53 protein-coding genes, 1 tRNA gene and 1 pseudogene (1 of these 55 only partly in view) are annotated in these 56,484 nt (G+C 72.5%); 36 read left to right on the forward strand and 19 right to left on the reverse strand.

The features are described 5' to 3' along the window. On the reverse strand, positions 1–472 hold a 472-nt coding region (locus ACIWVC_RS05550), incomplete at its 3' end, for a GntR family transcriptional regulator (RefSeq protein WP_396453876.1). A 177-nt stretch (positions 473–649) separates the two neighbouring features. Here ACIWVC_RS05550 and ACIWVC_RS05555 point away from each other — a divergent pair. The 4 genes from ACIWVC_RS05555 (at position 650) to ACIWVC_RS05570 (ending at position 3,568) form a co-directional block, all read left to right on the forward strand. Further along, positions 650–994, forward strand: coding sequence for an ATP-binding protein (locus ACIWVC_RS05555; protein WP_396453897.1), 345 nt, complete (start codon positions 650–652; stop codon positions 992–994). 148 nt (positions 995–1,142) lie between these two features. Continuing rightward, positions 1,143–2,342, forward strand: a complete 1,200-nt coding sequence (locus ACIWVC_RS05560) for a Tm-1-like ATP-binding domain-containing protein (protein WP_396449116.1) — start codon at positions 1,143–1,145, stop codon at positions 2,340–2,342. Further along, a complete protein-coding gene (locus ACIWVC_RS05565; RefSeq protein ID WP_396449117.1) occupies positions 2,339–3,160 on the forward strand; it encodes a phosphoenolpyruvate hydrolase family protein in 822 nt (273 codons plus the stop codon). The genes ACIWVC_RS05560 and ACIWVC_RS05565 overlap by 4 nt, the downstream gene beginning before the upstream one ends. Beyond that, a complete protein-coding gene (locus ACIWVC_RS05570; protein WP_396449118.1) occupies positions 3,161–3,568 on the forward strand; it encodes a cupin domain-containing protein in 408 nt (135 codons plus the stop codon). Here the strand turns inward: ACIWVC_RS05570 and ACIWVC_RS05575 are convergent. Then, positions 3,565–4,728: an ROK family protein gene (locus ACIWVC_RS05575; protein WP_396449119.1), complete on the reverse strand. Its 1,164-nt coding sequence runs from the start codon at positions 4,726–4,728 to the stop codon at positions 3,565–3,567. The two genes, ACIWVC_RS05570 and ACIWVC_RS05575, sit on opposite strands and share 4 nt — an antisense overlap. A 61-nt stretch (positions 4,729–4,789) precedes the next feature. Between ACIWVC_RS05575 and ACIWVC_RS05580 the strand changes: the two genes are divergently transcribed. After that, positions 4,790–5,980, forward strand: a complete 1,191-nt coding sequence (locus tag ACIWVC_RS05580; RefSeq protein WP_396449120.1) for an MFS transporter — start codon at positions 4,790–4,792, stop codon at positions 5,978–5,980. Here the strand turns inward: ACIWVC_RS05580 and ACIWVC_RS05585 are convergent. Continuing rightward, positions 5,970–6,353, reverse strand: coding sequence for a YchJ family protein (locus tag ACIWVC_RS05585; RefSeq protein WP_396449121.1), 384 nt, complete (start codon positions 6,351–6,353; stop codon positions 5,970–5,972). The genes ACIWVC_RS05580 and ACIWVC_RS05585 overlap by 11 nt on opposite strands. 50 nt (positions 6,354–6,403) lie before the next feature. Here ACIWVC_RS05585 and ACIWVC_RS05590 point away from each other — a divergent pair, with 50 nt between their 5' ends. The 5 genes from ACIWVC_RS05590 to pabB all read left to right on the forward strand — a co-directional run bounded on the left by ACIWVC_RS05590 (position 6,404) and on the right by pabB (position 11,499). Beyond that, entirely contained in the window at positions 6,404–7,204 is an 801-nt protein-coding gene (locus ACIWVC_RS05590; protein WP_396449122.1) for an SAM-dependent methyltransferase, read from the forward strand. Positions 7,205–7,297: 93 nt separating this feature from the next. After that, positions 7,298–7,696 carry a VOC family protein gene (locus ACIWVC_RS05595; protein WP_396449123.1) on the forward strand — a complete coding sequence of 133 codons (399 nt, stop codon included), beginning with the start codon at positions 7,298–7,300 and terminating at the stop codon, positions 7,694–7,696. 49 nt (positions 7,697–7,745) lie between these two features. After that, positions 7,746–8,084, forward strand: coding sequence for a YciI family protein (locus ACIWVC_RS05600; protein ID WP_396449124.1), 339 nt, complete (start codon positions 7,746–7,748; stop codon positions 8,082–8,084). Between the two features lie 13 nt (positions 8,085–8,097). After that, positions 8,098–9,291, forward strand: coding sequence for an RNA polymerase sigma factor (locus tag ACIWVC_RS05605; RefSeq protein WP_396449125.1), 1,194 nt, complete (start codon positions 8,098–8,100; stop codon positions 9,289–9,291). 108 nt (positions 9,292–9,399) lie between these two features. Continuing rightward, a complete protein-coding gene (gene pabB, locus ACIWVC_RS05610) occupies positions 9,400–11,499 on the forward strand; it encodes an aminodeoxychorismate synthase component I (RefSeq protein WP_396453877.1) in 2,100 nt (699 codons plus the stop codon). Positions 11,500–11,635: 136 nt separating this feature from the next. Here the strand turns inward: pabB and ACIWVC_RS05615 are convergent, their stop codons facing one another. After that, positions 11,636–14,329 (reverse strand): cellulose binding domain-containing protein, encoded by a 2,694-nt coding sequence (locus ACIWVC_RS05615; protein ID WP_396453878.1) that lies wholly within the window; start codon positions 14,327–14,329, stop codon positions 11,636–11,638. Between the two features lie 206 nt (positions 14,330–14,535). Continuing rightward, the gene (locus tag ACIWVC_RS05620) at positions 14,536–15,936 is read right to left on the reverse strand and encodes a glycoside hydrolase family 16 protein (protein WP_396449128.1); all 1,401 of its coding nucleotides are present in this window, start codon (positions 15,934–15,936) and stop codon (positions 14,536–14,538) included. A gap of 286 nt (positions 15,937–16,222) precedes the next feature. Between ACIWVC_RS05620 and ACIWVC_RS05625 the strand changes: the two genes are divergently transcribed. From ACIWVC_RS05625 to ACIWVC_RS05645, 5 genes are all read left to right on the forward strand, one after another. Continuing rightward, positions 16,223–17,521 carry an ABC transporter substrate-binding protein gene (locus ACIWVC_RS05625; protein WP_396449129.1) on the forward strand — a complete coding sequence of 433 codons (1,299 nt, stop codon included), beginning with the start codon at positions 16,223–16,225 and terminating at the stop codon, positions 17,519–17,521. After that, positions 17,518–18,492 carry a carbohydrate ABC transporter permease gene (locus ACIWVC_RS05630; protein WP_396453879.1) on the forward strand — a complete coding sequence of 325 codons (975 nt, stop codon included), beginning with the start codon at positions 17,518–17,520 and terminating at the stop codon, positions 18,490–18,492. Before ACIWVC_RS05625 ends, ACIWVC_RS05630 begins: the two co-directional genes overlap by 4 nt. Further along, positions 18,489–19,370, forward strand: coding sequence for a carbohydrate ABC transporter permease (locus ACIWVC_RS05635; protein WP_396449131.1), 882 nt, complete (start codon positions 18,489–18,491; stop codon positions 19,368–19,370). The genes ACIWVC_RS05630 and ACIWVC_RS05635 overlap by 4 nt, the downstream gene beginning before the upstream one ends. Before the next feature lie 65 nt (positions 19,371–19,435). After that, positions 19,436–20,836, forward strand: a complete 1,401-nt coding sequence (locus tag ACIWVC_RS05640) for a GH1 family beta-glucosidase (protein WP_396449132.1) — start codon at positions 19,436–19,438, stop codon at positions 20,834–20,836. Next, complete coding sequence (locus ACIWVC_RS05645) at positions 20,833–21,825, forward strand: LacI family DNA-binding transcriptional regulator (protein ID WP_396449133.1); 993 nt, start codon at positions 20,833–20,835, stop codon at positions 21,823–21,825. Before ACIWVC_RS05640 ends, ACIWVC_RS05645 begins: the two co-directional genes overlap by 4 nt. 131 nt (positions 21,826–21,956) lie before the next feature. On the opposite strand, the gene ACIWVC_RS05650 is transcribed toward ACIWVC_RS05645, so the two are convergent. After that, positions 21,957–22,346, reverse strand: coding sequence for a hypothetical protein (locus ACIWVC_RS05650; protein WP_396449134.1), 390 nt, complete (start codon positions 22,344–22,346; stop codon positions 21,957–21,959). Positions 22,347–22,404: 58 nt separating this feature from the next. Here ACIWVC_RS05650 and ACIWVC_RS05655 point away from each other — a divergent pair, with 58 nt between their 5' ends. The 14 genes from ACIWVC_RS05655 to ACIWVC_RS05720 all read left to right on the forward strand — a co-directional run bounded on the left by ACIWVC_RS05655 (position 22,405) and on the right by ACIWVC_RS05720 (position 39,699). Next, entirely contained in the window at positions 22,405–29,022 is a 6,618-nt protein-coding gene (locus ACIWVC_RS05655; RefSeq protein WP_396453880.1) for a caspase family protein, read from the forward strand. A gap of 247 nt (positions 29,023–29,269) precedes the next feature. Further along, the gene (locus ACIWVC_RS05660) at positions 29,270–30,055 is read left to right on the forward strand and encodes a 2-keto-4-pentenoate hydratase (RefSeq protein ID WP_396453882.1); all 786 of its coding nucleotides are present in this window, start codon (positions 29,270–29,272) and stop codon (positions 30,053–30,055) included. Positions 30,056–30,098: 43 nt separating this feature from the next. Continuing rightward, entirely contained in the window at positions 30,099–31,085 is a 987-nt protein-coding gene (locus ACIWVC_RS05665; protein ID WP_396449137.1) for an ABC transporter substrate-binding protein, read from the forward strand. A 1-nt stretch (position 31,086) separates the two neighbouring features. Further along, on the forward strand, positions 31,087–31,974 hold the full coding sequence (locus tag ACIWVC_RS05670; RefSeq protein ID WP_396453883.1) for an ABC transporter permease: 888 nt from the start codon (positions 31,087–31,089) through the stop codon (positions 31,972–31,974). Next, on the forward strand, positions 31,971–32,759 hold the full coding sequence (locus ACIWVC_RS05675; RefSeq protein ID WP_396449139.1) for an ABC transporter permease: 789 nt from the start codon (positions 31,971–31,973) through the stop codon (positions 32,757–32,759). Before ACIWVC_RS05670 ends, ACIWVC_RS05675 begins: the two co-directional genes overlap by 4 nt. Continuing rightward, the gene (locus ACIWVC_RS05680) at positions 32,756–33,613 is read left to right on the forward strand and encodes an ABC transporter ATP-binding protein (protein ID WP_396449140.1); all 858 of its coding nucleotides are present in this window, start codon (positions 32,756–32,758) and stop codon (positions 33,611–33,613) included. Before ACIWVC_RS05675 ends, ACIWVC_RS05680 begins: the two co-directional genes overlap by 4 nt. Next, positions 33,610–34,494, forward strand: a complete 885-nt coding sequence (locus tag ACIWVC_RS05685; RefSeq protein WP_396449141.1) for a creatininase family protein — start codon at positions 33,610–33,612, stop codon at positions 34,492–34,494. Before ACIWVC_RS05680 ends, ACIWVC_RS05685 begins: the two co-directional genes overlap by 4 nt. Further along, the gene (locus ACIWVC_RS05690) at positions 34,487–35,335 is read left to right on the forward strand and encodes a hypothetical protein (RefSeq protein WP_396449142.1); all 849 of its coding nucleotides are present in this window, start codon (positions 34,487–34,489) and stop codon (positions 35,333–35,335) included. The genes ACIWVC_RS05685 and ACIWVC_RS05690 overlap by 8 nt, the downstream gene beginning before the upstream one ends. 32 nt (positions 35,336–35,367) lie before the next feature. Then, on the forward strand, positions 35,368–35,697 hold the full coding sequence (locus ACIWVC_RS05695; protein WP_396449143.1) for an extradiol ring-cleavage dioxygenase: 330 nt from the start codon (positions 35,368–35,370) through the stop codon (positions 35,695–35,697). Then, entirely contained in the window at positions 35,690–36,775 is a 1,086-nt protein-coding gene (locus ACIWVC_RS05700) for an amidohydrolase family protein (RefSeq protein ID WP_396449144.1), read from the forward strand. Before ACIWVC_RS05695 ends, ACIWVC_RS05700 begins: the two co-directional genes overlap by 8 nt. Continuing rightward, positions 36,772–37,491, forward strand: a complete 720-nt coding sequence (locus tag ACIWVC_RS05705) for a FadR/GntR family transcriptional regulator (protein WP_396449145.1) — start codon at positions 36,772–36,774, stop codon at positions 37,489–37,491. The genes ACIWVC_RS05700 and ACIWVC_RS05705 overlap by 4 nt, the downstream gene beginning before the upstream one ends. Then, positions 37,488–38,084 carry a cysteine hydrolase family protein gene (locus ACIWVC_RS05710; protein WP_396449146.1) on the forward strand — a complete coding sequence of 199 codons (597 nt, stop codon included), beginning with the start codon at positions 37,488–37,490 and terminating at the stop codon, positions 38,082–38,084. Before ACIWVC_RS05705 ends, ACIWVC_RS05710 begins: the two co-directional genes overlap by 4 nt. Continuing rightward, on the forward strand, positions 38,075–38,269 hold the full coding sequence (locus ACIWVC_RS05715; protein ID WP_396449147.1) for a 4-oxalocrotonate tautomerase family protein: 195 nt from the start codon (positions 38,075–38,077) through the stop codon (positions 38,267–38,269). The genes ACIWVC_RS05710 and ACIWVC_RS05715 overlap by 10 nt, the downstream gene beginning before the upstream one ends. Positions 38,270–38,271: 2 nt before the next feature. After that, entirely contained in the window at positions 38,272–39,699 is a 1,428-nt protein-coding gene (locus tag ACIWVC_RS05720) for an aldehyde dehydrogenase (RefSeq protein WP_396449148.1), read from the forward strand. 109 nt (positions 39,700–39,808) lie between these two features. On the opposite strand, the gene ACIWVC_RS05725 is transcribed toward ACIWVC_RS05720, so the two are convergent. From ACIWVC_RS05725 to ACIWVC_RS05735, 3 genes are all read right to left on the reverse strand, one after another. Further along, positions 39,809–40,462, reverse strand: coding sequence for a TetR/AcrR family transcriptional regulator (locus ACIWVC_RS05725; protein ID WP_396449149.1), 654 nt, complete (start codon positions 40,460–40,462; stop codon positions 39,809–39,811). A gap of 93 nt (positions 40,463–40,555) precedes the next feature. After that, positions 40,556–40,975 (reverse strand): nuclear transport factor 2 family protein, encoded by a 420-nt coding sequence (locus ACIWVC_RS05730; protein WP_396453885.1) that lies wholly within the window; start codon positions 40,973–40,975, stop codon positions 40,556–40,558. Positions 40,976–40,998: 23 nt separating this feature from the next. Beyond that, positions 40,999–41,781 (reverse strand): NIPSNAP family protein, encoded by a 783-nt coding sequence (locus tag ACIWVC_RS05735; protein WP_396449151.1) that lies wholly within the window; start codon positions 41,779–41,781, stop codon positions 40,999–41,001. Between the two features lie 265 nt (positions 41,782–42,046). Between ACIWVC_RS05735 and ACIWVC_RS05740 the strand changes: the two are divergent. Then, positions 42,047–42,371, forward strand: a pseudogene (locus ACIWVC_RS05740) (transposase); the annotation flags it as partial. A 31-nt stretch (positions 42,372–42,402) separates the two neighbouring features. Here the strand turns inward: ACIWVC_RS05740 and ACIWVC_RS05745 are convergent. Continuing rightward, a tRNA-Arg gene (locus tag ACIWVC_RS05745) sits at positions 42,403–42,475 on the reverse strand. Positions 42,476–42,608: 133 nt separating this feature from the next. Here ACIWVC_RS05745 and ACIWVC_RS05750 point away from each other — a divergent pair. Then, complete coding sequence (locus ACIWVC_RS05750) at positions 42,609–43,052, forward strand: hypothetical protein (RefSeq protein WP_396451842.1); 444 nt, start codon at positions 42,609–42,611, stop codon at positions 43,050–43,052. A gap of 80 nt (positions 43,053–43,132) precedes the next feature. Beyond that, the gene (locus ACIWVC_RS05755) at positions 43,133–44,173 is read left to right on the forward strand and encodes a D-alanyl-D-alanine carboxypeptidase family protein (protein ID WP_396451843.1); all 1,041 of its coding nucleotides are present in this window, start codon (positions 43,133–43,135) and stop codon (positions 44,171–44,173) included. An 18-nt stretch (positions 44,174–44,191) separates the two neighbouring features. Here ACIWVC_RS05755 and mscL read toward each other — a convergent pair whose 3' ends face one another. From mscL to ACIWVC_RS05795, 8 genes are all read right to left on the reverse strand, one after another. Then, the gene (mscL, locus tag ACIWVC_RS05760) at positions 44,192–44,605 is read right to left on the reverse strand and encodes a large conductance mechanosensitive channel protein MscL (RefSeq protein ID WP_396451844.1); all 414 of its coding nucleotides are present in this window, start codon (positions 44,603–44,605) and stop codon (positions 44,192–44,194) included. A gap of 102 nt (positions 44,606–44,707) precedes the next feature. Continuing rightward, on the reverse strand, positions 44,708–45,418 hold the full coding sequence (locus ACIWVC_RS05765; protein ID WP_396451846.1) for an SAF domain-containing protein: 711 nt from the start codon (positions 45,416–45,418) through the stop codon (positions 44,708–44,710). After that, entirely contained in the window at positions 45,415–46,236 is an 822-nt protein-coding gene (locus ACIWVC_RS05770) for an S-methyl-5'-thioadenosine phosphorylase (protein WP_396451848.1), read from the reverse strand. Before ACIWVC_RS05770 ends, ACIWVC_RS05765 begins: the two co-directional genes overlap by 4 nt. Before the next feature lie 128 nt (positions 46,237–46,364). Beyond that, complete coding sequence (locus ACIWVC_RS05775; RefSeq protein WP_396453887.1) at positions 46,365–48,491, reverse strand: MMPL family transporter; 2,127 nt, start codon at positions 48,489–48,491, stop codon at positions 46,365–46,367. A 334-nt stretch (positions 48,492–48,825) separates the two neighbouring features. Beyond that, positions 48,826–49,164 (reverse strand): FmdB family zinc ribbon protein, encoded by a 339-nt coding sequence (locus ACIWVC_RS05780; RefSeq protein WP_396453888.1) that lies wholly within the window; start codon positions 49,162–49,164, stop codon positions 48,826–48,828. 138 nt (positions 49,165–49,302) lie between these two features. Continuing rightward, complete coding sequence (locus tag ACIWVC_RS05785) at positions 49,303–50,787, reverse strand: potassium/proton antiporter (RefSeq protein WP_396453889.1); 1,485 nt, start codon at positions 50,785–50,787, stop codon at positions 49,303–49,305. Between the two features lie 103 nt (positions 50,788–50,890). Further along, positions 50,891–51,880 (reverse strand): NAD(P)-dependent oxidoreductase, encoded by a 990-nt coding sequence (locus ACIWVC_RS05790; RefSeq protein WP_396453890.1) that lies wholly within the window; start codon positions 51,878–51,880, stop codon positions 50,891–50,893. A 252-nt stretch (positions 51,881–52,132) separates the two neighbouring features. Beyond that, the gene (locus ACIWVC_RS05795) at positions 52,133–52,714 is read right to left on the reverse strand and encodes a 5-formyltetrahydrofolate cyclo-ligase (RefSeq protein ID WP_396453891.1); all 582 of its coding nucleotides are present in this window, start codon (positions 52,712–52,714) and stop codon (positions 52,133–52,135) included. Between the two features lie 33 nt (positions 52,715–52,747). On the opposite strand from ACIWVC_RS05795, the gene galU reads away from it, so the two are divergent. From galU to ACIWVC_RS05815, 4 genes are read left to right on the forward strand one after another with little or no spacing between them, the layout of a single operon-like run. Next, positions 52,748–53,674, forward strand: coding sequence for a UTP--glucose-1-phosphate uridylyltransferase GalU (gene galU / locus ACIWVC_RS05800; protein ID WP_396453892.1), 927 nt, complete (start codon positions 52,748–52,750; stop codon positions 53,672–53,674). Positions 53,675–53,701: 27 nt separating this feature from the next. After that, the gene (glp, locus tag ACIWVC_RS05805; protein ID WP_396451859.1) at positions 53,702–54,910 is read left to right on the forward strand and encodes a gephyrin-like molybdotransferase Glp; all 1,209 of its coding nucleotides are present in this window, start codon (positions 53,702–53,704) and stop codon (positions 54,908–54,910) included. Further along, on the forward strand, positions 54,907–55,374 hold the full coding sequence (gene moaC / locus ACIWVC_RS05810) for a cyclic pyranopterin monophosphate synthase MoaC (protein WP_396451861.1): 468 nt from the start codon (positions 54,907–54,909) through the stop codon (positions 55,372–55,374). The genes glp and moaC overlap by 4 nt, the downstream gene beginning before the upstream one ends. 8 nt (positions 55,375–55,382) lie before the next feature. Continuing rightward, positions 55,383–55,850 (forward strand): molybdenum cofactor biosynthesis protein B, encoded by a 468-nt coding sequence (locus ACIWVC_RS05815; protein ID WP_396451867.1) that lies wholly within the window; start codon positions 55,383–55,385, stop codon positions 55,848–55,850. Positions 55,851–55,859: 9 nt separating this feature from the next. On the opposite strand, the gene ACIWVC_RS05820 is transcribed toward ACIWVC_RS05815, so the two are convergent. Further along, positions 55,860–56,484, reverse strand: the 3' portion of a protein-coding gene (locus ACIWVC_RS05820) for a VOC family protein (protein WP_396453893.1). 116 nt of this gene lie beyond the right edge of the window; 625 of the gene's 741 nt are visible here — the last part of the coding sequence; the start codon falls outside the window, past its right edge — the gene reads right to left on this strand; it ends in the stop codon at positions 55,860–55,862.

Genomic DNA, 56,484 nt, shown 5'->3' on the forward strand with positions numbered 1-56,484 from the left:
GCGTGATCTCCAGCGGCTCCCACGAGGTGGAGAGCATGACGGGCCGCTCGTCCGCGAGAAAGGTGTACCGCGTCTCCAGCACAGGGTCACCCTCGGAAATGCCGAGCCGGCCGGCCACGGCCGGCTCGGCCGTGCTCGTCTCCGACGTGGAGCGCCACGCACCCGCCTGCCCCTGCGCCTCCATGTCCGCCCGGAACGGAGAGCTTCCCCGTCCACGCGCCTCGCGGTACCAGCTCCTGGTAAGGCGCTTCACCTGCGGGCGCTGGCGCACATATGTGCCGCTGCCGGAGCGAGACTCCACGTAGCCCTCGGACACCAGAAGCCTGACGGCCTCGACGGCCACACGATCGGAGACGCCATGCTCCCGCGCGAGCTGATGACGGGAGGGGACCCGGTCGCCCGGTGCCAGGCGGCCGTCGACGATCTGTCGGCGCAGATTGTCGGCGATGCGTAGATATGCGGGCTGGGTCACTGTGACTCCGGTGGCGAAGTGGGTGCGATTTGTCGACGCAAGCTTGACAAGCTGCGTACACAACTCTCAAGCTGAGTACTCAGCTTGACCGTCACTCATCGTCATTCCCCGATCGCTTAGGGGTGCCTCCTGTCATGGAATGGTCCCAGACTTACCCTGGTCTTACGTCCATGGTTCCTGCGATCCGCGCATACGCGCGGACTCCTCGACGGCTCCCCGCGAACGTCCGACGCCGAACTGGTCGTGTCCGAACTTGCGGCGAACTCTCTGCGGCACACCATCAGCGGGGCTCCAGGCGGAGAGGTGTCCATCACTGTGGCGTTGCGTCCCGGATGGGCGCGTATCGCAGTGACGGACGCCGGGGCAGGAGCTTGGAAGCCTCCGGACGCGGCGCTGGACGCGGTGTCCGAGTACGGGCGGGGGTTGTTCATCGTCGAGCAGACCGCCGACAAGATCGGCCACGACATCACCGAGTCCGGTCAAACCATGTGGGCGGAGTTCGCCTGGGACGTGGAGTCATGAGGCTGGGGCCGCTGGAGGACACGCTTGCAGGCGACGTGCGACCGATCCAGGAGGATACGGCTCGAGCGCTCGCGCGGAAGTATGGCGTCCTGCCTGCGGCTGCGCCCGGGGCCGGTTGGCGGGCGGGTGGGGTGGGAAGTGATCGTTCATGGCGACTGTGGTTCTGGTGGGGACGCTCGATACCAAGGGGCCGGAGTACGAGTGGCTCCGGGAGCGGGTGCGGGAGCTCGGGTGCGAGGTCGTGCTCGTGGACGCGGGGGTCGGGGCGTCCGAGGTCGACGCCGATGTCCCGGCCGAGGAGGTCGCGCGCGCCGGCGGCGCGTCGCTGAGCGCGTTGCGGGACGCCGGGGACCGCGGGGCCGCCGTCACCGCCATGGGGGAGGGCGCGGCGGCCGTCCTCGCGGGGCTGGAGCGCATCGACGCCGTTCTCGCGGTGGGCGGGAGCGGGGGTTCCTCCATCGCGGCCCGGGCCGTCCGGGACCTCCCCATCGGGCTGCCCAAGGTGATCGTGTCGACGATGGCGGCCGGGGACGTCTCGCCCTATGTGGGCGCCAAGGACGTGACCCTGATGTACAGCGTCGTCGACATCGCGGGCGTCAACCGGGTGTCGCGGCTGATCCTCGGGAACGCGGCCGCCGCGGCCGCCGGGATGGCGAAGGCCCGCGAACGGGCGGCGCCCGCCGCGGACGAGCGGCCGCTGGTCGCGGCGTCCATGTTCGGCGTCACCACCCCGGCGGTGGACGCGGCGCGGGAGCGGCTGGACGAGCTGGGCTACGAGGTGCTCGTCTTCCACGCGACCGGGGCCGGCGGGCAGGCGCTCGAAGGGCTCGTGGAGAGCGGGCTGCTGGCCGGCGTGCTCGACCTGACCACGACCGAGCTGGCCGACGATCTGGTGGGCGGCGTCCTGTCGGCCGGGCCCGAGCGGCTCACCGCGGCGGGGCGGCTCGGGGTCCCGCAGGTCGTGGCGCCCGGCGCCCTGGACATGGTCAACTTCGGGCCGCGGGAGACGGTCCCGGAGCGGTTCGAGGGCCGCAACCTGTACGTCCACAACCCGACCGTGACGCTGATGCGGACGACGCGGGACGAGATGGCCGAGCTGGGCCGGCGGATCGCCGGCAAGCTGCGGGACGCGACCGGGCCGACCGTGCTGTTCCTGCCGCTCGGCGGCGTGTCGGCGCTGGACGCGCCGGGGATGCCCTTCCACGATCCGGAGGCGGACGAAGCGTGCTTCGCGGCCATGGAGGGCGCCGTGGAGACGGAGAGGCTCGACATGAACATCAACGACCCGGCGTTCGGCCGCGCGATGGCCGACCGGCTGCACGAGATGATCTCGGGGGGATCGCAGTGAACCGCGACACCGTTCTCTTCCGGCTGCGCAACGCCGTCCAGGAGGGCAAGCCGATCATCGGCGCCGGGGCGGGCACCGGGCTGTCCGCGAAATGCGCCGAGGCCGGCGGCGTCGACCTGATCATCATCTACAACTCCGGCCGCTACCGGATGGCGGGGCGCGGCTCCCTGGCCGGGCTGCTGCCCTACGGGGACGCCAACCAGATCGTGGTGGAGATGGCGTCCGAGGTGCTTCCGGTCGTCAAGGAGACGCCCGTCCTCGCGGGGGTCTGCGGCACCGACCCGTTCCGGGTGATGCCCGTGTTCCTCGACCAGCTGAAGGCCATGGGGTTCGCGGGCGTGCAGAACTTCCCGACCGTGGGTCTCTACGACGGGGTCTTCCGGCAGAACCTCGAAGAGACCGGCATGGGGTACGAGCTGGAGATCGAGATGATCCGCCAGGCCCACCAGCGCGGACTCGTCACCGCGCCCTACGTGTTCGACGCGGCCCAGGCGCGGGCGATGGCGGAGGCCGGCGCGGACGTCCTCGTCCCGCACGTCGGGCTGACGACGAAGGGCAGCATCGGCGCGGGCACGGCGCTGACGCTGGACGAGGCGGTCGAGCGCGTCCAGGCCATGCGGGACGCCGCGGCCGCCGTGCGGCCCGACGTCCTCGTGCTGTGCCACGGCGGCCCCATCGCCGAGCCGGACGACGCCGCCTACGTGCTGTCGCGCACGCGGGGCGTCGTCGGCTTCTTCGGGGCCTCGTCCGTCGAGCGGCTGCCGACCGAGAAGGCGATCACCGAGCAGGTGGCGGCCTTCAAGAACCTGGAGATCTGAATGCTGGTCAACCCCGGCGACGTGACGACGATGACCTTCGACTGGGGGTCCATCAAATGGTTCGTCACCCCCTCGAGCGTGGAGGGCGCGAGCAGCACGCTGGGCGAGGTGATCGTCAACCCGGGCAAGGGGCACGCGCGGCACAACCACCCGAACGCCGAGGAGGTCATCTACGTGATCTCCGGTGAGGCCACGCAGATGGTGGACGACGGCGAGCCGTTCCCCATCCGGGAGGGCGACGCGGTGCACATCCCGAAGGGCGTCTGGCACTCGACGCACAACACGACGTGGCGGCCGCTCCGGCTCATCGTGACCTACACGCCGGGCGGCGAGGAGAAGGCGCTGGAGGGAGCCCCCGACTTCCGGCTCCACGAGGCCGACGCGGTGCCGGAGTGGTCGCGGGCCTAGGCGCGCGACCAGGCGTCCAGGCCGTCTTCGGTGAGGAGGACGTCGAACGCCGCGTCGGCGCCGCCCGCCAGGGGCCCGCGCGGGCCGAGGGTCGAGGGGCGGACGGGCGGCGGGTCGGCCCGGCGGTAGCGCATCAGGGCCGCCGTGTAGGCGCCGGAGAGGGCCTCGGGCGCCGCGGCGGCCAGGTCGGTGGCCAGGCCCGACAGCGTGACGACGTCCGGGTCCAGGCCGTTGACCAGGGCGCCCATGCCCCGGCCGAGGGCGCGGGCCGCTCCCGCGACGGCATCCCGGGCCTCGGGTGAGGATGACGCGAGGATCTCCTCGGCCGCCGTGCGGGGGTCGCGGGGCGGCGGGCGGTGCAGGGCGCGGGACATGGCGCGGCCGTCCACCTCCAGGTCCCAGCAGCCGCGCGCGCCGCACGGGCATTCGAGGGCGGGGTCGCCGAAGGGCATGTGGCCGAACTCGCCGCCCGCACCCGTCGCGCCGTCCACCGGGCGCCCGTCCACGACGAGGACGCCGCCGACCCCGACCTCCACCGTCAGGTGCAGGACGACCCGTGAGCCCGCGCCGGCCCCGCGCCGCGCCTCCGCCAGGCCGGCGAGCGAGGCGTCGTTGCCGACCAGCAGCGGGATCCCGGCGGGTTTGAGCGCCTCCAGGGAGACGTCGCGCCACCCCATGCCGGACGCCTGGACGACCGTCGTCCCGCTGACCGTCCCCGCGACGCAGGCGGACACCGCGCGCAGCCGCCGCCCGTAGCGGGCGTGGAGCGCGGCGACGTGCCCGGCCAGCAGTCCGACGACCTCGGGCGAGCCGGTGTGGCGGCCGTCGGACTCGGCCAGCACGCCGCCGCCCAGCTCGACGGCCGCCACCCGCCACGCCTCGTGGCTGATGTCCACCACGCACACGAGCGGGCCGTCCGGATGCGCGGTGAGCACGGGGGACGGCCGGCCGCGGCCGCCGGTGCGGGGCGGCAGGTCCTCGCCGACGAGCCGGGACGCCTTGAGCCGGCTCGTGATCTCGGTGGCGGACCCGCTGCTCAGCCCCAGCGCGCGGGAGGCGTCCGCGCGCGTCGCGGCCGGGTGCGCGTGGACGTACCGGAGCACCGCCAGCGCGCCCTGGCTGCGCAGTGCCCGTGCGGAGTGCGCGGTCTTCGGCTGCATGGTGACATCCTGGCCCCAACCGTTTATGCTCGTTGCACGAGCATAATGGGGGAGGCGCGCGATGGACATCGACAGGGGCCCGGAGCCGGCCACCGGGCGCAGAACCGGGACCTTCGGGCTCTACGCGTCCTTCGGGTGCCTCGGCTACCTGCTGACCGCGCTCGGCGCGATCCTGCCCGAGCTGCGGGAGGAGCGCGGGCTGCCGCGCGCCGAGGTCGCGCTCTACCCGTCGGCGTTCGCGCTCGGGCTGGTCGTGATCGGCCTGGTCGGGCACCACCTGGCGGCCCGGCTCGGCCGGTACGCCCTGCCGGCGGCCCTGGCCGCCCTCGTCGGCGGCGCCGCGATCCTGGCCGCCGGCGGCGGACGGCTCGGGGCCGGGCTCGGCGCCCTCGTCCTCGGGCTCGGCGGCGCGGGGCTCGTCCAGCTCGTCCCGGCGGCGCTGCGGGCCGCCGCGCACCCCGGCGACGGAACGGTCCAGATCGGGCTGGCGAACGCGGTCGCCAGCGGGGCGTCCGTGCTCTCCCCGATCCTCATCGGGGCCGCCCTGGCCTACGGCCTCGGATGGCGGGCGCCCTTCGCGATCCCGCCCCTCGCGGTGGCCGCCGCCCTCCTCCTCGTCGTCTTCCGTCCGCCCGCGGCGGGACGGGACGCGCCCGGCGAAGCCGAGCCGCGGGGCGGCGGTGCCCGCCAAGGGGCTCCGCGGGCGTTCTGGGGCAGGTGGGCCGATCTCGTGCTCGCCGTCGGCGTGGAGTTCTGCATGGTCTTCTGGGCCGCCGACTTCCTCGGCGACGTGAAAGGGCTCGGCTCGGGGGCGGCGGCCACGCTGTCGGCGGCGTTCGTGCTGGGCATGGCGGTCGGGCGCACCGCGTCCGGGCCGGTCGTCCGCGCCATGGGACGCCCCGACCGGCTGCTCGCCGTGAGCGCGCTGACCGGCGTCGCCGGGTTCGCGGTCCTGTGGACGGCGCCCGCCCCGGTCGCCGTCGCCGGGCTGCTGGTCACCGGGCTCGGCGTGGCCCTGCTCTACCCCGTGCTCCTCGCGCGGGCGCTCGCCGCCTGGCCGGAGCGGCCCGTCCGGGCCGCCGCCCGCTGCGCGCTCGCGTCCGGCGTCGCGATCGGCGCCGCGCCGCTCGCGCTCGGGACGCTCGCCGACCTCACCACGCTGCGCGCCGCCGTCTTCGTCGCCCCGGCGCTGCTGGTGGTCCTGCTCGTCCGCTGCGGACGGCGGCTCGGCGCCGGCCCGGTCAGCGGATGATCCTGCCGCGCACGTAGACCCAGCCGCCGTCCCCCCGGACGAACCGGCTGACCTCGTGCAACTCCCCGGGCTCGGCGCCCGCGAGGTAGTGGGCGCGGAACTCGACGACGCCCTTCTCGTCGGCCGGCCCGCCGTCCTCCTCCCGGACGATCTCAAGCCGCGTCCAGTGCAGGCCGTCCTCGAAGCCCACCCGCTCCGGACGCGTCGCCGGGTGCCACGTCCTCAGCAGGTAAGCCTCGTCCTCGACGGCGAAAGCGCTGAACCGCGAGCGCATCAGCTCCCCGGCCGTCCCGGCCGCCGCCTCGCCCCGATGCAGCCGCCCGCAGCAATCCCGATACCGGGAGCCGAGCCCACACGGACATTTCTTCGCCACATGGGCATTCTGCCTTGCGGGACGGTGTGCGCGCGGCGACCATGGGCGCCATGTCCGCCAATGAGACGCCCGAAATCGACACTTCCCGCCCGCACTCGGCCCGCATGTGGAACTACTGGGTCGGCGGCAAGGACTACTACGAGATCGACAAGCAGGTCGGCGACCAGGTCGCCGCCGCGTACCCGGGCGTCAGCGACGTCGCCAGGCACTCCCGCGTCGCGCTGGGCCGCATGGTCCGGTATCTCACCGCCGAGGAGGGCATCCGGCAGTTCCTCGACGTCGGCACCGGGCTGCCGACCCACGACAACACCCACGAGGTCGCCCAGCGCATCGCGCCCGAGTCGCGCGTGGTGTACGTCGACAACGACCCGCTCGTCCTGGTGCACGCGCGGGCGCTCCTGGTCGGGCGCCCGGAGGGGAGGACCGACTACATCGAGTGCGACGTCCGCGACCCGGAGCGGATCCTGGCCGGGGCCGCCCGCACCCTCGACTTCACCCGGCCCATCGGCCTGATCATGTTCGGGATCATGGGCAACGTGGTCGACGACGACGAGGCGTACGCCATCGTCCGCCGGTTCGTGGACGCGCTCGCCCCGGGCAGCTTCCTGGCCCTCAACGACGGCACCGGCAGCGTCGACAAGCAGGCGCGCGAGGAGGCCATCAGGATCGCCGTGGAGCGCGGCTCGACCCCCTACATCGACCGTTCGCCCGAGCAGCTCGCCGAGTTCTTCACCGGTCTGGAACTCCTCGAACCGGGCATCGTGTCCACGTCCCGGTGGCGGCCCGAGGCCACCCCGTTCGGCGCGCCGCCGGAGGTGGACGCCGCCTGCGGTCTCGGCCGCAAACCGTGATCCTCCGCGGACGTGTCTGATCCGGCCCCGCGCCGATCGTCTAGGGGGTGACAACGGCCGAACGCCCCCGCACGGGGCCGGAGGGAGCACGTCATGGACCTGACGATGAACACGATCGACATCGTGGTGTCCGACATGGACGCCGCCGTCGCCTTCTACCGCCGCCTCGGCATCGAGTTCAAGGTGGACTCCGCCCACCCCGACCACGCGGACTGCGACCTGCCCGGCGGCCTGCACCTGATGCTCGACACCGAGGGCTTCCGCGGCCCCACGGTCGACGGCTGGACGAAGCCGTCCGGCGGCCCCCGCAACTTCCTCGCCTTCCAGGCCGCGACCCCGGCGGACGTGGACGCCAAGTACGCGGAACTGACCGAGGCGGGGTACACCGGAGCCAAGGAGCCGTGGGACGCGTTCTGGGGCATGCGGTACGCGACCGTCCTCGACCCGGACGGCAACGGCATCGACCTGTACGCGCCGCTGCCCGCGGGCTGAGCGGCGCCGAGCGAGCCGGCCGCCGAGCGAACGGAGGGAACGGGCGCCGATGAAATACGTGCTCATGTTCGTCGAGACCGAGGAGTACGCCAAGGAGCTGGCCGCCATGAGCGACGACGAGCGCCAGGCCGCCTACGAGCAGGTCGCGCAGTGGTTCGCCCGGCACGCCGCGCAGATCACCCACCACGGGCGGCTGCAGCCCGCGCACACGGCCACCACCATGCGGCTGGACGGGACGGAGCCGCTGCTCACCGACGGCCCGTTCGTCGAGGGCAAGGAGATCGTCAGCGGCTACGCCGAGCTGGAGGTCGCCGACCTGGACGAGGCCCTCGCCGTCGCCCGCGACTGGCCCGCCTGTCCGGTGATCGAGATCCGCCCGCTCACCTGACGGACGACCGCCGATGGACAGGGTGCACGACGAGCTGACCCGCGTGCTGCGCGAGCACGCGGGCCGGCTGACGGCCTGCCTGATCCGGACGCTCGGCGACTTCTCCGCCGCCGAGGACGTGATGCAGGACGCCGTCGAGACCGCGCTGAAACGCTGGCCCGCCGAGGGCATACCGGACCATCCGGACGCCTGGCTGCTCACGACCGCCCGCCGCCGCGGCATCGACCTGCTGCGCCGCCAGGCCAACTACCGCGAGAAGCTGGCCCGGCTGCAGTGGCCGGTGCCGAGCGAGCCCGACGACCGGCTCAAGCTCGTCTTCACCTGCTGCCACCCGGCGCTGCCCGTGCCGGCCCAGGTCGCGCTCACCCTGCGCACGGTGTGCGGGCTGACGACCGAGCAGATCGCCGCCGCCTTCCTCGTCCCGGAGACGACCGTCGCGCAGCGCATCACCCGCGCCAAACGCAAGATCACCGACGCGGGCATCCCGTACCGGATCCCGCCGGACGGCGAGCTCCACGAGCGCCTGAACCAGGTCCTCGCCGTGGTGTACCTGCTGTTCAACGAGGGCTACCTGACGAGCGGAGGGGAGCGCCCGCACGCCCGCGACCTGGCGGACGACGCGCAGTGGCTCGCGGAGAACCTCGCCTGGCTGATGCCGCGGCAGCCCGAGGTGCTGGGGCTGCTCGCGCTCATCCGGCTGCACCAGGCGCGCACCGCGGCCCGCTTCGACGCCGGCGGGCGCCTCGTCCTGCTCCGCGACCAGGACCGCGCCCGCTGGGACCACGCCGCCGTCAAGGAGGCGACCCGGCTGCTCGAACGCGCCGCCGCGATGCGCCGCCCCGGCCCCTACCAGATCCAGGCCGCGATCGTCGCGTGCCACGCGGAGGCCCCCACCTGGGACGACACCGACTGGACGCAGATCCTCGTCCTCTACGACATGCTGCTGAGCATGACGCGGACGCCGGTCGTCCGCCTGCACCGCGCCATCGCGCTCCGCTACGTCCGGGGGTCGCAGGCCGCCCTGGACGAACTGGACCCGCTCGCGCGCGCCCTGGACGGCCACCACCTCTACCACGCCACCCGCGCCGAACTCCTGCGCGACCTCGGCCGGCAGCGCGAGGCCCACACGGCCGACCGCCGTGCCCTCGCCCTCACCTCCAACCCGGCCCAGCAGGCCCTCATCACCGACCGCCTCGCCTGGACCTGAGCGGGCTCCGCGGACGGAGCGCCGGACGCCTCCGGGTACCGTTTCGCCGTATCCCGGCCACAGCCGGGCCGGTACCGGGACCGTCGCCTCGTCATCCAGTGAGCGCCTGTGCAGACCCTGATCATCGACAACTACGACTCGTTCACGCACAACCTCGTCCAGCACGTGGCGGAGGCGGGGTCCGAGCCCGTCGTCATGCGCAACGACGAGGCGGAGTGGAGCCCCGGCCTGCTGGAGCCGTTCGACAACGTCGTCATCTCGCCGGGCCCCGGCTCGCCGGAGCGCCGCGAGGACTTCGGGATCTGCGCGGACGTGATCAGGCACGCCCGGATCCCGCTGCTCGGGGTGTGCCTCGGCCACCAAGGGATCTGCCACGTGTTCGGGGGACGCGTCCGGCCCGCTCCGGAGGTCCGGCACGGGCTGTCGTCGTGGGTCGAGCACACGGGCGCCGACCTGTTCGACGGGGTGCCGTCGCCGTTCTCGGCGGTGCGGTACCACTCGCTGGCCGTGGACGGGCTGCCGCCGGTGCTGGAGCCGGTGGCGTGGACGTCCGACGGGGTGCTGATGGGCGTCCGGCACAGGCGGCGGCCGATCTGGGGCGTCCAGTTCCACCCCGAATCGGTGTGCACGGATCACGGGCGCCGCATCATCGCGAACTTCCTGGCGCAGAGCGCCCGCGCCGAGGCGGAGCCACGCCGCGCCCCGGCCGTGGCGCGCGGCGAAGCCGCGGCGGGGACGGGGCCGAAGTCCTTCAAGGTGATCGCGCGGCGCCTCGGCGCCCCGGCGGTGGCCGAGGACGTCTTCGGCGCGCTGTTCGCCTCGTCCGACCGGGCGTTCTGGCTGGACAGCAGCCGGACCGGCGAGCACGGCGGGCGGTTCTCGTTCATGGGCGACGCCGGCGGCCCGCTGGCGCGGTCCGTCTTCTTCGACGTGGAGACGGGCGAGCTGACCGTCGAGTCGGCGAACGGGCGGACGCGGATCGAGCGCGCGTCCTTCTTCGACTGGATCGACGCCGACGTGCGCGCGCACGCCGCGGAGGTCCCGGACCTGCCGTTCGGGTTCACCCTGGGCTGGGTGGGATATCTCGGCTACGAGCTGAAGGCCGAGACCGGCGGCGCCAGGGCGCACCGCTCCCCGCACCCCGACGCCGCCATGATCTTCGCCGACCGGGCCGTGGCGTTCGACCACGCGGACGGATCCGTCCACCTCATGGCGCTGTGCCGGGTCGGGGACGAGCGGGACGCGCTGGCCTGGCTCGACGACACGGAGGCGCGCCTGGCCGCCTTGCCCGTCCCCGCCGCGCCGGCCCCGCGCACCGGCGCGCCGGCGCCGGCGCTGCGGCACGGGCGCGCACGCTACCTCGACAAGATCGCGGAATGCCGGCGGGAGATCGTCGCCGGGGAGACCTACGAGGTGTGCCTCACCAACATGCTGACGGCGCGGGTGCGCGCCGACCCGTGGGACCTCTACCGGCGGCTGCGGCGGAGCGACCCGGTGCCGTTCGGCGCCCTGCTGCGGTTCGGCGACCTGTCGGTGCTGAGCTCCTCTCCCGAGCGCTTCCTGCGGGTGACGGCGGACGGGCAGGCCGAGTCGAAGCCGATCAAGGGGACCCGGCCGCGCTCGCCCGACCCGGCCGCGGACCGGCGGCTGCGCGAGGAACTCGCGCGCAGCGCCAAGGACCGCGCCGAGAACCTCATGATCGTCGACCTCGTCCGGCACGATCTCGGGGGAGTCGCCGAGACCGGGTCGGTCGCCGCCGGTCCTGTCTTCGACGTGGAGAGCTACACGACAGTCCACCAGCTGGTGAGCACCGTGCGGGCCAGGCTCCGCCCGGACGTCTCGGCGGTGGGGTGCGTGCGGGCGGCGTTCCCGGGCGGCTCGATGACGGGGGCTCCGAAGATCCGCACCATGCGGATCATCGACCGCCTGGAGGAGGGGCCGCGCGGCGTGTACTCGGGGGCCATCGGGTACTTCTCGCTGTCCGGCGCGGCCGACTTCAGCATCGTGATCCGCACGGCCGTCGCCTCGGCGTCCACCGGGCGCGTCGAGTTCGGCATCGGCGGCGCCATCACCGCGCTGTCCGACCCGGCCGCCGAGTTCGAGGAGACCGCGGTCAAGGCCGCGCCGCTGCTCCGGCTGCTCGGCGCCCCCTTCCCCGATCTCCCGGACGGTCCGGTCTCCGAAGCGGCCCTGGTGAGCGAGGTCTGAGACGGGGCGCCGGGCCGCGGTTCACACCGGACTGCGATCGCGAGGCTGGCCGCGGCGGCGTTGACAGGCGGCCGCGTCCGCTGTAAGCCGAGGAAGGGGCGGGGCGGGAGCGCGAGACCGCCCCGCCCCTTCCGTGTCACTCGCCGTCGCAGGCGGGAGTGACGGTCTCCGGCGAACCGGTGCCGATGAACCCGAACGTGGCGGTGGCCCCGGGCGCCAGCGCGCCGTTCCAGGACTCGTTCGCCGCGGTGACCGCCGCGCCGTCCTGGGTCACCTCGGCGCCCCAGAACTGGGAGACGGCCTGGCCGCCGCCGAACGTCCAGGACACCTTCCACGCCGTGATCGCCGCCGAGCCGGTGTTCTCGACGGTGACCTCGCCCTGGAAACCGCCTCCCCACGACCCGGTCGTCTTGTAGGCGGCCGTGCAGCCGCCGTCGGACGGGGGAGGAGTGGTGGGAGGCTCGCTGGTCGGAGGCTCGGTCGTGGGCGGGTCGCTGGTGACCGGCGGAGTCGTCGGCGCGGTGTCGGAGGTGTCGCCGTAGATGATGCCCCGCCCGTTGGTGCCCAGGTAGACACGCCCGTAGATACGGGGATCACCGGTCAGCGCCTCGCCGGCGTTGCCGTACTGGTGCTGGTCGTCATTGATGCGCGTCCAGTGCGCGCCGGCGTCGTTCGACCGGAACAGCCTCGTGGTGCCGTCGACCGTCCCGACCAGGTAGACAGCGGGGTAGTCCGCCCCGGGGGCGGCCTTCCCGAACCCGACGTTGACCGCCTTGGAGATGCTCGCCGCCTTGGTGAAGCTCGCGCCCGAGTCGGTCGAATGGAACAGGCCTGTGTCGCCTGCGAGCCAGATGTCGCCCTCCTCGCCGGGGACGGCCTTGAAATGGACGCCGCTGGACGGCAGCCCGGACGCCGCCGTCGCCGAGAACGACTGCCCGCCGTTCGTGCTGACGTAGAACCTGCCTCCGGAGAAGGCGTAGAACTTGCTCGCGTTCACCCGGTCGGATTCGACGATCGCGTTCGCGGGCACACCGGACGACTGGCTCCAGGAGTTCCCGAACCCGACCGAGTAGACGACCTGCCGGCCGCTGTCGCCGGGCGCCCACACGAACCGGCTCCCGTCCGCCGCCGCGGCGACGGTGCCGCCGTTGTCGACACCGCCGGGCTCGGTGCCCTGGAACCAGTTGGCCCCGCCATCGGTCGAGAACGCGACATGGCTGTCGTTCGGGCGGTCGGAGTCGGTGAAGTCGCCCGCCCGCACCATGACGCTCGGATCGCCCTCGGCGTAGTCGAGGCTGGTCGTGCTGGTGAAGACGGGCTGGGTGAACATCGCCGCCGGGACGGACCCGAGATCGGTGTGCCGGAACCCGCCGATGTCGCCGAGCCCGCTGACCAGCGGCGCCCCGGACGGCGGGCTGATCAGGTCGAGGACCGCGGTCTCCTCCAGCCCCTTCACCATCGGCTTGATCGTGATCTGGTCGCCGGCGTCCCAGCGGGTGAGGTTCTCGGTGCCGTAGATCGTCGCGCCCGTCCCGTACATCAGCCGGTCGGAGTCGAACGGGTCGATCTCCACCGACTCGTTCATCCAGCCGAGCTTCGGGGTCACCTTGGGCGGCGACGGGTTGGTGCCGAACGTCAGCCACGGAACGCCGGAGATGTCCTGCGTGTAGCGGAAACTGCGGTTCGGATAGCTCGTCCAGTCCCAGATGCGGGTCCAGGACGCGCCGCCGTCGGTGCTCCGCCACATGATCATGTCGGGCCACCAGGACACCTGCGTCGCCACCATCAGCGTCCCGGGATGCCGCCGGTCGATCGTCAGCCCGCTGTAACCGAAGTAGTCGTCGGAACTGCTCGACGGGATCGGGCTGATCTGCGTCCACGCGCCCGACTGCGTGTCGAGCTTCCATACGTCGCCCTTGGCGCCGCTGTACGGGCCGGCCGTGTCGCTCGTGGCGATGTAGAGCACGTGGCCGGCGGCGTCCAGCACGCCCTTGTGGGCGATGTAGCCGGTGGGCTGCCCGGGCACGGACTGCCACGTCGCGCCCGCGTCCGTGCTCCGGTAGACGGTGTTCTCCTTGTCGGCCACGCCCACGTAGATGGTCCTGCTCGGGCTGCCGGCCGTCCCGCTGCTCTCGTCGAACGTCACCCACACGACGCCGGGCCGGTGGCTGCCGTATCCGGTGCCGTCGCCCGGGTCGTCGGAGTAGTCGCCGGGATTGGTGAAGCTGTTCACCTTCGCCCACGTCGCACCGCGGTCGGTGCTCCGCCACAGCCCGTGCCCCTCGGGCGTCCCCAGGTAGAGGACACGGTTGTCGTTCGGATCGACCGCGAGCCGCTCGCCCATGCCGCGCCCCGGCATGTTCCCGCCGAGCTTGAACGGCAGTTCCGCCGCCTGCCACGTCTTGCCCCGATCGGCCGATCGCAGCACCGCGCCGTTGTTGGGGTCCCAGTCATTGGTGTACATGCCGACGGCCGCGTACACGCGGTCCGCGTCCACCGGGTCGGCGGCCAGGCTGATGACGCCGTTGTACCCCCACTTGTCCCAGCCGACCCAGTCCAGCAGCGGCACCCATTGCCTCCCCGACTGGTCCCACCGGTAGGCGCCGCCTATGTCCGTGCGGGCATAGATGAGGTTCTTCTCCTTGCGGCTGAAGACGATGCCGGGCACGAACCCGCCCCCGTCGATCCGCACGTTCTTCCACGTGTACGTCTCGGCCGCGGCCGCGGGACGGACCGCGACGGCGGCCACCACCGCCACCGTCGAGGCGACCAGCGCCAGCGCCGCCGCCACGGCCGCCGCGGCGCCGGCGAGCGATCTCCGTGTGGCCATGAACCCTCCTTGTGATCCCGGTGCCCTGGAGGCTGGTCGAAGCGCTTCGATTCGTCAACGCTCTTCCTCGCCCCTCAGCCGGCGACCTCCTCACCTGCGTAAACGGAAGGCTGGACGTGAAAACCCGGGAAAAGTGCGCGCGGCCACCGCCGGCCCTTCGGGCGGGTCGGCGGTGGCCGCGCGCCGTATCGGCCGCCTGTGCCGGGTCAGCTGAAGGTGAACCAGTTGATGTTGACGAAGTCGGCCGGCTGGCCGCTGGAGAAGGTGATGTAGACGGTGTGCCTGCCGGTCACGCCCGACATGTTGGCGGGCACCGTCCGCCAGCTCTGCCAGCCGCCGGTGTTGGCGATGGCGAACTCGCCCATCACCTGGCCGGTCGGGCTGTCCAGCCTGACCTGCACCAGGCCGCTGACCCCGCCCGGCGCGCCGGAGGCGACGCGGGCCTTGAACTGGGTCGCCGGGGTGCCGCCGAAGTCGACGTTGTCGTAGCGGAGCCAGTCGCCGTTGCCGATGTAGCCGACGTTCTGGCCGCCCCCGCTGTCGGTCGTGCTCTCGACCTGCGTGCCCGACTGGGCCTGGTAGTTCTCCGCCTGGATGGTCGAGCGGGCGTCGACCGTGTCGCCCGTCGGGGGCGGGGTGGTGGAGCCGCCGCCGTCACCGCTCTGCCAGACCGCCACGTAGTCGACGACCATGGGCCGTCCCGAGACGGTGTCCCCGGTGGGGGTGCCGAAGCCGGCGACGCCGTTCGGGAAGCCGCCGCCCATGGCCACGTTGAGCAGCAGGAAGTAGCCGGAGTGCCCGGTCATGTTCGCCCACGTCGTGGCGTCGAGCTGGTTCTGGCTGATGCTGTGGAACTGCTGTCCGTCCACGTACCAGCGGAGCTGGTTGGGGCTGACGCTGCGGTCCCACTCGAAGCGGTAGGTGTGCATCGCCGACTGGCAGGACGAGCCCGGGCAGGCGCGGTTCGCGCCGATCCCGTTGGTCTCGTTGCACGCGCCGCCGGGGTTGGTGCCGCAGTGCAGGACGCCCCAGACGGAGTTGATCCCGTTGACGTTCTCCATGATGTCGAACTCGCCGATCGCCGGCCAGTTCTGGTAGTTGCCCCGGTACGGGGAGCCCAGGGCCCAGAACGCGGGCCAGTAGCCGAGGGCCTGGTTGCCGGTGACGTTCGGCATCTGGATGCGCCCCTCGATGCGCAGGACGCGGCCGTCGGCGGGCTTGAAGTTCGTCCGCTGGGTCTCGATGCGGGCCGACGTCCACTCGCCCGAGGAGCTCTTGACCGGGGTGATCCGCAGGTTGCCGCCGCCGTCCAGGCTGACGTTGGCCGGGTCGGAGGTGTAGCGCTGGATCTCTCCGGTGCCCCAGTTGCCCGGGCCTCCGGGATAGCCGTGGCCGGTGTCGATGATCCAGTTCGCGGACGAGGGGAGCGAGCCGGCCGGGCCGTTGAAGTCGTCGCTCCAGACCAGGCTCCAGCCCGAGGGGGGCGGCGGGACGGAGGCGCCGGCGGTCGGCGAGATCACGGCGGTGGCGACCGCCGCCGGGAGCGCGGCGGCGACCACGGCGAGAACGCACCTGCGCCAGAGGCGGGGACGTCTCGATGGGGTCATGGGGGGACCTCCAGAGTGGGGTGGAGCAAGCGCGGGGTGCCTGCCCTCTGGTGCGGCCAATGTCGCCCGTCCGGACCGGTCCGTCAAGAGGTGAGAGAGCGCTCTCATAACGTTGTGCGTATGTGATGTTCGCTCTGACCAGGAAATATGGCTGGCATAACCTCTGTGAAAGAGCGGTTCTGAGATCGCTCTCTTGACAGGTACCGAGGTCGGGGCCATCCTCTGCGAGAGCGCTCTCTCGACCGAGATCCGGGTCGCATCCCGACACCACCCCCCGAGGACAGCCATGCTCAGATCCCATCGCCGTCTCGCGTCCGGCCTCGTCTCGGCCGCCGTCCTGGCGCTCGGCCTCTCCGCCTGCGGCGGAGACGGCGGGTCCGGCTCGGACTCGACGGTCACGCTGACCGTCGACACCTTCAGCACCTTCGGCTACGAGGAGCTGTTCAAGCAGTACGAGGCCGACCACCCCGGCATCAAGATCAAGCACCGGAACGTGGTGCAGCTCGACGAGTACCTGCCCCGCCTGGAGCAGTGGATCGCCGCGGGCAGCGGCGCCGGCGACGTCGTCGCCATCGAGGAGGGGATCCTCACCAAGTTCATGGCCCACCCCGACAAGTTCGTGAACCTGCTCGACTACGGGGCGGGCTCGCTGCAGGGCAACTTCCTGGACTGGAAGTGGAAGCAGGCGCTCACCCCCGACGGGAAGTACCTGGTCGGGCTCGGCACCGACATCGGCGGCCTGGCCATGTGCTACCGCACCGACCTGTTCAAGAAGGCGGGCCTGCCGACCGACCGGGACAAGGTCGGCAAGCTCTGGCCGACCTGGGACGACTACATCGCGACCGGCAAGAAGTACGCCGGCGAGGTGAAGGACTCCAAGTTCGTCGACGGCTCGGTGAACCTCTACAACACGATCCTCGCGCAGGCCGCGAGCCAGAGCGTCGGCTACACGTTCTTCGACCCGTCCGGCAAGCTCGTCGCGGGCAGCAACCCCGCGGTCAAGAGCGCCTGGGACACCACCCTGAAGATCCAGCAGGCCGGGCTGTCCGCGGGCCTGAAGTCGTTCGAGCCGAGCTGGGGCTCCGGCTTCAAGCAGGCCAAGTTCGCGACGATCGCGTGCCCGTCCTGGATGCTCGGCGTCATCAAGGAGAACGCCGGCGCGGGCGCGGCGGGCAAGTGGGACGTCGCCGCGATCCCGGGAGGCTCGGGCAGCCGCGGCGGCTCGTTCCTGGCGGTGCCGAAGCAGAGCAAGCACGCCGAGCAGGCGGCCGAGCTGGCCAAGTACCTCACCAGCGTGAACAGCCAGATCGTCGCGTTCAAGGCGCGCAACAACCTGCCGTCGTCGCCGCAGGCGCTGGACGACCCGGCGGTGAAGTCGTTCAAGAACGAGTACTTCAGCGACGCACCGGTCGGGGAGATCTACGCCGCCGGAGCGAAGGCGGTCAAGCCGCTCTACCTCGGCGCCGACAACAACCCGGTCGGGCAGCGCTTCGAGGACGCGCTCCTCGCGCTGGAGCAGGGCCGGCTCGCACCCGGCGCGGCATGGAAGAAGGCCCTCGCCGACGCCGAACGTGAAGCTCGATGACGATCTCGATCGGTTCCCGTACGGGGCCCCGGGCGGCCGGTCCGCCCGGGCCCCCGGCGCCGCGCCGCCGGGCGCGCACCGTGCTCGCCCGGTGGGATGTGAAGTTCTCGCCCTACCTGTTCGTCTCGCCGTACTACCTGCTGTTCTTCCTGTTCGGGCTGTTCCCGATGGGATACACGGTCTGGGTGGCGATGCACGACTGGGAGCTGCTCGGCGCCCACGAGTTCATCGGTTTCGAGAACTTCCGGCTCGTCCTGGCGGACCCGCAGTTCTGGAACTCCGTCCGCAACACCCTCGCGATGTTCGTCATCGCCACCGTCCCGCAGCTGCTGCTCGCGCTGGTGCTGGCGAACGCGCTCAACCAGCGGATGCGCGCCCGGACGCTGGTCCGGATGGGCGTGCTCGTCCCGATGATCACCTCGATCGCCGCGGTGGCGATCGTGTTCAGCCAGCTGTTCAGCCGTGACTTCGGCCTGGTCAACTGGGTGCTCGGCTGGTTCGGGCCGGAGCACCTCGACTGGGCGGCGCGGCGCTGGACGTCCTGGCTGGCGATCTCGGTGATGGTCGACTGGCGGTGGACGGGCTACAACGCGCTGATCTACCTGGCCGCGATGCAGTCGATCCCGCGCGACCTGTACGAGGCGGCGGCGATCGACGGGGCGTCCCGCGCCCGCCAGTTCTGGACGATCACGCTGCCGATGCTGCGGCCGACCATCATCTTCACCGCGATCGTCTCCACGATCGGCGGGTTCCAGCTGTTCACCGAGCCGCTGCTGTTCGGCAACGGCGACATGGCCGGCGGATCGCTGCGGCAGTTCCAGACGGTCACCATGTACATGTTCGAGAACGCGTTCCGGCGGTTCGACTACGGTTACGCGTCCGCCGTCTCCTGGATGCTCTTCATGCTCATCCTCGCCGGGTCCCTCCTCAACTTCGCCTGGCTGCGGCGCGTGGGAGGTGGCGCCAAATGATGATCGTCAGAACGCCGGGCAGGCCCCGGCGGAGGCGCGGCGGTTCCGTCGCCGCTCTGTGGGACGCCGGCCCGCTCACCCGGGTCACGCTGCTCGCGACGATCGTGCTGTCGCTGTTCCCCATCTACTGGATGTTCGTCGTCGCGACGCGCACCAACGACGTCGTCGGCGCGACGCCGCCGCCGCTCACGCCGGGCGGCGAGCTGGGCCGCAACCTGTCCCGGCTGTTCGGCAACGAACAGGCGCACTTCACGCTCGGGCTGGTCAACTCGGCCATCGCCGCCTCGACCGTCACCGTCTCCACGCTGCTGTTCGCCTCGCTGGCCGGCTTCGCGTTCGCCAAGCTGCGCTTCCGCGGGCGCGGGGCGCTCCTGCTGGTCATGCTGGCGACGATGATGGTGCCGGTCCAGATGGGCATCATCCCGCTCTACATGCTGATGGCCGAGATCGGCTGGACGGGGAAGCTCCAGGCCGTCATCGTGCCGTTCCTCGTCACCGGCTTCGGCGTGTTCATGATGCGGCAGTACACGATGCAGGCCGTCCCGGACGAGCTCATCGAGAGCGCCCGCATCGACGGCTGCTCGACGTTCCGCATCTACTGGAGCGTCGTCCTGCCGGTGCTGCGGCCCGCGATGGCCGTCCTCGGGCTGTTCACGTTCATGCAGACCTGGAACGAGTTCATCTGGCCGCTGGCCGTCCTCAACCCCGACAACCCGACTGTCCAGTACTCCCTCAACCTGCTCAACGGCGCCTACTACACCGACTACTCGCTGATGTTCACCGGCACCGCCGTGGCGACGCTCCCGCTGCTGGCCGTCTTCGTGCTGTTCGGACGCCAGATCATCAGCGGGATCATGGACGGCGCTCTCAAGGCATGACGAGCCGCCCGCGCAGCCGCCGTCCGACGCGCCACCCTTCACCAGCGGAGAGACCAGCCGAAACGATGACCGCCACGACGCTCCGTACCGACGACCGGCCCCTCACCTTCCCGCCCGGCTTCGCCTGGGGAGCCGCCACCGCCGCCTACCAGATCGAGGGCGCCGTACGCGACGACGGGCGCGGCCCCTCGATCTGGGACACCTTCTGCCGCGTCCCCGGCAAGGTCGCCGGCGGGCACACCGGCGACGTGGCCTGCGACCACTACCACCGCTTCCGCGACGACGTCCGGCTGATGGCCGACCTCGGGCTGGACGTCTACCGGTTCTCGGTGGCCTGGCCGCGGGTGCAGCCCGACGGCTCCGGCCCGGTCGACCCGCGCGGCATCGGCTTCTACGACCGGCTGGTCGACGCGCTGCTCGACGCGGGGATCACGCCGTACGCCACCCTCTACCACTGGGACCTGCCGCAGGCGCTGGAGGACCGCGGCGGCTGGACGTCCCGCGACACCGCGCTGCGCTTCGCCGACTATGCCGGCTTGGTGCACGCCCGCCTCGCCGACCGCGTCGACACCTGGACGACGATCAACGAGCCGTGGGTCGCCGCGTACCTCGGCTACGGGGCGGGCGTGCACGCCCCCGGCCGGACCAGCGCCGCCGACGCCTTCCGCGCCGCGCACCACCTGCTCCTCGCGCACGGGCTGGCCGCCCGGCGGCTGCGCGCCGCCGGCGCCGGGAGCGTCTCGCTGACCCTCAACCTCGCGCCGGTCGTCGCGTCCGGCTCCGCGGAGCCGGACGCCGCCGCGGCCGGCCTCGTGGACGCGATGCTCAACCGGCAGTTCCTCGACCCGGTGCTGCGCGGCGAGTACGCCGGGCCGGTGCTGGCGGCCGCGTCCCGCCACGGGGGGCTCGACCACGTCCGCGGCGACGACCTGGAGGTGATCTCCGAGCCGATCGACTCGCTCGGCATCAACTACTACAACCCGACCTACGTGGCGGCCGCCCCCGGCACCCCGCCGAACCCCGCCTACCCCGGCTGCGCGGGCATCGCGTTCCCGCCGGCCGGGCCGCCGCACACCGCGATGGGCTGGCCGATCGTCCCGGACGGCCTGGGCGACCTGCTGATCCGGCTCAGCCGCGACTACCCGGGGGTGCCGCTCGTCGTCACCGAGAACGGCGCCGCGTTCGACGACGTCCCGGACGCGGACGGGCGGGTGCGCGACGACGCCCGGATCCGCTACCTGGACGCGCACCTGCGCGCCGCGCACGCCGCGCTCACCGCCGGTGCGGACCTGCGCGGATATCTCGTATGGTCGTTCCTGGACAATTTCGAATGGGCCGAGGGTTACGGCAAGAGGTTCGGCATCGTCTACGTCGACTACGCCGACCAGCGCCGGCTGCCGAAGGACAGCGCGCAGTGGTTCCGTGACGTCATCGCCCGCAACGGGCTCGGGGGAGAGGCGGAGTGAAACGTCCCACGCTGGAGGCCGTGGCGGCCAGGGCGGGGGTCTCCCGCGCCACGGTGTCGCGCGTGGTCAACGGCTCGTCCACGGTCAACCCGGAGATCCGCGCGGCCGTGGAGCGCGCCGTCGAGGAGCTCGGCTACGTCCCGAACTCGGCGGCGCGCAGCCTGGTGACCCAGCGCACCGGGTCCATCGGCCTGGTCGTCTCCGAGCCGCCCGCCCGCGTCTTCTCCGACGACCCGTTCTTCTCCCAGGTCATCCGTACGGTGAGCCAGGAGCTGGAGGCCGCCGACAAGCAGGTCGTGCTCATGATGCCGTCCTCGCCCGCCGGCCAGGCCAGGGTCGAGCGGTACGTCGCGGGCGGACACGTGGACGGGGTCATCCTGCTCTCCCTGCACGGCTCGGACCCTCTCCCGGCCGCGCTGATCCGGACGGGCGTCCCCGTGGTGTCGCACGGCCGCCCCGTCTCCACCGCGCGCCCGCCGTACTGCGACGTCGACAACGTCGGCGGCGCGCGCACCGCGGTGGAGCACCTGCTGTCCAGGGGCCGCCGCCGCATCGCCACCATCACCGGCCCGCTCGACATGTCCGCCGGGCTGGACCGCCTGGCCGGCTACCGGGAGACGCTCTCCGGCACCGGCCGCCGCTCCCTGGCCGCCATGGGCGACTTCACCCGCGAGTCGGGCGCGGCCGCGATGCGGCAGCTCCTTGAGGACGACCCCGGTCTCGACGCGGTGTTCGCCGCGAGCGACCTGATGGCGATCGGCGCCGTGTACACGCTGCGGAAGGCGGGCCGCCGCGTCCCCGACGACGTCGCCGTCGTCGGCTTCGACGACATCGACGCGGCCCGCTTCACCGACCCGCCCCTGACCACGGTCCGCCAGCCGATCGACGACGTGGCCCGGACCATCGTCCGCCTGCTCCTGGCGGGCGTCGACGACCGGGCCGAGCCGGTGATCTTCCCGACCGAGCTGATCGCCCGCGACTCCACCTGACGCCGCCGCCCGGCATCAGTGCCGCCCGATGCCGGGCGGCGGTGTGGCCGGAAGAGGCCAGAATGCCATTCCGTGGCCGCGGCATAAAGTGCCGAATATCTGGAAATATTCTTTACCGGATGGTGGTCCGCTCAGTCGCCGGAGGCGGCCGGCGCGTTGTCATCGTGTTCTTCCATGAGGTCGAAGAACCGCCGGATCGCCGCGGCCCGATCGCCGCCGTCGGCGTTGGTGATCTCCATGCTGCCGCGCCCGGGGATCTTGACGACGATCTTGCGGTCCGGGGCGCGGCGCACCCATTCCCGCAGGAAACGGCCGAGCGATACCAGTACCGGGGAGCTGCCCACGGCCAGCATGATCGCGCCCACCGCCGCCGGATCGAACCCCTTGCCGGAATCGGCCGCCGAACTCCGCCGCGGCTCGATTCTGACATCGAATGCACGCAGTTCCGTGCGGAGTTGGGTCTCCAATCGATCGACCTGAATAGGGTGGCCCTCGATACCGATCGAAACCGTCGTCGTCATTGGCGCGATGATACACTACGGCGCTTATAGCGGGAAGTGCGGTGCGCAAGGGGGTTGAATGGCCGGGCTGCGTCGTGCGCTCCTGTTCGTCACGGACGACTACGCGGACCCGGAATTCGGTCGCCTGCTCGCCCCCGCGGTCGACGCCGAGCGGCTGTCCGAGGTGCTCGCCGATCCGCGCATCGGCGCCTTCGAAGTGAAGAAACTGCGCAACGAGCCCGCCAGCGCCGTGCTGGAGGAGATCGACGACTTCTTCGCCGACCGCGACCCCGACGACCTGCTGCTGCTCTATTTCTCCGGGCACGGCGACAAGGACGCCGACGGCGAGCTGCACTTCGCGATGACCAACACCCGAAAGTCCCGGCTGGTCTCCACCGGCGTGCCGGCCTCGACGGTGCGCAAGATCATCGATGCGAGCGGCTCGCAGAGCGTCCTCGTGTGGCTGGACTGCTGCGTCGGCGGCGCGTTCCCCGAGGGGCTGAGCCCCAAGGGGGAGCCCGGTGACGGCGTCGCCGGGCAGCTCGACCCCGGGCGCGGCTGCTACGTGATGACCGCGGCCACGTCGGTCCAGACCGCCTTCGAGGACGCCACCGACGAGGACGCGCCCTACTCGGTGTTCACCGACGTGATCATCACCGGGCTCGGCACCGGCCAGGCCGACCTCGACGCCGACGGCAGGATCACCGCCGCGGAGCTGTTCGACTACGTGCGCGCCGAGATGCGCAGGCGCGACGCCCGGCAGACCCCGACCAAGAGCCACCGCGGCACCGAGGAGCCCGTGGTCGCCTGGAACCGCCACCTCGCGGAGCTCCCGGCGGACGTGCCGGCCGAACTGCGCGCCGTGCTCCTGCGCGGGACGCCGCAGCAGCAGCGCGACGCCCTCCGCGACCTCGCCCTGAAGGCGAGGCGCGGCGGCGACGCGACCGTCCTGGAACTGCTGACGGGGTCGCCGAGCGCCGCCCTGGCGGGCCTGGCGGCGGAGGTCGTCGCCGAGGTCGACGCCGAGCTGCGGGCCCGCGGCATGGACGACGAGGCGGTGCTGGAGGCGGCGCGCGCCGACTACTTGCGCTGGGTCGTCGCCACCCACGACCACCTCCAGATCACCGGCCTGCACCGGGCCGGCGGCACGGTGGAGATCCCGCTGGAGCGCATGTACGTCGCGCTGCGCGTCGACCCCACCAGCCCCACCGAGCGCGCCGCCGCGCACGAGATGCTGGTGCGCGACCTCGAGCAGCGGGTGCGGCTGGCCGACCTCACCCCGGAAGAGGAGGAGCGGCTGTGGTGGAAGGCCCACACTGAGCTGCCGGTGGCCGACCACATCGCCACCGGGGCGCGGCTCAACACGCCCCTGCTCAACATCGGCGAGGTCTGCCGGACGCGCACGCCGGTGGTAGTCCTCGGCGACCCGGGCAGCGGCAAGACGACGATGGCGCGGTGGCTGGCCATCATGCACGCCAGGGCCATGCTGGACGGCGCCGACGAAGTGACCGTGCCGGTCGGCAAGATCGACGCCGCCCGGGCCGACTCCGACGCCGGCTTCCGGCTGGGCCGGCCGCTGCTGCCCGTGCTGGCCAGGGTCGCCGAGTTCGCCGAGCGGATCGACGCCGGCGGCGAGGGCGCGCCGAGCGTCCTGGACTTCCTCGCCGAGCACTCCTGGTTCGGGTCCCGCCCGGTGTGGAGCCGCGACGTCGCCGGGCACCGGACCGGCGACCCCGTCCCGGCGCCGATCCGCCGCGAGCTCCTGCGGCGCGCCGTCGCCGAGGGGCGCGCCCTGATCGTCCTCGACGGCCTCGACGAGATCGCCGACCCGGCCGCGCGGGTCAGGGTGTCGGAGGCGGTCACCGAGTTCGTCCGCGCCGCCTCCCGCGAGGGCAGCCGGCTGTTCATCACCAGCCGGATCGCCGGGTACCACCTCCGGCCGCTGCCGGCGTCGCTGACCCACGTCACGATCGAGCGGCTCACCGACGAGTCGATGCGGGTGTTCTTCCACGCCTGGATGCGCGAGGTGGACCGGCAGATCCGCGGCGCGGACGCCCATACCGGCGACGCGACCGGCGCCGAGACCGGCGCCGCCGAGGCCGCCCGGCGCGCCGACCACCTGCTGGAGCTGCTGCACCGGCCGGACGGCCGCTACGTCCACGAGCTGGCGACCAATCCGCTGCTGGCGAGCACGATCGCGACGATCTACGAGGCCGAGGACGGCTCGCTGCCCCGGCAGCGGGTGGAGGTCTACCAGAAGGCGGTCGACCGGCTCGTCGCGGTCTGGTACGAGCGGATGTCCGCCGCGGACGTGGCGCGGCTCACCGAGCACATGTTCGCCGTCCTGCGCAGCGTCGCCTACCACGTCCACACCCGCAAGCCGACCGGGGTGATCGCGGAACCGGAGTTCCGCGACCTGTTCCGCACCGAGCTGGCCCGGCTGCGCCCCGACTCGGTCGAGGAGATGCTGGAGACGCTGCTGCGCGCCATGCGCGACGAGGTCGGGCTGCTCGCCTCCAGCGCGCCCGGCGCCTACCGCTTCTCCCACCAGACCTTCCAGGAGTTCCTCGCCGCGCAGTACCTCCGCGACCAGCCCGCCGCGCGGGTGCTGGGGCATCTCGGGGACCCGCGCTGGCGCGAACCGATCCTGATGCTGCTCGGCCTGGTCAACTGGCGGCACCCGAGCCGGCTGCCGGGCCTGGTCGAGGCGATGCTCGCCGAGGGCGGCGCGCTCGGCGAGCGGTTCCCGGAGTCGGCGCTGCTGCTGGCCGACGCGTTCGCGGAGATGGCGGACGCCGCGCCCGGCCCGATCCGCACCGTGCTCGGCAGCCTGCTGCGCAGCCACCGGGTGCTGTCGACCGGCGGCCGGCTGCCGCACGTCCGCGAGCTGATCGAGGGGGCGGTCGCCGGGCTGCGCCGCGGCGAGCACGGCCCGGTCGTCGACGAGGTCCTGACCGAGACGCTGCGCCGGCCGCCGGACGACACGGTGCTGGCCTGCACCACCGCCAGGATGGTCACCGCGCTGGAGATCCACGAGCCGGGCGTGGTCGCCGCGCTCGCCGAAGCCGCCGCCCGCTGGGACGACGCCGGCCTCGGCCACCCGATCGCCGAGGCGCTGGGCGTCGCGGCGGCGCGCGCGGCCGACGCCGGCTCCGCCGCGGCGCTGCTGCCGCACAACCGCGTCCGCGCCGTGCTGCGCCGCAACCCGGACCTCGTGGCCCGCATCGCCGGGGACCCGCGCTGGGGCGCGGTGCTGCTGGCCCTGTTCGGCGGCGTCCTCGACCTGGCCACGCGCGAGGACCTGCACCAGTACATCCGCATGGCCAACTACCTCCAGCTCGACGAGGAGGTGCGCGCGGGCTTCCTGCCCGTCTTCACCAGGCGGTGGGGCAGGGACGACCCCATCTACGCCATCGCGGTGCACCTGGACGTGAAGGGCATGGCCGACCGCAAGCGCCACGCGCGGCCGCCCGAGCTGAGCGCCGACGCGATCGTGCGCGACTCCCCGTTCGCCGGCGACTTCCTCGCCGCGCTGGCCCGCGACGACTTCGCGGGACTGCTCGACACGCTGCGGTCCCGCGTCCGGGACGGCGACCTCCGGTACCGCGGCGACGCGCTCCTCGCGCTCTGGGCGGCGGGCGCCGACATAGACGAACGGCTCGCCGCCGACCCCGAGGCGGCCGGCGCCGTCCGGCAGCGCATCGGCGCGCTGGCGGTCACGCTGCGCGACGGCGTCCTGCGCGCCGGGCAGCGCGCCGAGCGGGACCTGCAGGCGGCCGCGGTCTCCGGGCGGCTCGACGCCGGGAGCTGGGGCCGGCTGGCGGAGGCCGTCACCGCCGTGCTCCTGCGGGCGGGCGCCGAACCGCTGCGGCTGGACTCCGACGAGCTCCCGCCGGAGCACCGGCGCCGCGCGATGGTCGAGGACCTCTTCCACCGCTTCGCCGGCTGGGGCGACAACGCCCTCCTCGACGCCGCGAAGTTCGCCGACGCCCACAAAGGCCGGACGGACGCGGTGATCACGGCGCTCAACGACGCCGGGTCGGCGCGGCACGCCGACTACGGCCTGTACCGGTACTGGTGGCCCGCCGACCGCCTGGCCTTCCCCCGGCACGACCCGCTCGACATCCCGGTCGGCGTCCTCGACATGCTGTCCCGGGTGCCGAGGGACTTCACGCTCGCCCGGTACTGGGTGCTGTCGGACGTGCTGCCCGCCCTCGTCAAGGTCGATCCCGAACTGCTTCCCGAGGCGCTCGCCATCGCGGCGGCCGTGGTGGAGTGGCGCGGTGAGGTCGTCGCGGCGCTCGATCCCGAGCTGCTCCGCGCCGACGACCCGGTGCGGTACGTCCTCGCCCGCGCGCGCCGGCTGGCCGATCCGTGGCACCGGACGCGGTCGCTGGCCCGGCTCGCGGAGCTGTTCCCCGACCACCGCGACGCGCTCACGGCCGAGGCGGTGGAGGCGGCCGGGCGGCTGACCGCCCCGCGGCAGCTGTTCGAGGCGCACGAATGGCTGAGCCGGCTGGTCCGCGGCGCCGCGGACCGGGACCGGCACGTGCGCGCGTGCGAGCGTGCGGCGGACCTGCTGACCGACCCGGTCGACGCGGTGATCGCGCTGCTGCGGCTCGCGCGGCTGCATCCGCCGGGCAGGTTCGCGGAGCTCGTGCACGCCGCCGTCGAGCGCAGCCGGCGGGTCCCCGGCAGCGCCGACCGGGCCAGGCTGCTCCAGGTGATCGGCGAGCACTACGCCGACGATGAGCGGACCGCCGCGGCGGTCGCCGCCGCCATCGCCGGACTCGGCGACCCCGCCGAGCGGGCGTACGCGGCCCGGCGCTGGGGCGACCTGCTGTGGACGCTGCCCCGCGGCCCCGGATGGGACGCCGAGCTGTGGACGCTGCTGGGCGTCTACGCGCGGGCGGCCGAGTACGCCGACCCGGCGCCCGGCGGCGAGAGCGCGGACGCCGGGAACGCGGACGCCGGGAGGGCGGAGGTCGTGCGGGCGGACGGCCGGGCCGTCCGCGCCCTGGACCGGACGCTGGAGCCGCTGGCGGCCGGCGACCTGGACGGCCCGCTCCGCGAACGGCTCGGCGGGCTCGTCGACATCGACCCCGACTCCGAGCCCGTCGTGACCCGCTGGCTGCACCACCCCGACCAGACGGTCGCGCGGACGGCGGCGCTCATGCTGGCCGAGTACCGGGGCCTGCGGGTCGACATGGTCGACGCGCTGTTCGGCCTGCAGTCGGCGCAGGCGGACCTCGTCCGGCACCGGGCCATGGACGTGCTCGCCGGCATGTCGGGCCGGCCCTACCGCTGCCTCTCCACGGTGGGCGCCGCCTTCTGGCTGGACTCGACGGTCCGCGCCGGTCAGATCCGCGACATCGACCCGGTGGCGGCGCAGGCGCTCACGTGGTTCCCCGAGAGCGTCCTGGTGGACACGCCGGGGGAGTTCGACGCCCTGTGCGACATGGTCGAATCGGGTGCGGGCGAAGCCGTCAAGCAGGTGATCCGGAGAGCCTGCGCGCTGAGCGACCGGACGTGGCGGCGGTTGCTGGAGCGGCTCGCGCACGGCTCGCCGGCCCTGCAGGCCGTCCTTCTGGACTCGGTCAGCGCCATCGCCTCGCGCTCGTTCCGCAAGGACGATTCCGACTGGATGGACGACCAGGCCAAGGAATGGCTGCTGAACCAGGACCGGCGCCGTGAGCTGTGGAGCGTGCTCGAAAGCCTGGACAGGGACCGGCTCGCGCGGCTCCCGCTGCGCTCGCTGGACGAGGACGCCGTCCTCGCCGCGGTCGTGGACGCGCTCAAGGAGACCGGCGGGTCGCTCGCCGGCGACAGCGTCGCCCGCGCCCGGCGCAGGGTCGAGGCCACGGCGGCCCGGTCGTTCGGCGAGCTGCTGTCCGGGGAGCCCGCCGAGGTCCTGCCCCGGCTCGCCGGCCACGGCGCCACGTTCTTCGGCGGCGCGAGGCGCTCCGAGGAGGCCGTCACCCGGTACCTGAACTCCGGCGACACCGGCCTGCCGTGGATCGAGCTGCTGGTGCGGTGGGCCGAGGAGCTGCTCGCCGAATCCGTCAACGACGGGCCCGGCGACCCGAACTACCTGCGGTCGTACGTCCTCCAGCTGCTGGCCGCGGCGGCGGACATCAACCGCGACACCTTCCGCAGGGCCGCCGATCCGTCCCGCTTCGAAGGGCTGCTCGTCGAAGCCCTCCTGTTCGCCTACGCCTACCCGACCCGGACGAGCGCCGCCAAGCTGCTCGGCATCCTGCGGCTCGGCTCCGAAGCCGTGCTGGACGCGCTGCTCAAGGCGCTGTCGGACGTCCAGTTCGTGCGGCTGGCGGCCATCGACGCCATCCCCGAGCTGCGCGGCATCGACCAGGCCGCGGTCGACCGGCTGACCCGCGGCCTGCACGAGCCCAGCGCGACCAGGGCCTGGGCCGCGGCCCAGCTGCTGGCCGCGATCGCGCGGACGCGCACGCTGCCCGACGGGCTGCGCACCATGATCATCGACGCGCTGGCCGGCGCGGTGGCCGACCCCCGGTCGCACCGGACGATCCATTTCGCGCACACCATCTCCGCCATCCCGGAGATGCCGCAGCTCGACGACGCCTTCGCCGACGCCCTGCGCATGGTCTACGGCTTCCGCGACACCGTCCCGGAGACCCCCGCCGCCGGCGACGCCGCCGCGCCGTCCGCCCAGAACTGACCGGACGCGCCGAGCCGAGGGCTCCGAGAGCACCCCGGGCGGCGCCGCGCGCCTTCCCGGCCGAGCCGCCCGCCGGCCGGCGTTCCACGACCAGAGCCATCGTCCCGGCACGCCGGAGCCGGGGTGGTCCGGAAACGGCGCGGCCGCCGGCACGGCCGAAAAAAGCTGCTATCGATCTATTGAATATATTCAATGCGCCCCTTACGTTGGTGCGCCATGAGGACGCGTCGCCGGAAGGGGCAGAGCCGTGGCTGAGCAGACGATCGACGCCGCCGTCGCCGAACTGCTGCGCCGCGAGCGCGGCCGCGAGGACGGGGGCAGGCTCACCGAACGCTGGCCCGGCCTGGACGTCGCGACCGCCTACCGCATCCAGGACGCCGTGCTGGACCGCAAGGTGGGCGGCGGCGAGACCGTCGTCGGGGTGAAGCTCGGCCTCACCTCGCGTGCCAAGCAGCGCCGCATGGGCGTCGACGTCCCGCTGACCGGCTGGCTCACCGACGCGATGACGCTGGCGCCCGGCGAGCCGGTGCCGGTGGGGGAGCTCATCCACCCGCGCGCCGAACCCGAGATCGCCTTCGTCATGGGCGGGCGGCTGACCGGGCCCGGCGTGACGGCGGAGCGGGCGATGCGGGCGGTCGCGAGCGTGCACGCCGCGTTCGAGATCATCGACAGCCGCTTCCGCGACTTCGCCTTCGACCTGCCCGACGTGGTGGCCGACAACGCGTCCTCCGGCCGGTTCGTCCTGTCCGCCCGCGCCGTCGCCCCGGACGGCCTGGACCTCGCCGCCGAGAAGTGCCGGCTCGACGCCGGCGGCGGCACCGCCGCCACCGCGACCGGCGCGGCCGTCCTCGGGCACCCCGCGAACGCCCTCGCGCTCGCCGCGAACGGCCTGGCCGAGCGCGGGAAGGCGATCGAGCCCGGCTGGATCGTGCTGACCGGCGCCCTCACCGACGCCTGCCCACTGCGGGCCGGCGGCGTCATCGCCGCCGAGTTCGCCTCACTCGGAGCCCTGTCCGTCACCGGAACCCACTGACGACCTCGCCGCGCCCAGCGCGCCTCCTCCCTGGAGTACCGACATGTCCCTTCTCCACCGCGACCACCCAGGACGCCCGCTCGCCGCGTGCGCGGCCGCCGCGGCGCTCGCCCTCACCGCCCTCACCGGCTGCGGATCCGGCGCCGCGGAGGTCTCCGCCGACGGCACGGCGGAGGTGAAGCTCGGCGTCATCCCGATCATCGACATCGCGCCCGTGAAGCTCGGGATCACCAAGGGCGTGTTCGCCCGCCACAAGCTGAAGGTCACCACGCAGGACGCGCAGGGCGGCGCGGCCATCGTGCCCGCCGTGGTCAGCGGCGACTTCCAGTTCGGCTACTCCAACATCGTCAGCCTCCTGGTCGCCCGCGAGAAGGGCGTCCCGGTGACGATGGTGTCGGTCGGCGCCCGCGCGTCCGACGACGTCATGGACGACGGGTCCGGGCAGCTGATGACCCGCGACCCCGAGATCGCCAAGGTGGCCGACCTCAAGGGCAGGAAGGTCGCGGTCAACACCCTCAAGGGCATCAACGAGGTCGCGGTCGCGTCCGTCCTCAAGAAGAACGGGCTCGCGCGGAGCGACGTCGAGCTGGTCGAGGTGCCCATCCCCACCATGCCCGCCGCGTTGAAGAACGGCCAGGTCGACGCCGCCATGCTCAGCGAACCGTTCATCACCGTCGCCGAAGGGCAGGGGGCGAAGCCGCTGCCGGTCAGCTACGCGGGCATGGGCGAGCACCTGCCGTTCGCCGGCTGGTTCACCTCCAAGCAGTACGCCGCGAAGAACCCCGGCGTCGTGAAGAGGTTCACCGCCGCGCTGAAGGAGGCCCTGGCGTACGCCGAGGGCCACCCGGACGAGGCGAGGGCGGCGCTGAACGGCTACCTGAAGCTGGAGCCGGGCCTCAGCGACAAGGTGACCCTGCCGGGCTGGAACCCGGAGGCGGGCAAGTCGGAGATCGCCCCGCTCGCGCGGCTCACCGTCGAGACCGGCCTCATCGGCAGCACCCGCCCGCTCGACGAGCTGTTCGACGAGTGACATGACCAGGACCGTCCCGATCATCGCGAAGAGCCGCTCCCGGGGCGGCGCGGCGCCCGCCGGACGGCGGCGGGCGCCGGCCGCGCCGGCGGCGGCCGCGCCCGAGCCGCGCGGCCGCGGCGTCCCCGACCGGCTGCTCGGCCCGCTCGGCGTCGCCGCCTTCCTCGTCCTGCTGGAAGTGGTCCCGCGCAGCGGCGCGGTCTCGCCCGACGACCTGCCCCCGTTCAGCGCCATCGCCCGTGCGCTGGCCGACGAGGCCGGCGACGGCGCGTTCTGGGGCGCGCTGCTCGACACGCTCCGCGGCTGGGGGTACGGGCTTGCCATCGCGATCGCCGCCGGCCTGAGCCTCGGGCTGCTGATCGGCAGCGTGCCGTTCCTGCGCGAGGCCACCGCCTCCACCATCGAGTTCCTCCGCCCGATCCCTTCGGTCGCCCTCGTCCCGCTGGCGGTGCTGCTGTACGGGACGCGGCTCGGCTCCACGCTGATGCTGGTGGTGTACGCCGCGACCTGGCCCGTCTTGCTGCAGGCCGTCTACGGGGTGCAGGACGTCGATCCGGTGGCGCGGGAGACCGCGGCGACCTTCCGGTTCTCCCGGTGGGCGCGGCTGCGGCACGTGGTCTGGCCGACCGCGCTGCCGTACCTGCTGACGGGCGTCCGGCTCGCCGCGTCGGTGGCGCTGATCCTCGCCGTCGCCGGCGAGCTGATCATCGGTGCGCCGGGGCTCGGCAGCGAGATCGCGCTGGCCCAGGCGAGCAACGCCGTCGCCGACATGTACGCCCTGATCCTCGTCACGGGCGCGCTCGGGGTCGGCGTGAACCTGCTGACCCGGGCGCTGGAGCGGCGGGTGCTGGCCTGGCACACGTCCGTGCGGACGGAGGTGCCCGCGTGAGGACCGTACTGCGCGGCGCCCGCCGCGCCGGCCACCTGCTCGCACTGCCCGCGCTGCTGCTGGCGCTCTGGTGGGCGGCGACCGCGCGGAGCACGGACTTCTACTTCCCCCCGCTGCACACCATCCTGAGCGCGTTCGGCAAGACGTGGTTCTCCGGACGCCTCGTGGACGACGTGCTGCCGAGCGTCCTGCGCCTCGCCGCCGGCTACGCGGGCGCCGTCGCGGTGGGCGTGGGCATCGGCGTCCTGATCGGGTCCCACCGCCGGGTGCGGCTGGCGGCCGAGCCGGTGCTGGAGTTCTTCCGCGCGGTCCCGCCGCCCGTGCTGATCCCGGTGCTGATGCTCTTCACCGGCATCGGCGACACCATGAAGATCACCGTCATCGTGCTCGGCTCGATGTGGCCGGTGCTGCTGAACACCGCCGAGGGCGTCCGCGCGATCGACGACGTGCTGGCCGACACCGCACGCTCCTACGGGCTTACCGGGGCCGCCCGGCTGCGCCGCCTGGTGCTGCCGTCCGCCGCCCCGCAGATCGTCACCGGCATGCGGCAGGCGCTGTCCATCTCGATCATCCTCATGGTGATCAGCGAGATGTTCGCCGGTTCCAGCGGCCTCGGCTACACGATCGTCCAGTTCCAGCGGGGGTTCGCCGTCCCCGAGATGTGGAGCGGGATCCTGCTGCTCGGCCTGCTGGGATTCGCGCTCTCCCTGCTGTTCGGGCGGTTCGAGTCGCGCGTGCTCCGCTGGCACCGCGGCCGGCGCCAGGCCCAGAGAGGAAAGTCATGACCGGCACGGACATCGCGTCCCGCGGCGCCGTGGACGGCGCGAGCGGCCCCGCCCTGCTCGACGTGCGCGGGCTCACCAAGACCTACCAGGCCGCCGACCGGACGGTGGAGGCGGTGCGCGACCTCACCTTCGGGGTCGGCGCCGGCGAGCTGGCCTGCATCGTCGGCCCGTCCGGCGCGGGGAAGACCACCCTGCTCAAGTGCGTCGCCGGCCTGCTCGCGCCGAGCGGCGGCGAGGTGGTGCTGGAGGGCCGCCCGGTCCACGGGCCGCCGGAGAACATGGCGGTCGTCTTCCAGGAGTACGGGCGCAGCCTGTTCCCGTGGATGACCGTCGAGCAGAACATCGACCTGCCGCTCAGGCAGAAGAAGGTGCCCAAGCGGCGGCGCGCCGAACTGGTCGCCGAGTCGCTGGCGTCGGTCGGCCTCGCCGACGCGGCGGGCGCCTACCCCTGGCAGCTGTCCGGCGGGATGCAGCAGCGGGTGGCGATCGCCCGCGCCGTCGCCTACGAGCCGGCGGTGCTGCTCATGGACGAGCCGTTCGCGGCCGTCGACGCGCAGACCCGCGCCGAGCTGGAGGACCTCACCCGCGAGCTGTGGCGGCGGCTCGGCATGACCGTCCTGTTCGTCACCCACGACATCGAGGAGGCGGTGTACCTGGGGCAGCGCGTGCTGGTGCTGTCCGCCGCGCCGACGGTCGTCATCGAGGACGCCGCGATCGACCTGCCGGCCGAGCGGGAGCAGCTCGCGACGCGCTCCGCCCCCCGGTTCGCCGAGCTCCGGGCGCACATCTACTCGCTCGTCCAGCGGGCGAAGACCTACCATGACGGCGATCCCGTGGAGGTGTCGCGGCCATGAGGGACGACGCGACGAGGGACGGCGCGACCCGCGGCGACGTCTTCGCCGGGACGCTCGCGGAGCTGACCTGGCACGAGGTCGACCGCGCCGCCCGCTCCGGCGCCGTCCTGCTGTGGGCGTTCGGCGTGATCGAGCAGCACGGCCCGCACCTGCCCACCGGCACCGACGTCTACCTGCCGGTCGCGCGCCTGCGCGACGTCCAGTCCCTGCTCGCCGAGCGCGGCGTCCGGGCACTGATCGTCCCGCCGTACTACTGGGGCGTCAACGTCGTCTCGGGCGCCTTCCCCGCGTCCTACGGCGTCCGGCCCGAGCTGATGCGGGAGGTCATGGCCGACCTGCTCGCCGGGATGGCGCGCGACGGGTTCCGGCACGTGTTCTGCTTCTCCGGCCACGGCGACGCGCTGCACAACCGCACGGTGCACGACGGAGTGCGGACCGCGGCGGAACGCACCGGCGTGGACGCCAGCTTCGTCACCGAGCCCGCGCTGGCCCGCCGCATCGGCCTCGGCCTCGACGACCCGCACCTGACGCTCTGCGGGCCGGACGAACCCCCGCCCGAAGGCCCGCCCGACGTGCACGCGGGGCAGTGGGAGACGTCCCTGATGATGCACCTCCACCCCGATCTCGTGCGCGAGGACGTCCGCGTCCGGCTGAGGCCCAGCGGCCTCGGCCCGGCCGAGCTGGCGACGTGGCGGAAGGGGTTCGAGCACGCCCGCCGGGTCACGCCCGACGGCTACTTCGGCGACCCGGCCGCCGCCGACGCCGGCGAAGGACACCGCATCCAGGCGGCCGCCGCCGAGCAGGCCGCCGACGCCATCGCGCTCCGCCTGCGGCGCACGGCGTCCCCCCACCCTCAGGAAGGACGGAGGAACCATGGCTGAGATCAGCCTCGCCGTGGCCGCGAGCCACGCTCCCGGCCTCACCGGCTGGTTCGACAAGGCACCCGAGCCCGACCGGAAGACGGTGCTCGCCGCCTACGCCGAGATCCACGACGCCATCGTGGCGTCCCGCACCGACGTGCTCCTCGTCATCGCCAACGACCACATCGCGAACGGGTACGTCAGCGACTACAACGATTTCACCTTCGGGCTGGCCGAACGCCACACCGGCCCAGACGAGTGGTTCAAGCCCTGGCTGCGCGTCCCCGACTACGAGCTCCCCGGGCGCCCGGACGTCGGCGAGACCCTGTACGAGAGCGTCAAGGACTGCGCCCCGCGCGTGCGCGCCGTCCGCGAGAACCTGCGGTATGACGACAACCTGTCCGTCCCGACGACCATGGCCGACCTCGTCTCGACGGGTGTGGCGGTCGTCCCCGTCCTGCAGAACTGCACGGTCCCGCCCGTCCCGGACGAGAAGGTCTGCTACCGGCTCGGCGAGACGCTCGGCGAGGCGATCCGCACCCGCCTGCCGGACGGGCTGCGGGTCGGCCTGTTCGGCTCCGGCGGCCTGTCGCACGAGCCGGGCGGCCCCCGCTACCTGGAGATCGACGAGAAGTTCGACCGCTGGTGGCTCGACCTCCTCGTCGAGGGCGACCACGAGCGGATCCTGACCGACGTCACGTTCGAGCGGATGGAGGAGGCCGGTTCGGGCGGCACCTCCGAGCTGCTGTCCTGGATGGTCGTCATGGGCGCGATCGGCCCCCGCCCGTGCACGGCCCTCGGCTACGCCGCCGTCGACCAGTGGCGCTGCGGGTTCGGCGCCGTCCGCTGGGAGCTGTCATGACCCCGCAGACCGGAAGAACGGACACCCCCGAAATGGCACTGGAGCACTTCGACCCGCGGCTGCGGGCCAACGACCTCGTGCAGGAGCTGAAATGGGACCGCGAGCTGCGGGCCCGGTTCGAGACGTCCGAGAAGGAGGTGCTGGACGCCTACCCGCTCACCCCCGAGGAGCGCACGGCGATCCTCGACCGCGACTTCCGGACGCTGTTCGAGCTCGGCCTGCACCCCTACCTCCTCGGCCAGCTCGCCCGGCTCATCTACGGCACCGGCGAGAAGGCCGGCACCTCCGGCGCCGCGACCGCGCTCATCAGGTCGCTGCTCGGGGACCGGTACGAGGCCTACATGGCGGAGCGCGGTGAGTAGCACCCCGCCCGAGCCGCCTCCGCGGACGCCGGTGATCGACGTCCACACGCACGCCATGCCGATGCCGTTCCTGCGGCGGCTGGAGCGCAGGGGGCTGGCCGACCTGTCCCGCCGCGCCGACCGCGTGCTGAACCTCGACCCGGCGCTCTGCGGGCTCGCGCCCGGATCGCCCATCCCGCTCGCCCCCGAGCAGTACGACATGGAGCTGCGGCTGGCGTCCCTCACCGCGATGGGCGTGGACCACCAGGTCGTCGCCGCGCCGCCGTTCGTGTTCGCCTCCGAGTGCGGCGACGACCGGCTCGTCATGGAGGTCACCCGGCTCGCCAACGACGCGCTCGCCGAGTTCGTCGCCGGGTCCGGCGGCCGCCTGTCCGGCCTCGGCCAGATCCCGGTCGGCCACCCCGGCGCGGTCGCCGAGCTGACCCGCTGCCTGGACGAGCTCGGGCTCGCCGGCGCCACCATGGGCACCTTCGGGGGCGGCCGCGAACTCGACGACCCGGTCAACGAGGAGCTGTGGAAGACCCTCGACGCGCGGCGCTGCTTCACGCTGCTGCACCCGAGCCGGGTCTCGTCCCGCGACCGGCTGTCGGACTACCACCTGGTGCAGCTGCTCGGCTACCCGATGGAGACCGCGCTGGCGACCGCCCGGCTCATCTTCGGCGGCGTCCTCGACCGGCACGACCTCGTCCTGTGCCTCGCGCACGGCGGCGGGTGCGCCCCCGCCGTCGGCGGCCGCCTCGACCTCGGCTGGCGGCGCAAACCCGTCGCGCGGGTCACCCGCGGGACGCCGAGCGACTACCTGCGCCGCCTCCTGTACGACACGGCGGTGTTCGACACCACGGCCCTGCGCCGGCTCGTCGAGGACGTGACCGCCGGCCACGTCCTGCTGGGCACCGACACGCCGTTCGACCTCGTCGACGACCAGCCGCTGCGCACCGTGCGGGCGCTCGGCGCCGGCGCCGCGCAGGAGGCCGCCATCCTCGGCGGCAACGCCGCGCGCTTGCTCGGGGTGCGCGCGACCCCCGACGATCGTGCCGCACCGCCCCTCCACACCGCAGCCGAAGGACCGACACCATGAGCACCGACAACCCGGCGACCGACCTGCCCCGGCTCAGCCTCGCCGAGACCGTCGCCAAGCGCATCGAGGCCCGCATCGCCGAGGACGCGCTGCCGAACGGCCACCGCCTCGGCACCCGGGACAGCCTGCGCCGCGAGTTCGACGTCGCCGCCGCGACGCTCAACGAGGCGGTCCGGCTGCTCGCGGCGCGCGGCACGGTCACCGTCCGCCCCGGCGTCAAGGGCGGCATCTTCGTCGCGACCCCGCCGCCGCTGGTGCGGCTCGGCCGCAAGATGCTCGAACTCAGCGGCGACTCCGTGCCGGTCTCCGACTGCCTCGTGATGCGGGACGCGCTGGAGCCGCTGCTCGCCCGCGAGGCCATGCGGCACCGCACCGCCGCCGACATCGCCGACCTGCGCGGGCTCGCCGAGGACATGGCCGTGGCGGCGGAGGCGGAGAGCGGCGTCGGCTACCTCGCCGCGAACTGGGCGCTGCACCGCCGCATCGCCGAGATAACCCCCAACAAGATCCTCCAGCACACCTACGTGTCGCTGCTGGAGTTCGTGGAGAACCGGCTGCGCGGCGTCACCCCCGACGAGCCCGCCGCCCGCTACGTGGACGGCCCCGCCGTCCACCGGGAACTGGTCGAGGCGATCGCGGGCGACGACCCGCAGCGCCTGGACGCGGCCGTCGCCGCGCACGGCGCCCTGACCGCCGCCCGCGGAGGCGGCGCATGACCGCCCTGGTCGTCATCGACATGCAGAACGACTACTGCCATCCGGGCGGCGTCTTCGCGCGGGCCGGGCTCCGCGTCACCGGGCTCGACGGCCTCGTCGAGAACGTCAACACGCTCGCCGCCGCGGCCCGCTCCGCCGGCCGGCCCGTCATCTGGGTGCGGATGGAATGGGCGTCGGACGCCGACGTCGGCCTGCTCGCCGAACGCAGCCCGTTCCTGCGCGAGGAGGGCCTGCGACCCGGCACCTGGGGCGCCGAGCTGGTAGCCGGCCTCGACCGAGCGCCCGGCGACCACGAGATCGTCAAGCCGCGCTTCGACGCCTTCCACCGCACCGGCCTGGAGGACCTCCTCCGTGGCCTCGGCGCGGAGACGCTCGTCGTGGCGGGCGTGCGCACCGACTTCTGCGTCGAATCGACCGTCCGCGCGGCCTTCTTCCGCGACCTGAAAGCGGTCGTGGCCCGCGAGGCCGTCGCCGGCTACGTCGAGGACCTGCACCGCAACAGCCTGCGCCTCATGGGGACGGTCTTCGCCGACGTCGTCTCCGTGGACGAGGCGGCCGGGCTCCTCTCCGCGGAGGCCCCCCGATGCCCCTGATCGAGGTGACCCTCGTCGCCGGGCGGACCCCCGAGCAGCTCCGCACCCTCATCAGCCGGCTGACCGACGCCGCCGAGGAGGCCCTCGGCGCGCCCCGGCCGAGCATCCGCGTCATCCTCCGCGAGGTGCCCGCCGCGCACTGGGCCGCCGGCGACGTGACCATCGAAGAACGCGACCAGGAGTGACCATGGAACTGATCCCCCACGTCATCGACGGGCGGGAGACCGAGTCCCGCGACGGTGCGCGCTTCCCCACCGTCGACCCCTACACGCGCCGCCCCTGGGCCGAGGCCGCCCTCGGCGGCCGGGACGAGGCCGCGCTCGCCGTCACCGCCGCCCGCCGCGCGTTCGACGAGGGCCCCTGGCCGCGCATGGGATACGCGGAGAGGGGCGCGATCCTGCACCGGCTCGCCGACCTGATGGACGCCCACCTCGACGAGCTGGCCCTCGCCGACACCACCGACATGGGCAAGCCCGTCGCCGACACCCGCGGCAAGGACGTCCCCCGGTCGGCGTCCAACATCCGGTTCTTCGCCGACCACGCGCGCCTGTCGGCCGCCGAGGCGTTCCCGATGGACAGCGGCCACCACGCCTACACCCGCTTCGAACCGGCGGGCGTCGTCGCCGCCATCGCGCCGTGGAACTTCCCGCTGATGCTGGAGACCTGGAAGATCGCGCCCGCGCTGGCCTGGGGCAACACGGTGGTGCTGAAGCCGGCCGAGCAGACCCCCGCGTCCGCGTCCCTCCTCGCGCGGCTGGCGCTGGAGGCCGGGATGCCGCCCGGGGTGCTGAACGTCGTCCACGGGCACGGCCCCGGCTCGGCCGGCGAGGCCCTCACCACGGACCCGCGCGTCGACCGCATCACCTTCACCGGCGAGTCCGCCACCGGCCGCGCCATCGCCGCCGCGGCCGCCGCGAACCTCACCCCGGTCAGCTTCGAACTCGGCGGCAAGGGCGCCAACCTCGTGTTCGCCGACGCCGACCTCGACCTCGCCGTCTCCTGGTCGATCAAGGCCATCTTCACCAATGCCGGGCAGGTCTGCCTGGCCGGCAGCCGCCTCTACGTCCAGCGCGACATCTACCAGGAGTTCGTGGACCGCTTCACCGCCGCCGCCGAGGCGCTGATCGCCGGCGACCCCAAGGACCCCGCGACCCAGTTCGGCCCCCTGGCCTCCGAGGAGCACCACGCGAAGGTGACGTCCTACCTGGACACCGTCCCGGCCGACGGCGGCAAGATCGTCACCGGCGGTCCGGGCGAGGGCCTGTTCGTCCACCCGACGATCGTCCTGGACGCGCCCCCCACCGCCCGCGTCTGCCGCGAGGAGATCTTCGGCCCGGTGGCGGTCGTCACCCCCTTCGACACCGAGGCCGACGCCGTCGCCGCCGCCAACGACACCCCTTACGGCCTGAACGCCATGGTCTTCACCGAGAACCTGTCCCGCGCCCACCGCGTCTCCGCCGCCCTGAGGGCCGGCACCGTCTGGACGAACTGCTTCTTCATCCGCGACTTGCGCGCCCCCTTCGGCGGCGTCGGCGACTCGGGCATAGGCCGCGAAGGCGGCACCTACAGCCGCGAGTTCTTCACCGAACCAAAGGCCGTGGTAATGGCCGTCTGACCGTCCTCGCGGGTCGGTACCGGGACCGCTCGACCGCAGAGAGCCGCACGATGAGATGGGTTCAATGCCTCTTGCGGGTGGCGGAGGTCGGTTCGGTCTGACCCGGACGTCAGACGCCGGTGGCCAGTAGTTGCCGCACCTGCTGTGCGCAGCTCTTCAACGGGGCCGGGCTCTGTGCGACCTTCGCCATGGTCATGGCGCCGGAGTAGGCAGCGACGACGAAAAGGGCAAGGGCATGTGGATCGGTGTGCTGGCCGGAGCCCGATCCCTGATCCGAGCGCAGTTTGTCCTCGATGGCCGACCGCCACTTCTGGAAAACTTCCTGGAGGGCGTCGCGGAATTCCGGGTCCACCGTTGAAAGCTCGACCGACAGATTGTTCAAAGGGCATCCCTGAACTTTGTTGTCCGCCTCGATGCCCGCCACGATCTTCTCGAACACCGCGTCTATGCCCTCGGCGGCAGTCGGTGCGGCTACCACCGGCTGGATCCAGACCTCCTCGATCGTCGCTGCGACCCGGTCACGGATGACGGCCAGCCCGAGTGACTTCTTCGTGGGGAAGTGGTGGTGCATGGCCCCGCCGGTCACACCGGCGGCTCGTGCGATCTCATGCGTGCTCGTGGAGTGGTAGCCGCGGACTTGGAATGCCTCTGCCGCCACATTCAGCAAGCTACGGCGAACCGCAGCGGGATCCCTGGAGCGACGGCGTCGCGCCGGCTCGGCGTCGGTCGGCATATGCGGACGTCCGCTTGGGTCGGGAGTCATGGATCCAGCCTAGCATCTGACAGAACCGGCCAGCCGGTCTGTAACTGAGAAACCGGCTCCCCTTCATCTATGGGCCTGACCATGCCACTCAGATCAGCCCTCGGGCTTCGTCGGATTCTGAGGCCAGACCGAGACGCCGGCCGACCAACGGCAGAACTTGCCGTCGCGCACAGTCAGGATCTCGACGCCGTACACCGCCATGTGCTCGTTCGTTTCAGCGTCGACCCAGGTGCCGGTCCATGATGCCGCGTAGTGGGGCGAACTGATGAACTCAAGCTGCTTTGAGAGCTGGTAGTCGCGCATGCTTGCGAACCGGGCGGTCAGTGCTTCTCGGAGCTTGTCCTTGCCCGTGAAAGGCGGCATGGAGCCATACTGGACCTCCACGTCATCGGTGAAGTTGTCGAGAATCCCTTCAACATCACCTATAGAGAAAAGATATTCGTAGTGTCGAAGAGCGGCTTTCACCGCAGCCTCAGAAAGCTCTGTGAGCATTATTCGCCTCTCAGGGGTCATGTCCGCGTACGGCGAGGGTGGCGTCAGCCGTGGAGTTGTGAGCGCGATGTGGGGGCCAGTCTCAGGATCTGCGGTGGCATCAGCAGGTGCCGGATGATCTCCGGGTAGATCTGGGTGCGCCAGGACTCATCGCGGCCGAGTCCAGTCAGATATTCGTGATAACCTTCCAGGTCGCTGAAACCCGAGAACACCACCAGCACGTTCTCGCCTTCGCGTACTGGGAGCCGCGGGAAGTTATTCGGGGAATGCTCGGTGACGAACGCACCGAGCATTCCAGTCCCGGTAGCCCGCGTGATCCGTTCGATGGTCTCTTCTTGAGATCTCAGAGCGTCCGCGCTCGTAGGCGCCGGAAAATGATAGGTCGTTGCGATCACGATTCCGGGCGGCTCTTCGGCTCCTGCCGGCGGACGGTGGCGAGCGTCCTGGAGGGTGAAGCCCGAGTCCGACCTGGCCGGCCGCAGCAGCATCGAATCACTGCTATCGATCATCATTGACCTCGCGGTGCTGCCGTGTTCGGCCCAGGTCGGCCCGTCGACATAGAACGCGGTGAGCGCTCGTTCGCGGGCCGGCATATCTGCGAAACCCCTGAGCCAGACGAACCTGTTCGGGTTTCCCAGATCTCGGAATTGGCCGATGATCCTCATCCCGGCCGCTTCCTGGGGTTCGATGAGCTCAGTATCGAAGAGCTCGACGAAACGATCTCTAGTCCCTGGATAGAGCGTGTACTGACGAAACTCGATGATCGGACTGTGCAGCCCGTCATCAAGTCGCGGACGTTCCGCTGCGGTCCCCTGCTGTGCAGCCATCCAGCCACCTCGCTTGCTTCACGGCCCGGCAGTTCCTGGCTAACAGACCGGGCGTCCGGTTCTTAGGTTACAGACCGGCTGGCCGGTTCTGTCAAGGCGCCGGACCTGACCTTCGCCGAGACGGCCCAGGACTCCCGAAGCTCCGTCGAGGGGCCAGGTAGGGATCGTCGTGGTCAGCCGGTGGGCAGCTCGACGCGAGCGGCCGGGGTGCCAGGCTCGCGTCGGGGGCGCTATCCGGCCTTGGCTCGGGCCGTACCTGTAGATGGGCGCCGGCTACGGCGAACGCTCTGAGGGAGGGGTGAACCGCCGCAACGGACGCCGGTCCCGCGACTGGGACACCTGCGCCGGCACCGTGGAGCCGGCCATCCCAAGCTTCGGTCCGGGTCCTACTTCCCCGAGTGGCTGCTGGAGCGGCGCCGCCGCCCCGAGCAGGCCCTGGTCAGCGTCGTGGCCACCTCGTATCTCCTGGGGTCTCGACACGGCGGGTGGACAAGCTGGTGGAGCAGATGGGCGGCCAAGTCTCGGAGATGCCGAAGGTGCTGGACGCCCAGGTGGCCGCGTCCCGCAACCGGCCGCTGCGGCCACGTCCAAGTGCGGGCCGGGCGGGGTTCCCATGTTCTGCGCCCCCGGCAGGATTCGAACCTGCGACACCCGCTTTAGGAGAGCGGTGCTCTATCCCCTGAGCTACGGAGGCTTGTCGTCGCTCGCGCTAGAGCGTAGCGGACGGCACGTACAGGGTAGGGGAAGGGGAGCGGTGAGCGCTTCTTCTTATGGGGTGGCCGGGGACTCTAGGCCGGGTGGGGCCGCTGTGGGTACGCTTCGGTGCCGTGACGGGACGGCATCGCGGGCAGCCCAAAGGCACTGCCGCCGAGGAGGAGAGGGACGAGCGCGCGTCCCGCGGCCGGCGGATCGCGATGATCGCCGCCGCCTTCGCGGTTCCCGTTCTGGTGGCGTCCATGGTCGCGGTCGGGATGCGGGACGAGCCCGGCCGGGAGCGGCCGGAGACGGCGGGGACGCCCGTGCAGAACCTCGCGTCGGTCACGCCGGAGAGCGAGCCGACGTACGGGGAGTACGTGCCGCCCGAGCAGGAGCCGGAGCCGGCGACGAAGGCGCCGAGGCGGGCGCCCGCGCCGGTGACGAAACCGCGGAAGTCCGCTACTCCGGAACCGACGCCCACCCCGTCCAGGGTGCGGCGGCCGTGCCCGGCGGGATGGGACGACGTGTGGTGGATGCGCCGGTGGTGCGAGAGGCGTGGTCACCGTGACCGTTGAACCGGTTACGGACAGGTCATCGTAGAACCTGTAGTAGCGTTCTGCCGCTGTTTCGCATCTGGGCATCAGGAGGAAGACCCGTGCCGAACCCCCGGTCGGCGGCGCTGACCGCGGCATTCCTGGTGATGGCGACGCTGTCATCGAACGCCGCGCACGCGGCCGCGGGCGGCCGGGCGGACACGCTGGAGTCGCTGCGCCGCGAGGCGACCAAGGCCCGTGAGCAGCTGGAGAAGGCCACCGACCAGATGAAGGGCCGGCAGAAGGAGCTGGCCGCGTCGCAGGTGAAGCTGCGCGGGACGCTGAAGGACCTCGCCGTGGCCGAGGCGGAGCTGAACAAGATCCGGGGGCCGCTGGCCAGGCTGGCGAACTCGTCCTACCAGCAGAGCGGCGCCGCCGGGTCGATGGCGATCTTCGGTGGCGGCGACCCGGGCGAGGCGCTGCGGTCGACGGCGGACGTGACGCTGCTCGCCCGGTCGCAGCAGGCCCTGGTGGACCGTGCCGACGACCTGCAGGACCGGCGGCAGCGGCTCGCGTCCACCGCGCAGGACCTGCAGTCGCGCAACGCCGTCGAGCAGACCCGCCTCCAGCAGGAGGTGGACGGGCTGAAGGCCAAGTCGGCGCAGCTGACGAAGCAGCTGAACGCGATGCTCGACAAGCTGGAGGTGTCGCGGCAGAAGCGGCTGGAGCTCGGGTGCGACAAGAGCCTCGCGGCGGACGCGAAGAAGTTCCCCAACGGGCTGATCCCGGCGAAGTACCTGTGCCCGCTGCCGCAGAAGGGCGGGCACCGGCTGCGGGCGGACGCGGCGCTCGCGTTCTACAAGCTGAACGCGGCGTACAAGCGCCGGTTCGGGCGCGACATGTGCGTGACGGACGCGTACCGGAGCCTGTCGGAGCAGCACGCCGTCTACGCGCGGCGGCCCGGTTTCGCGGCCGTCCCCGGGACGAGCAACCACGGCAAGGGCCAGGCGCTCGACCTGTGCGGCGGTGTGCAGAACTCCGGTTCGGTCCAGTTCAACTGGATGGAGGCCCACGCCGGGAAGTACGGCTGGATCCACCCGGCGTGGGCCTACAGCAACCCGTTCGAGCCCTGGCACTGGGAGTACGGCACCGAGAACGCCTGACCCCCGTGCCCGGGGTCGCTAGGAGGGGATCTCGGTGGCGGGGACGAGTTCCGCGGTGCAGTACCGGCAGCGGCGGGCCTTCACGGGGATCTCGCTGAGGCACTGCGGGCATTCGCGCTCGGTGGCCTCCTTGCCGCGGTCCATCCGCTCGATCAGCTTCGCGGTCGGCAGCACGACCAGGAAGTAGACGATCACCGCGGTGATCAGGAACGCGAACGCCGAGGTGAGGAAGATCCCGTAGGGGAACTCCGTGCCGTTGACGGTGACGGTCAGGCGGGTGTAGTCCGGCTCGCCGCCGACGAGCGCGATCAGCGGGGTGATGAACGAGTTCGCGAAGTCCTTCACGAGGCTCGCGAACGCGGCTCCGACGACGAACGCGACCGCGAGGTCGACCAGGTTCCCGCGGAAGAGGAACTTCTTGAATCCGCTCATGAACGTGCTCCAGGGGATGTGCGGGGCGCGCCCCCCGAGACTGGCGGACGCAGGAACGGTTACGGATGGTAATGAACCGTCCTCTGTTCGCCAAGTCGCCGCTCAGGGCGGGTACGCCCAGCGGCCGGTGATCGTCACGGACAGGGGCGGGGCGGCGGCTGCGAGGGCCAGGGCTTGGGCCCTGTCCGTCGCGAGGACGATCAGGGCTCCTTCCTGCCCGCTGTCGCCTTCTGCCCGCGGGACCGCCACGACTGGCACTCCCGAAACCACGACCCGGGCTTCGGGTTGTGCGGTCGGCGGTGGAACGGTCACGGGCCTGATGGTCCGGGTGCTCGAGTACGGCTCGTTCGCCGGGGGCCGCCGGGCGGGTTCGGCCGCGGGCGGGAAGTCCGGGCTGGGGGGCGAGGTGCGGGACAGGACGTCGATGCGGTCGCCGGGGCGGAGCAGGCGCGCGGCGGCCGCATCGGCTACGCGGACCGGGGTCGCGACCGTGCCGGGGCCGTAGCCCTTCAGCAGGGCGGCGCTCACCACGCGGGCGTCGGTCAGCGGTTCGTTCTTGCGCATCGGCGCTGCCAGCACGCGGCCCACGGGGGACGAGCGGAGAGCACCCGAGGGGACGGCCGAGGGCGGGAGGTCTATGTGGTGCAGGTCGGACGCGGTGAGGGTCTTGCCGGCCGGGAGGTCGCGGGCGGCGGCCGGGACCCGGACGGACGGCGGCGGCCCGGGCCGCAGGGCCAGCAGGGCCAGCCCGGCGGCGGCCGCGGCGAACAGGGACGCCAGCGGCCGCCGCAGGCGGGTCAACCGGCTCGTCACGGGAGTTCCAGCGGGAGCTTCATGCCGTCGAGGACGTTGGGGCAGGGGCAGGTGCGCTCGGCGGGGAGGCTCTTGACCACGTCGGCGACGAGGCCGCGGAGGCGGTCGATGTTCTCGCCGAAGACGCGGAACACCTCCTCCATGGTGACGCCCTCGCCCTCCTCGATGCCCGCGTCGAGGTCGGTGACGAGGCAGAGGGACGTGTAGCAGAGCGCCAGTTCGCGGGCGAGGACGGCCTCCGGGTACGCGGTCATGCCGATGAGCGTCCAGCCCTGGGCCGCGAACCACTGGGATTCGGCGCGGGTGGAGAAGCGGGGGCCCTCGATCACGACGAGGGTGCCGCGGTCGACCGGGTCCCAGGAGGCGTCGCGGGCGGAGGCGATGGCGGTGCGGCGGCCGGTGGGGCAGTACGGGTCGGAGAACGACACGTGGATCGCGGCGCCCTCGTCGTAGTAGGTCTGCTCGCGCCCGGACGTCCGGTCGGCGAGCTGGTCGGGGACGGCGAGGGTGCCGGGGCCGTAGGCGGGGGTGAGCGAGCCGACCGCGGACGGCGCGAGGACCTGCCGGACGCCGAGGGAGCGCAGCGCCCACATGTTGGCCCGGTAGGGGATCCGGTGCGGGGGGAAGCGGTGGTCGCGGCCGTGCCGGGGGACGAAGGCGACGCGGCGGCCGGCCAGCTCGCCGACCGCGATGGGGTCGCTCGGCGGGCCGAAGGGGGTGTCGACCTCGACCTCTTCGACGTCGTCGAGGAACGAGTAGAAGCCCGACCCGCCGATGACCCCGATGTCGGCGGTGGGCTGGGCAGCGGAAGTTGGCATGGCGTCGACATTAGCCACCCCGCGTCCGGGGGCGGCAGGCCGTCCGGAATTGTGGACAACCCGGAGAAGGGGCCCGGCCGAAGCCGGGCCCCTTCCCTTCCCCGTCCCGGCCGGAGCCGGGCGTCCGGTCAGCCGACCGGGTCCAGGACCCTGGGCTCGGCCGCCGGCTCCTCCTTGGCGAGGCGCCCCGGCGTCCAGATCCGCCGCCCGATGTCATGCGACAGGGCCGGGAGCAGCAGGGACCGGACGACGAGGGTGTCCAGCAGGACGCCGAACGCGACCACGAAGCCCATCTCCACCATGCCGACCAGCGGCAGCGTGACCATGGACGCGAACGTCGCCGCCAGCACCAGGCCGGCCGAGGTGATCACACCGCCGGTCACGGTGAGCCCGCGCCGGATGCCGCGGCGGGTGCCGAGGGCCTGCGACTCCTCCCGGACGCGGTGCATGAGGAAGATGTTGTAGTCGACCCCCAGCGCGACCAGGAAGATGAACGCCAGCAGCGGGAATCCCGCGTCGGTCCCCTCGAACCCGAAGCCGTGCTCGAAGATCAGCGCGCAGGCCCCGAGCGAGGCGAGGAACGACAGCACGACGGTGCCGATCATCAGCAGCGGCGCGACGACGGCGCGCAGCAGCGCGATCAGGATCAGGAACACCACGGCCAGCACGATCGGGATGATCACCTTGTTGTCGCGGGCGGAGGCGCGCTTGATGTCCAGCGACGTCGCGGTCATCCCGCCGACCTTCGCGTCCGCGGACGGAATCTCGTGCACCGCGGTGCGCAGCCGGTCGATGGTGGTGCGCGCGGCCTCGCTGTCGGCCGGGTCCTTCAGCACCGCCTCGTACTTGACCAGGCCGTTCACGGTCGCGGGCGCGCCGAGTTCGGCGATGCCGGACGTCCCGCGCACGGTCTGGGCGATCTGGTCGGACGCCGATGCCCGCCCGATGATGACGGCGGGGGAGCCCGACCCGGCCGGGAAGTGGCGGGCGACGACCGCGGAGCCCTTCACCGAGTCGGGGGTGCCGGTGAACTGGCCGGCGTCCGACAGGCCGTCCGCCTTGAGCGACCCCAGCCCCAGTGTGAGGACGATCAAGCCCAGCATGGTGACGGCCCAGAGCGCGCGCGGGCGCTTGCCCACCAGACCGGCCACGCGACTCCATACGCTGTGCTCGGCCTCATACGCCTCCGGCTTGAGGTACTTCTCGTCGAACCGGGGGACGAGCGGCCAGAACAGCCAGCGGCCGAAGATGACCAGGAGGGCCGGAAGCAGCGTCGTCATGGCGGCGAGCGCGGTGAGGACGCCGGCGGCGGCGACCGGACCCAGGCCCGAGGTCGAGTTCATGTCGGCGATCAGCAGGCACAGCAGCCCGACCGCGACGGTGGCGGCGGACGCGATGATCGCGGGCGCCGCGCGGCGCAGCGCGAAGGCCATGGCCTCGTGCCGGTCCTCGTGGCGGTGGAGTTCCTCGCGGTAGCGGGCGACGAGCAGCAGGGCGTAGTCGGTCGCCACGCCGAACACGAGAACGGTCAGGATTCCAGCGCTCTGCCCGTTGACGGTGAGGTCCGCGTACTTGGCGAGCAGGTACACCGTCGACTGGGCCAGTCCCAGGGCGAAGACGGCGCTGAGCACCGGGACGAACCACAGGATCGGGCTGCGGTAGATGAACAGCAGAAGGACGATCACGACGAGGCCCGCGGCCATGAGCAGGAAGCCGTCGAGGCTCTGGAACACCTCGAACATGTCGGCGCCGCTGCCGGCCGGGCCGGTGACGTGCGCGGTCAGCCCGGGAGGCCCGCGCTTGGCGATGTCGCGCGCGTCGTCGACGGCCTTGGTGATGTCCTCGTCCGTGAGCGGTACGAGCGTCTGCAGCGCCTTGCCGTCCTTGGCGGCGAACGGCCCCTGCACCTGCTGCGCCCCGGGGAGCTGCTGCAGCGCCGTGACGTCCGAGGCGGCCTTGGCGCGGTCGGCCGCGGTGATCCCGGTGGACCGCTCGTAGACGATGACGGCGGGCATCGTCTCGTCCTTGCGGAACTGCTCCTCCAGCTCCACGACCTGCGTGGACTCGGCGCCGGCGGGCAGCCAGGCCGCCGCGTCGTTCTCCTCGACGTCGCCGAGCTTGCCGGCGAGCGGGCCGAGGGCCACCAGCAGGACGACCCAGACGGCGAGGACGGCCCACTTGCTGCGGCGTCCGGCGATCAGTCCGGCGAGCCGATGGGCGGGTGGTCTCGGCGGGGGAGGGCTCGGTGTGCTCATGGTCCTCTCCTGAAGGCTAGGTCAATCGAGATATGTCGTGTCTGCCGCATATTCTCTCGGTTGCCGAGAGGATGTCAAGTACTATCGCGAGATTGCGGCGGTGCGGATGCGAGCGTTCCGGACGGGAGAGGCCGGCGGGCGCCTCCCATCCCCTCAATCGTCGCCAGGAGGCACCCGTTCGCGCGTCCAGCGAGAGAAGGGAACGCGCCTACTTCTCTCGGGGCAGGAGAGGACCGCTGACTACCCCTTGAGATGTAGACCGCGTCCAGGCACGCCGAAAGCCGGAGGATCCGCGGTGGGATCCCCCGGTCGGCCGTGCGGGAGTCCTAGGAGGTCAGGCGACCTTTTCGGACGAGGAGGACGTGCTGGACGACTTGCTCGACGAGGAGGAGTCACTGGAGGACGAGGAGGAACTGCCCGAGTCGGACGAGCCGTTCGCCGAGCCGTTGGACGAGCCGTTCGACGAGGCCCCCACGGTCGAGGACGACGTGCCCGAGCCGCGGCTGTCGGTGCGGTAGAAGCCCGACCCCTTGAAGATGATCCCCGCCGCGGAGAACACCTTGCGGAGCCTGCCGCCGCACGCCGGGCATTCGGTCAGCGAGTCGTCGCTGAACTTCTGCACGACCTCCAGAGGCTCGCCGCACTCGGTGCAAACGTACTGATACGTCGGCACGGTTCCTCCTAGCTGACTCAGCCCGGCGGAGGTCCGCGGACTGGCACTCACTCTGAACGACTGCTAATGGTACCCGCGTCTGGAACGCGGTTCGTCCCCGGCCTGTTCCCGAGTCGGTCAGGGAACCGTCCGCGAAGGTCAGGCGCCGGTCTCGCCGAACCAGCCCGCGAGCCTGCCCTTGCGGCTGACCGCGCGCAGCCGGCGTTCGGTCGCCTCCCGCACCGCGTCGGTGGTGACGACCAGGAGCGTGTCGCCCGCCGCGAGGGGCGTGGAGGGCTCCGGGACGAAGCTCGACCCGTTCCGCACGACGAGGGTGACGGCCGCGCCCGGCGGCAGCCGCAGCTCGAAGATCTCCACGCCGCTCATCAGCGAGTCGGGCGGGATCCGGACCTCCAGCAGGTCGGCGTGCAGTTCCTCCAGCGGCGCCGCCTCCACGTCCAGCTCCCGGGCCTGCTCGTCGTTCTTCAGCCGGCACCAGCGCGCGACCAGCGGCAGCGTGGGGCCCTGGATCAGGGTGAACAGGACGACGATGTTGAAGACGATCGCGAACAGCCGGTCGGCGCTGGGGACGTCCGCGACCATCGGGATGGTCGCGAGGACGATCGGGACCGCGCCGCGCAGCCCGGCCCAGGACGTGAAGATCTTCTCGCCCCAGGTCAGCTTGAACCCGACCGTGGACAGCGCCACCGACACCGGGCGGGCGACGAGCAGCAGCACGAACCCGACGATGAGCGCGGGAAGGACCTGGTCGGGGAGGTCGCCGGGGTCGGCCAGCAGCCCGAGCATGACGAACAGCCCGATCTGCGCGAGCCAGCCGACGCCCTCCGCGAAGCCGCGCGTGGCGGGCCGGTGGGGCAGCCGCGCGTTCCCGAGCACGACGGCGCTGACGTAGACGGCGAGGAACCCGCTGGCGTGCAGCAGCGAGGCCGCTCCGTAGGAGCCGACGGCCAGCGACAGCACCGCGATGGGGTAGAGGCCCGACGCGGGCAGCGCGATGCGGCGCAGCGCCTGCGCGCCGAGCCAGCCGATCGCGATGCCGATGACGGCGCCGGCCGCCAGCTCGTACACCATCTCGCCGAGCAGCTCGACCAGGTTGGGCGCGCCGGCGTGGGCGCTGAGCGTGACCACGATGATGACGACGGGGGCGTCGTTCATGCCGGACTCGCCCTCCAGCAGGCCCATGAGCCGGGAGGGCAGCGGCAGCCGCCGGAGCACCGAGAACACGGCCGCCGCGTCGGTGGGCGCGAGCACGGCGCCGAGCAGGAACGCGGGCCGCCAGTCCATGCCGACGAGCCACATGGCGGCGACCGCCAGCACGGCGATGCTGATCAGGGTGCCGAAGAAGGACACGCTGATCGCGACGGGCACCGCCGGCCGCATGCGCCGCCAGGCGGTGGTGATGCCGCCCTCGTAGAGGATCAGGACGAGGGCGGCGAGGCCGAGGGTCTCGGCCAGTTCGGCGTTGTCGAAGTGGATGTGGAGGGGGCCGGACTCGCCGATGAAAAGGCCGAGGCCCATGTACGCCAGCAGGGTCGGGAGTCCCGCCTTGTGGGACAGCCTGACCGCGATGATGGCGCAGAGTACGAGCGTGGCCCCGAGGAGTAGCCAGATGTCGAGATGCACATCCCACCCTTCGGGGTCGTCAAAGTTGAACGTTTAGGAATCCTACAGATTCAACGGTCGATCGCCCACTTTGTGTTGATGGACGGCATGTCGGAAACCGGCACTATCGCCGAATGACCTGCGGTTTTACCCCGTTGACTATGTTACGCACCTCCCGTCCCTGTACAGCGGCGGTGACGTTGTCGCGCACCGCGGCGATGAGGTTCCGCCGCGACTGGACGGACGACCCGGCGGCGTGCGGCGACAGCAGGACGTCCTCGCGGGAGCGCAGCGGATGGTCCGGCGGCAGCGGCTCCCGGTCGAACACGTCGAGGGCCGCGCCCGCCAGCCGCCCCGACTCCAGGGCGGCGAGCACGGCGTCGTCGGGCGCGATGCCGCCGCGCGCCACGTTGACCAGCAGCGCCCTCTCCGGCAGCAGCGCGAGGCGGGCCGGGTCGATCATGCCCCTGGTCTCGTCCGTCAGCGGCAGGGCGAGGACGAGGATGTCGGACGCCGCCACCAGCGCGTCCAGCTCCCGGTACGTCGCCGCCGCCTCGGGGCGCCGCCGCCTCGTCCAGTACGAGACCGCGCAGCCCAGCGCCGCGAACAGCCGCGCCGCCTCGGCGCCGATCGACCCGAACCCGACGATGCCGACCCGCTGCGTGTGGATCTCCCGCGGGTCGCGCGCGGCCATCTCCGCCTGCGGCCACCCGCCCGCGCGGACCGCCCGGTCGCCCCAGGCGAGGTTCCGGCACAGCGCGAGCGCCGCCCCGAGCACCCATTCGGCGACGCAGCGCGCGTTGAAGCCGGCCGCGTTCGCCACCGGGACGTCCGCGGCGGTCAGCGCGGCGAGGTCGAGGCGGTCGACGCCGACCGCGGGCACCTGGACGAACGACAGCCGCCGCGCGGCCGCCACGGCCTCGGCGTCCAGCACGAGCCCGTGCGAGAAGTCGGCGATCACGATGTCGGCGGACGGGAGGGCGGCGAGGAGGCCGGCGCGGTCCCGGGTCGCCGGGAACACCACCTCGGCGGCGCCGCCGAGCGGCTCGAACATGGCGCGGACGGTCTCCCGCCCGATCGGGGCCAGGGACAGGATCCGCCACGGCGCCGTCATCTCGACCTCCCCAAGAACCCCTGCGCACCGCGTGCCGGCCGCCGAGGCGCGCCCGCTACGCGATCTTGTGCCTCCCAGCCTATGAGCCCGCCGTCCGGGCACGGCGGCTCAACCCCGGCGGGCTCAGCCCGGCGAGTTCGACCCAGCGGACTGGCTCAGCCCGGCGGGCTCGGTCCGGTCGGTTCGGCCGGGTCGGTTCAGTCGGCTCGGTTCAGTCGACTCGGCCCGGTCGGCTCGGTCGGGTCGGTCGGCTCAGCTCAGCCGGATCAGGCCCTCGGACGGCGTGACGGCGGCGCGGACGCGCTGGTCGTGCGGCTCGGCCGGCAGCGCGTCCACCAGTTCGCCGTCGTACAGCAGCGCGACCGTGAGGATCGCCGGGCCGACGCGCGCGAGCGCCCGGTCGTAGGAACCGGCGCCGCGGCCGAGGCGCACGCCCGTCCGGTCGACCGCGACCGCCGGGACGAGGACGACGTCCGCGCCGGCGATGGCGCCCGGCCCGCGCGGCGGCTCGGACGGCTCCAGGCACCCGCGCGCCCCGGGGACGAGCGAGTCGGGGCCCTCGTAGGACGCCCAGTCGAGGTCGCCGTCCGGGAGCAGGAGCGGGAGCAGCACGTACGCGCCGCGCTTCCACAGCGCGAACAGCAGGCTCCCGGTGTCCGGCTCGTCGCCGATCGAGGCGTACGCCGCGATCGTCCCCGCCATCTCCACCTCGGGGACGGTCAGCAGCGCGTCCCGGATGGGCCGCGCCGCCGCCGACCGGGCCTCCGCCGGCATCGCCGCACGCCGGGCCAGCATTTCCGCGCGGAGATCGGTCTTCGAAACGATGTCGTGCACGCTGTCGTCCTCACGGATGGCTAGGGTCGGTACATGGCCGACATTGCACCTGTGCTCAAGGCGGTCGTCCCGGCGGCCGGCCTCGGTACCCGATTCTTGCCCGCCACCAAGGCGACCCCCAAGGAAATGCTGCCGATCGTCGACAAACCGGCGATCCAGTACGTCGTCGAGGAGGCGGTCGACGCCGGCCTCACCGACGTCCTGATGGTCACCGGCCGCAGCAAGCGGTCCATCGAGGACCACTTCGACCGAGCCTACGAGCTCGAGGAGGCGCTGCGCGCGAAGGGCGACGAGGAGCGGCTGGACGCCGTGCACGAGTCCAGCGACCTCGCGATCATGCATTACGTCCGGCAGGGCGAGCCGAAGGGCCTCGGGCACGCGGTGCACTGCGCGCGCCAGCACGTCGGCCGGGAGCCGTTCGCGGTGCTGCTCGGCGACGACATGATCGACGCCCGGGACAAGCTGCTGCGGCGCATGATCGAGGTGCGCGAGCAGTACGGCGGCAGCGTCATCGCGCTGATGGAGGTGGCGCCCGACCAGGTGTCCGCGTACGGGTGCGCGGCCATCGAGGCGACGGACGAGGACGACGTCGTGCGCATCTCCGACCTCGTCGAGAAGCCGTCCGCCGAGGAGGCGCCGAGCAACTGGATCATCATCGGCCGGTACGTCTGCGATCCCGCGGTGTTCGACGTCCTGGAGAAGACCCCGCCCGGACGCGGCGGCGAGATCCAGCTGACCGACGCGCTGCGCACCCTCGCCGACATGCCCGCCGACCAGGGCGGGACGGTCTACGGCGTGAAGTTCCGCGGCCGCCGCTACGACACCGGCAACAAGCTGGAGTACCTGCGGACGGTCGTCCAGTTCGCGGCGGAACGCCCCGATCTGGCGCCGGAGTTCATCCCGTGGCTGCGCGAATTCGTCCAGCGGGAGCACGGCGTGGGGGACGCGGGCGGCGCGTGACGGCCCGCCACACTGGGGAGCGTGGTCATGAGAACGGTCGATGAGCATCTGACGGAGATCCTCGGCAGCGTGAAGGTGCTGCCGCCGCTCGACCTGGCGCTGCTGGAGGCGCAGGGCACGGTGCTCGCCGAGCCCGTGTCCGCGCCGGTGCCGCTGCCGCCGTTCGACAACTCGGCGATGGACGGCTACGCCGTGGTCGCGTCCGACATCGCGGCCGCCACCGACGCGGCCCCGGTCGCGCTGCCCGTCGTCGGCGACATCGTCGCGGGCGACTCCGGCGTCTCGGCGATCCGGCCCGGCCTGACCGCGCGGATCATGACGGGCGCGCCGCTGCCCGCCGGCGCCGACGCGGTCGTCCCGGTCGAGTGGACGGACGGCGGGAACGCCACCGTCAAGGTCTTCCGCGCGGCGCCGCCGGGGAACTACATCCGGCGGTCCGGCGAGGACGTCCTCGCCGGGCAGGTCGTCGCGGAGGCGGGCACGCGGCTCACCGCGCCGCAGATCGGCATGCTCGCGGCGGTGGGACGGCCCCGGGTGACGGTGCGCCCGAAACCCCGCGTGGTGGTCGTCGCCACCGGCGACGAGCTGCGCGAACCCGGCTCCACGCTGGCCCCGGGCCAGATCTGGGAGTCGAACAGCTTCATGCTCACCGCCGCCGTGGTCGAGGCGGGCGGCGTGGGCTTCCGGCAGGCGACCGTCGAGGACGAGCCGGGGAAGGTCCTGGAGATGCTCCACGACCAGCTCGTCCGGGCCGACGCCATCGTCACCACCGGCGGCGTCTCCATGGGCACCAGGGACGTCGTCAAGGAAGTGCTCACCGGCACGGGGACGGTGGGTTTCCACAAGGTGGCCATGCGTCCCGGCAAGCCGCAGGGGTTCGGCCTCCTCGAAGGCACGCCCGTGTTCACGCTGCCCGGAAACCCGGTGAGCGCCTACGTCTCGTTCCAGGTCTTCGTGCGTCCCGCGCTGCTCGCCATGCAGGGGCTGGCGCCGGAGCCGCTGCCCACCGTGAGCGCGGTCCTGGCCGAGGACGTCACGTCGCCTGCGGGGCTTCGCCACTTCCTGCGCGGCAGGCTGACGTTCGGACGCGGCTCCTACAGCGTCACCGCCGCCGAGGTGCAGGGCTCGCACCAGCTGGGCTCCCTCTCGTCGGCGAACGCGCTCATCGAGCTTCCGGAGGACGTCGAGGCCATGCCGGCCGGTTCCCACGTCAACGTGCTGAGGTTGCCGTCTTGACAGAGTTCACCCACCTGGACGCCACGGGATCGGCCCGCATGGTCGACGTGTCGGCCAAGGACGTCTCCGCCCGGACCGCGACGGCGACGGGTTTCGTCCGGCTGTCGCCCGAGTGCGTCGCCCTGCTGCGCGCCGGCGACATCCCCAAGGGCGACGCCCTGTCCGTGGCCCGCATCGCCGGGATCATGGGGGCCAAGCGCGTCCCCGACCTCGTCCCCCTGTGCCACCCCATCGCGCTGCACGGCGTCACGGTCGACCTGGAGATCCGGGACGACGGCGTGGCGATCAAGGCGGTCGCCCGCACGGCCGACCGCACCGGCGTGGAGATGGAGGCGCTCACGTCCGTCAGCGTCGCCGCGCTCGCCCTGATCGACATGGTGAAGGCCGTCGACCCGGCCGCGGTGATCACCGACGTGCGGGTCGAGGAGAAGACCGGCGGCAAGACGGGGGTGTGGCGGCGTTGACCAGGGCGATGGCGGTGACGGTCTCGAACCGCGCCGCCGCAGGCGTATACGCCGACAAATCCGGGCCTGTCCTGGTCGAGATGCTGGAGGACCTCGGCTGCCAGGTGGACGGCCCCGTCGTGATCCCCGACGGCGACCCGGTCGAGGAGACGCTGCGCGACGCGGTCGCCGCCGGCTACGACGTCGTCGTCACGACGGGCGGGACGGGCCTCACCCCGACCGACCAGACCCCGGAGATGACCCGCCGGGTCCTCGAATGGGAGATACCGGGCATCGCGGAGGCCGTCCGGCTGGAGGGCCGCGAGAAGGTGCCCGCCGCGATCCTCTCCCGCGGCCTCGCCGGCGTCGCGGGCGGCACCCTCATCGTGAACCTCCCGGGCTCGACCGGCGGCGTCCGCGACGGCATGACGGTGCTGGGCCGCGTCCTGACCCACGCGCTGGACCAGATCAAGGGCGGCGACCACCCCCGCCCTTGACGCGGGAGGTCAGCGCGGGCCGAGGACGCAGAACTCGTTGCCCTCCGGGTCGGCCAGGACCGTCCACGGGACGTCGTCGCCCTGGCCGACGTCGGCGTCGGTGGCGCCGAGCGCCTTCAGCCGCGCCACCTCGACCGCGGGATCGTCGCCGCGGTACGGCCGCAGGTCCAGGTGGACGCGGTTCTTCACGGTCTTCACGTCGGGCGTGCGGAGGAATTCGAGGTACGGCCCCACGCCCTTGGAGGAGCGCAGTGTCGCGTGCTCGCCGGCCACCTCGTGGACGGTCCAGTCCATCGCCTCGCCCCAGAACCGGGCCATGGCCCGCGGATCCGCGCAGTCGACCACCACCGCGGCGACCGGCCCGGTGTCCTGGTAGACCGGGCGGGGCTCCAGCACGCAGAACTCGTTGCCCTCCGGGTCGGCGAGGACCGTCCACGGGACGTCCCCCTGGCCGATGTCGGCGGGCGTCGCGCCGAGATCCCGCAGCCGCGCGACCAGGTCCGCCTGGTGGGTCGCGGACGTCGTGGCGAGGTCGATGTGCACCCGGTTCTTCCCCGTCTTGGGTTCCGGAACGCGAAGGACGTCGATGCAGAGGGCGCTCGGGTCGGGATAGTCGAAGCCCTCGGGTTCGAGG

This window comes from Actinomadura sp., from assembly GCF_044508335.1.
In the GTDB taxonomy this organism is placed as follows: Bacteria; Actinomycetota; Actinomycetes; order Streptosporangiales; family Streptosporangiaceae; genus Spirillospora.

Bases quoted from the DNA above. Each gene is read 5' to 3' on its own strand.
- ACIWVC_RS05570 (WP_396449118.1), top strand. From the start codon at position 3,161: ATGCTGGTCAACCCCGGCGACGTGACGACGATGACCTTCGACTGGGGG.
- ACIWVC_RS05670 (WP_396453883.1), top strand. From the start codon at position 31,087: ATGACCAGGACCGTCCCGATCATCGCGAAGAGCCGCTCCCGGGGCGGC.
- ACIWVC_RS05730 (WP_396453885.1), bottom strand. From the start codon at position 40,975: ATGACCCCTGAGAGGCGAATAATGCTCACAGAGCTTTCTGAGGCTGCG.
- ACIWVC_RS05605 (WP_396449125.1), top strand. From the start codon at position 8,098: ATGGACAGGGTGCACGACGAGCTGACCCGCGTGCTGCGCGAGCACGCG.
- ACIWVC_RS05625 (WP_396449129.1), top strand. From the start codon at position 16,223: ATGCTCAGATCCCATCGCCGTCTCGCGTCCGGCCTCGTCTCGGCCGCC.
- ACIWVC_RS05690 (WP_396449142.1), top strand. From the start codon at position 34,487: ATGGCTGAGATCAGCCTCGCCGTGGCCGCGAGCCACGCTCCCGGCCTC.
- ACIWVC_RS05650 (WP_396449134.1), bottom strand. From the start codon at position 22,346: ATGACGACGACGGTTTCGATCGGTATCGAGGGCCACCCTATTCAGGTC.
- glp (WP_396451859.1), top strand. From the start codon at position 53,702: ATGAGAACGGTCGATGAGCATCTGACGGAGATCCTCGGCAGCGTGAAG.
- ACIWVC_RS05580 (WP_396449120.1), top strand. From the start codon at position 4,790: ATGGACATCGACAGGGGCCCGGAGCCGGCCACCGGGCGCAGAACCGGG.
- ACIWVC_RS05620 (WP_396449128.1), bottom strand. From the start codon at position 15,936: ATGACCCCATCGAGACGTCCCCGCCTCTGGCGCAGGTGCGTTCTCGCC.
- ACIWVC_RS05595 (WP_396449123.1), top strand. From the start codon at position 7,298: ATGGACCTGACGATGAACACGATCGACATCGTGGTGTCCGACATGGAC.
- ACIWVC_RS05735 (WP_396449151.1), bottom strand. From the start codon at position 41,781: ATGGCTGCACAGCAGGGGACCGCAGCGGAACGTCCGCGACTTGATGAC.
- ACIWVC_RS05775 (WP_396453887.1), bottom strand. From the start codon at position 48,491: ATGAGCACACCGAGCCCTCCCCCGCCGAGACCACCCGCCCATCGGCTC.
- ACIWVC_RS05560 (WP_396449116.1), top strand. From the start codon at position 1,143: ATGGCGACTGTGGTTCTGGTGGGGACGCTCGATACCAAGGGGCCGGAG.
- ACIWVC_RS05815 (WP_396451867.1), top strand. From the start codon at position 55,383: ATGGCGGTGACGGTCTCGAACCGCGCCGCCGCAGGCGTATACGCCGAC.
- ACIWVC_RS05590 (WP_396449122.1), top strand. From the start codon at position 6,404: ATGTCCGCCAATGAGACGCCCGAAATCGACACTTCCCGCCCGCACTCG.
- ACIWVC_RS05720 (WP_396449148.1), top strand. From the start codon at position 38,272: ATGGAACTGATCCCCCACGTCATCGACGGGCGGGAGACCGAGTCCCGC.
- ACIWVC_RS05685 (WP_396449141.1), top strand. From the start codon at position 33,610: ATGAGGGACGACGCGACGAGGGACGGCGCGACCCGCGGCGACGTCTTC.
- ACIWVC_RS05770 (WP_396451848.1), bottom strand. From the start codon at position 46,236: ATGCCAACTTCCGCTGCCCAGCCCACCGCCGACATCGGGGTCATCGGC.
- ACIWVC_RS05635 (WP_396449131.1), top strand. From the start codon at position 18,489: ATGATGATCGTCAGAACGCCGGGCAGGCCCCGGCGGAGGCGCGGCGGT.
- ACIWVC_RS05600 (WP_396449124.1), top strand. From the start codon at position 7,746: ATGAAATACGTGCTCATGTTCGTCGAGACCGAGGAGTACGCCAAGGAG.
- ACIWVC_RS05710 (WP_396449146.1), top strand. From the start codon at position 37,488: ATGACCGCCCTGGTCGTCATCGACATGCAGAACGACTACTGCCATCCG.
- ACIWVC_RS05790 (WP_396453890.1), bottom strand. From the start codon at position 51,880: ATGACGGCGCCGTGGCGGATCCTGTCCCTGGCCCCGATCGGGCGGGAG.
- ACIWVC_RS05715 (WP_396449147.1), top strand. From the start codon at position 38,075: ATGCCCCTGATCGAGGTGACCCTCGTCGCCGGGCGGACCCCCGAGCAG.
- ACIWVC_RS05630 (WP_396453879.1), top strand. From the start codon at position 17,518: ATGACGATCTCGATCGGTTCCCGTACGGGGCCCCGGGCGGCCGGTCCG.
- ACIWVC_RS05655 (WP_396453880.1), top strand. From the start codon at position 22,405: ATGGCCGGGCTGCGTCGTGCGCTCCTGTTCGTCACGGACGACTACGCG.
- ACIWVC_RS05575 (WP_396449119.1), bottom strand. From the start codon at position 4,728: ATGCAGCCGAAGACCGCGCACTCCGCACGGGCACTGCGCAGCCAGGGC.
- ACIWVC_RS05705 (WP_396449145.1), top strand. From the start codon at position 36,772: ATGAGCACCGACAACCCGGCGACCGACCTGCCCCGGCTCAGCCTCGCC.
- ACIWVC_RS05665 (WP_396449137.1), top strand. From the start codon at position 30,099: ATGTCCCTTCTCCACCGCGACCACCCAGGACGCCCGCTCGCCGCGTGC.
- ACIWVC_RS05695 (WP_396449143.1), top strand. From the start codon at position 35,368: ATGGCACTGGAGCACTTCGACCCGCGGCTGCGGGCCAACGACCTCGTG.
- galU (WP_396453892.1), top strand. From the start codon at position 52,748: ATGGCCGACATTGCACCTGTGCTCAAGGCGGTCGTCCCGGCGGCCGGC.
- ACIWVC_RS05640 (WP_396449132.1), top strand. From the start codon at position 19,436: ATGACCGCCACGACGCTCCGTACCGACGACCGGCCCCTCACCTTCCCG.
- mscL (WP_396451844.1), bottom strand. From the start codon at position 44,605: ATGAGCGGATTCAAGAAGTTCCTCTTCCGCGGGAACCTGGTCGACCTC.
- ACIWVC_RS05615 (WP_396453878.1), bottom strand. From the start codon at position 14,329: ATGGCCACACGGAGATCGCTCGCCGGCGCCGCGGCGGCCGTGGCGGCG.
- ACIWVC_RS05680 (WP_396449140.1), top strand. From the start codon at position 32,756: ATGACCGGCACGGACATCGCGTCCCGCGGCGCCGTGGACGGCGCGAGC.
- ACIWVC_RS05725 (WP_396449149.1), bottom strand. From the start codon at position 40,462: ATGACTCCCGACCCAAGCGGACGTCCGCATATGCCGACCGACGCCGAG.